A 57,322-nucleotide genomic window follows, 5' to 3' on the forward strand; every position below is an offset into this window, starting at 1 on the left:
GCATCGGTATCGGCATCGGTATCGGCATCGGTATCGGTATCGGTATCGGCCAGTGAAATATTGAGCAAGGAGGAGATGCGTGCAGCCGTCGCACGACGGGTCGCGTCCGGCGGATCCGAACACAAGGCATCGCCCGATATCAGACGGACTACGAATCAATCCAGGGAGAAGCAGGTTGCGGCGCAACGGATTGCGAGCGACCTACTCGAACGCCTGACTACGCTGATCGATCTTGGCCTGGGGTATCTGGCGCTGGACCGGGGCACGCCGACTCTATCGTCGGGCGAGTTGCAGCGGCTGCGGTTGGCGACGCAGCTCGCATCCCAGTTGTTCGGGGTGATTTATGTTCTCGATGAACCTTCCGCCGGTCTTCACCCGGCCGATGGTGAAGCGTTGTTCAGCGCGTTACAGCGATTGAAGGCCGCGGGCAACTCGCTGTTCGTGGTCGAGCATGATCTGGAGATGATGCGCCGGGCCGACTGGCTGGTGGATGTGGGTCCGGCCGCGGGCACGGCGGGCGGACAGGTTGTATATAGCGGGCCGCCGGCCGGATTGGCGGACATCGAGGAATCGCAAACGCGGCTGCATCTGTTTGGCGATTACCGGCCGGCTCCGCGTTCGAAGCGCACGCCGGCAGACTGGCTGCGGCTTGAGAACGTCACACGTAACAACTTGCACGACCTGGGGGTTGCTTTCCCGCTCGGCTGTTTCACGACCGTCACAGGCATCTCGGGTTCGGGAAAATCCAGCCTGGTCAGCCAGGCGTTGCCGGAGTTGGTCGCAGAATGGCTTGGCCGGCCAATCGCGGCGGAAACAGATGAAGAGCGTGATCCGCTGCTGGATGGCGAGGACATTCCAACCGGTGGCGAAATCACGGCCGGCATGGAGCGAATCCGGCGACTGGTGCGAGTCGATCAGAAGCCGATCGGACGCACGCCGCGCTCGAATCTCGCGACCTACACCGGCCTTTTCGATCATGTGCGCAAGTTGTTCGCCGAGACGCCCACGGCGCGTCGTCGCCGCTATGACGCGGGCCGGTTCTCGTTCAATGTTGCGAAGGGTCGATGTCCGACGTGCGAGGGTGAGGGATTCGTGAGTGTCGAATTGCTCTTCATGCCGAGCGTGTATGCGCCGTGTTCGACATGCGGAGGAACGCGCTACAACCCGGAGACGCTGGAGATCGAATGGAGGGGAAAGAATATTTCGGACGTGCTGCAGATGACCGTGGACAGCGCGTGTGCGTTCTTTGCCGACGAGCCGCAGATCATGCGCGCGCTGACGGTGCTCAAGGACATTGGACTGGGTTATTTGCGCCTGGGCCAACCCGCCACTGAACTGTCCGGCGGTGAGGCGCAGCGCATCAAGCTCGCGACCGAACTTCAGCGAGCGCAGCGGGGCGAGACTCTTTACATCCTGGATGAGCCCACGACCGGGTTGCATTCCACGGACAGCGACCGCTTGTTGATTCAATTGCAGGGTCTGGTCGATGCGGGTAACACGGTGATTGTGGTTGAGCACGACATGCGGGTAGCGGCCCAAAGCGACTGGGTCATCGACATGGGACCCGGCGCGGGCGAGGAAGGAGGAAAGCTGGTGGTCAGCGGCACACCGGAAGACGTGGTGAGGCGGGGGAAAACGAGCAGCTTTACGTCGAAGTATCTAAAGGCCTGCTTGTCCTGAGGTTGCATCCGGGCGAAGCCGTGAGAAAAAACAGCCGGTGACTCGCTAAGGAATCACCGGCTGCCGCACACCAAAACCGGAACGCTTAGTCCATGGTCTCGAGCGTCGGATAGTCCGTGTACCCTTCAGTACCACGTGAATAGAACGTTTCGGGGACGGGCGCATTCAACGCGGCATCGCTTTCAAAACGTTTCACCAGATCCGGGTTGGCAATAAACAACTGCCCCCACGCGACGGCGTCCGCGTCACCCCGGTCGAGCGCTGCTTGAGCGCTTTCCTTGCTGAACTTCTCGTTAGCGATATAGACGCCGCCAAATGCGCGTTTCAACTGCGGTCCAATGGAGTCAACGCCCACGCGTTCACGTGCTGCGATGAAAGCGATCTTGCGCTTACCCAACTCACGTGCAACGTAACCGAAGGTAGCGGCGCGATCGCTGTCGCCCATGGTGTGCGCATCGGCACGCGGTGCGAGGTGCATGCCAACCCGGTCAGCTCCCCAGACTTCAATACACGCGTCGACCACTTCGAGCATCAGGCGTGCGCGATTTTCAATCGGGCCACCGTAGATGTCCGTACGTTTGTTCGTGCTGTCCTGCAGGAATTGATCGAGCAAATAGCCGTTTGCGCCGTGTACTTCGACGCCGTCAAAACCGGCGAGCTTCGCGTTTTCGGCACCTTTGCGGAATGCTGCAACCACCCCTTGGATTTCGTCGAGTTCGAGCGCGCGCGGCGTCACAAATTCACGCTGCGGCTTCACAAGGCTTACATGCCCTTGGGCCGCAATTGCGCTCGGCGCCACCGGCAGGTCACCGTTGAGGAAGATCGGGTCCGAGATCCGGCCGACGTGCCACAGTTGCAGCAGGATCGTGCCGCCTGCGTCGTGGACTGCCTTCGTCACAAGCTTCCAGCCTTCGACCTGCTCGTCCGACCAGATCCCCGGCGTTTCAGCGTAACCGACGCCTTGGGGCGTGACCGAGGTCGCTTCGCTCAGGATCATGCCGGCCGCAGCGCGATCGGCATAATACTGCGCCATTAACGCGTTGGGCACACGCTCAACACCCGCGCGCTGACGCGTGAGCGGCGCCATGATGATGCGGTTGCGAAGGTTAAAGGCACCCGCTCTGAGTGGATCGAAAAGATTTGGCATTTTGAAAGTATTCCTAAATAGGGTGCAATGAGATCCGGCAACGAGAACACATGGACCAGGCTGAACGCGTCAAAGACCGTTACGAAGCTGATCGAGAAACGCCTGGATAACCGCTTCGTCGCGCTTGAAAAATATCCACTGCCCAACCCGCTTTGAGCTCACCAGGCCCGCTTTGTGAAGCGTGGCCAAGTGAGCCGACACCGTGGATTGGGACATATCGCAACGCGCGTCAATCTGGCCCGCGCACACGCCATTCTCGAGCGAAAACGCCTGCTCGCTGAAGTAGACCTCGGGCTCCTTCAGCCACACGAGAATCTCGCGGCGGACTGGGTTGGCCAGGGCCTTGTGAATGGCGTCGATATCCATGAAAAAGCGGCTTTAAGTAGAATCGCGATGAAACGAAGTATATTTCGTAAAAATCCGATATACAAGCAATCCACTATGACTGATAGGGGTAATCCCGGATCTCGCCGCTTGGTTCCTCTTCAGGTCGTTTTACGCGCATAGCGAAGCCAGACGGCGCCATGAGCGACCTGCTCGACTGATGTAAGGGCTAGATACGCGGGACTCTTCCACACATCCATCCCTACCTCGAATGAGGACGGATGTTCGCTGCGGCCATCCACGAGCGGCAAGATCAGCACGCTCACCTCATCCACCAGACCGGCATTCACGAAGGCGCCGCTCACATGCGAGCCACCCTCCACGATCAGCTTCTTCACGCCCAGTTCGCGTCCAAGCGTATTTACCACCTCGGTCAGGTCGATGCTGGTCTTGCCGCCAAAAACGTAAGACACACCAATCGACTGAAGATAGGCAAGGAAGTCATCGGAAACCTGCTCGGTTACCACTTCGATCACGTGCGACTTCAACGCGGTATTCGACTTCCATTCAACCAGTCCCTTTGGGTCAATGGAGATGGCGTATTGATCTGCGCCGCGTTTGGCGAAGTGATTCGTGCGAGGAACCGGCTGCTTCGCAAGGCCCTTCGGATACCCCTCTCCGTGCGCGATTTCCTGCATCGTGACGCGGCCGCAAATCCAGCCGTCGGCTTCAAAGGTGCCCGCCGTTTTCTCGTAGAGATCGGAAGCAAAGTCGAGATGCCAGCCGTCGGTAAGACTGCGGCCATCGACGGAAGACATCATGTGGCAAACAATATAGGGCTTCATGTGCGTTGATCTTGGGCGTTGGGGAAACCGAGCAACGCAGCAAGTAGTGTTCCGCGCCGCCTGCTAAAAACGCCACGCGCTGAGAAGGGGGAGGGCGAAATGCTTGCGAAAACAAGAACACGCTGGCATCGTGCGAATGCTTGTGGTCTCATTCGTCCTTTGGATCGCGCGGATAACGCGCCGCCGTTCATGGACCTGAAGCAGATTCACTATTTCATCGCGCTGTTCGAAGACGGCTCGGTCACGCGTGCGGCGAAGCGGCTCAATATTGTGCAGCCGGCGCTCAGCATGCAGATATCGAAGCTTGAGGCCGAGCTTCACCAGCCGCTGTTCGAGCGTGGACCGCACGGCATGACGCCGACCGAGGCCGCGCGCCTGATGTATCGGCTATACGTACCGATTATTCGCGATATCGAACACGCGCGCGAACAACTGAGCCGCAGCGACGTGATCGTCACCGGGCGCGTGGCGCTCGGCATGGTGTCGTCGGAAGCGCAGAGCGTGCTGCCCGAATCGCTCGCCACCTTCGACGCGCTGTTTCCGCAAGTGGAAGTGTCGGTGGCGGATGGCTTCAGCGCGCAATTGATCGATGCTGTCGAGGCCGGCCGCCTGGATGCCGCGGTCATCAACAAGCCGCGCGGCCGTCTCTCGCTCGACACGCGTTCCCTGCTTGACGAAGAGATGGTGCTCGTCACCAGCGTCATCCACGGACGACCGATGCCCGAGGCCATCGACCTCGCTGATCTCGGCGATCTGGAGCTCGTGCTGCCCACCCGCCGCAACGGCCTGCGCGGCGTGCTGGATGCCGCGCTTCTCAACGCCGATATTGTGATCAAGCCGAAATTTGGAATCGATCTGTTGAACACGATTGTGCAGTTCGTCGAACAGAGTAACGTGGCGACCATCCTGCCGCGTGTCGTTGTCCAGCGCAAAGTGGACGAAGGTCTGCTGCGCGCTTACCGCATTGCGTCGCCGGGAATCGTACGGCATATCGTGTGCGTGAGTCACCCGAAGCGGCCGATCAGCGCCGCGACGAACGCGCTCATCGAAATCATCACCGACAACATCCGTCGCGTGACGACGACCGCGACGTCCGCTTGAATCGCAAGCTTAGGCCAGGAAAAATCACACTGCCTGCGCCGACCGGTTCTCGAGCTTGCCCAGTGTCTCCGGCACGATGAATGCACCCACTAAAAAGATCACGCTGATCACGCCGACGAAGATCGCCAGCGTCATCGGCAACTCGCTCGGGTCCTTTGCCACCAGCGAGACAGCGGTCGGCATCATGCCGCCGATCGCAAAGCCGATATTCCACGACAGCCCCGTTCCGGTTGCTCGAATAGCGGTTGGGAAACGCTCGTTCAGGAAGATCAGGATAGGCGCATAACCCGCGCTGCCGAGTGCGCTCAGCACGACCGCATAGACACCGACCATGGTAATGCTTTGCGCGGTGGGTAACAGCAGGAACAGTGCGGGCAGCGCGATCAGGCGCACCAGTCCGATCCAGACAAACGCTGCCTTGCGGCCGATGAACGTGCTCAGGTGCCCCGCCGCCACCGACGCTACAAGTACGCCCACGCTCGCGATCATCAGGATGGCAGCGGCCGAGCCGTTAGGCACGTGGCTGACCACTTTGAGGAAGGTCGGCAGGTAACCCGAGGTCAGGTAATAACCGCTGCCGCCACCGATCGTGAGTAGCAGGTTGACAAACAGAATGCCGCGATAGTCCCGCGAAAACAGCGTCTTGATCGGCGAGCGGATGACTTCCACCGGCGCGGAGATATCGCGTGCTGCGGCCTTTGCGGCCTTCTCCTCCGCCAGCTTTTTCCAAAGCGGCGACTCTTCGAGGCTATTGAACACGAACAGCCCAAGCATCGAGCTGATGATCCCGGTGAAGAACATGCAACGCCAGCCCCATACGTCGAAGAGCGCGCCCGGAAAGATCGACGACATGGTCAGGAATACGATAGAAGCAAGCAAGGCGCCCAGGCCCGCACCACCGCCACCAATCAATCCGGACACCGCGCCGCGATACTTCGGCGCAACCGATTCCGTGCCGATAGTATGCGTGGACGCGACCACCCCGCCCACGAACACGCCCTGCACCAGCCGCAACCCGAGGAACAGGATTGGCGCTGCCAGGCCGACCTGCGCAACGGTCGGCAAGACGCCAAAAAGCGCAGTCGATATCCCCACGCCAACGACCGCTAGAATCATCGCGCCCTTGCGGCCGTGCCGGTCAGCGTAGGAACCAAACCACGCGGAGCCGAGCGGTCGCATCAGCAGGGTCACCGCGAACGACGCGTATACCGCTGCGAGCGAAAGCATGGCATGTTGGGACGGAAAGAACAGCCGGCCGACCACGGGCGCCACGTACAACAGCACGAACAGATCGAACAGATCGAGTGCCCAGCCCAGGCATGAGGCCACGACTGCGCCCATCACCTGTCGCGTGTTTACTTCGGGCGCGGCGGCGCTTTCCTGTGCTGCTACGGACATTGTCATCTCCTTGAAGGTCCCGGCGCCCTCTCTCGAATGGCACCGTGTTTTTGGCACGTCGAACTGTCGTGCTCTCGTTGGCGTTTAAGAAATCGTTGAGTGCGTTGAATCCGTTGAATACCGGCGCTGCGCTTGTGCACTGGAACCGGCTCGTATGCTCAGCATCGTGTCTGCGATTTTCTCGGCGATCATGATGGTCGGAATGTTGGTGTTGGCCGACGGCAGCCGCGGCATCAGCGACGCATCGACCACGCGCAAGCCTTGCGCGCCGTGCACGCGCCCCTGCGTATCGACCACGGCATGGCGATCATTCGCCGGACCCATCCGGCACGTGCCGCTTGCATGCCACACACCGAACACATTCGCGCGAATGAACGCGTGCAATGTCTGCTCGTCGGCCAGCAAGGACGACATATTCTGGCCGCCCGTAAAAAACCGCTGGATCAGCACGCGGCGCAGCGGCGCGGGCGTATCGAGCATCGCGCCGAGCAGCGACGTCACGACCGCGTTGGTCTTGCTCACGCGGCTGAGCGCCTTCACGCGCGGCGAAAACGCAGCCGGGAAGAAGTCGCGCGGGTCGCGGTTCAGGCCCGACGCTTCCACGACTTTTGCCAGCAAGCGGATGCCCGCGGCGAGCCGCGCGGTATCGCGTTCATCGTCGAGCAAATTCAGATCCACGCGCGGTGCTACAGCGGCGTCGGGCGAAACCAATTGCACTTGGCCGCGCGAATACGGCCGGTTGCACCACAAAAAGAACAAGCCCAGGCGGTTGCCCAGCGCGTGCCACGCAGCGCGGGTCGCGCTCGACAAATACATGTCAGACGTATCGCAGTGGTCAACGCCCGACGTAAAACGCGCAGCCGTCATGCTTGCGCGCCGCTGCGTGAGTGGCATCCTGAAACGCGGTTCGAGGAAATGGCAAAACGTCAGCGACGGATGGTCCTGCAGGTTGCGGCCCACGCCGGGCAAGTCGATCACGCAGCGCAAGCCGAGGGCGTCGAGATCCGCCCTGCCGCCAATGCCTGCGCGCAGCAGCATCGCCGGAGACTGCAACGCCCCGGCCGCAATGATTACTTCACGCGCCTCGAATTGCACCCGTTCACCATTGGCCACGATCGCCAGCACCCCTTTCGCCGTGACGCCGTCCATCACAATGCGCTCGACCTTCAGGTTCGCAAAGATCGACAGCTTCGGCCGTTTTCGCGTCGCCGCATCAAGGTAAGCGCTCGCGGTGCTCACGCGCCGGTCGTCGAGATTCGAGAACGCGCCGGGGAAAATGCCGTCGCCAAATTCCGCGTTCTGGTCCTGCAGCATGGCAAGGCCATTCTTGTGCAGGCCCTTCGCGAATGCATGGCAAAAAGGCGGCCAGTCGCGGGGCATGATGCGGCGGATAGCAACTGGCCCATCGCTACCGTGCAACGCGTTATCGGGGAAATTCACATCGCGTTCAAGCTTGCGGAAATACGGCAGCACGTCGTCCCAGCCCCAACCCGCCGCACCGTTCGCCGCCCAGTCGTCGTAGTCGCGCGGCAAGCCTCGATTCGCCGACTGGACATTGATGCTCGAGCCGCCGCCCATCACACGGCCCTGCTCGTACACGCGCTCGGCCGACTGCTTCGTGGCCCGCGCTTTCAGTGCGGGCCAGATGTAGGTGTCGCCGCAAAACACCGGCATGGGGTAGCTGTCGAGGATCGCTTCGGGCACTTGGCCCGGCGGCGTATCCGGGCCCGCTTCGATCAACGCGACACGCAACGACGGCACGGCCGACAGCCGGTGCGCGAGCACGCACCCCGCCGACCCGCCGCCCACGATCACGTAATCGAACGCCTCCATACCTGCCTCCATGTGTCGACCAATCTTCAGCTTCCGCGAAACACCGGCTTGCGTTTGCTATGGAACGCTTCCACGCCTTCACGGAAATCGTCCGATGTGCGCAGCCGGCTATAGCTGTGTCCTTCTAGTTCGATGGCAATCGAGAGCGGCGCATCTTCCGTGTCGTTGAGCAGCTTCTTGGCCGTGCGTTGTGCGAGCGGCGAGAACGCGCGCAGTTCATCGACCAGTGCATCAGTCGCGGCTTCCAGCTGCGCGTCTGCCACGCACTCCACCGCGATGCCCCATTCATATGCCTGCTTGCCGGGAATCCGGCGCGAGCGCATCACAATGTCCTTGGTCCTGCCAACGCCCACCATCTGCTGCAGACGCGCCGATCCGCCAGAGCCCGGGATCTGGCCGAGCTTCTGCTCCGGCAGCGCGTAGAAGGTCGTGTCGGTCGCAATGCGGAAGTCACAAGCGAGCGACAACTCGAAGCCCACGCCAAAGCAGAAGCCGCGATTCGCCGCAATCACCGGCTTCGAGCAGCGCGCGGGCGCCGCGATATTCCACGCCAGTTTCGACACATGTTCCGGCGATGCTTCAAGGAAACCCTTGATGTCGCCACCGCTTGAAAAATGTTCACCGTTAGCACGCACCACGATCACGCGCACGCGGTCGTCTTCGTCGAGCGCTTCGAACGCCGCGCGCAGTTGGTCGCGTGCGTGCATCGAAATGACGTTGAGCGGCGGGCGATGCAAAATGATGTCGGCACGCTCGCGTTTTTCATCGACTTCGATGGAAAAGCCGTCCAGGTCCTGCAACAGCGTCTGGCCGCGATGGATCAAGTCAGTCATCGGTTACTCCTTCGTTGTTTTGGTAGGGTTGTTCGTGGTGTCGATGTCATATTCGCCGGCGGATAATTTACGGCGCAGGATCTTGCCGACCGGCGACTTCGGAATCTCGTCGACGAAAACGTAGTCGCGCGGACGCTTGAAATTCACGAGATCCGACTCGCGGCACCAGGCGTCGAGCGCGCCGGCAGCGACATGGTCACGGCGCTTGATGAACGCGACCACGCGCTGTCCCCAACGCTCGTCTTTCACACCCGCGACGGCCACTTCGTCCACGGCCGGATGCAGCGACAACACCGATTCGATATCGACCGGCGAGATGTTTTCGCCGCCGCTGATGATCATGTCGTCCACACGGCCGCTCACGAAGAGGTCACCGTCCTCGTCGAAGAAACCGGTGTCACCGGTGAAGTACCAGCCGGCGCGCAAGGACTTCGCATTCGCATCCGGACGATTCCAGTAGCCCTCGAATGCTTCGTCCCCGAGCAGGTCCGCAATGATCTGGCCTTCCTCGTGTACGGCAGCGAAATCGGCCGGCGAGGCAGCATCCAGCTTCACGACGCGCAGCCGCGTGTTGATGCCCGCACGGCCAGCGCTGCCGGGCTTACGGGTGGCGTCCTGGTCAATGCTGCACGTGTACACCTCGGATGATCCATAGTGGTTCACGAACAGATCGGGCTTGAATGCGGCTGACAGACGCTTCAGCAAGCCATCGCTCATGGGCGCACCCGCGAAACCGAGCTTCGTCACCGAACCTGTGCTTGTGTTTTCAAAGCCGGGTGCGCCCAGCAGGTCGTGATAAAGCGTGGGCACGAGATACAGACACGTAAGTTCGAATGAGCTGATCGACTCCAGCGCCTCGGCTGCGTTCCAGCGCCGCACGCAGACGAACAGGCCGTCGACCAGCGCCATGGCGAGCAGCGAGCGCACGCCCATGGTGTGATACAGCGGCATGACGCCCAGCGTGCGTTCGCCGTGGCGGTACAGGTTCTGCGCGACGTGTGCGAGCGCAGCGGCGCGTTCATGCCGGTGACGGCGCGGCACCCCCTTCGCCTTGCCCGTTGTCCCGGAGGTATAGAGGATCAGCGAGAGGTCGTCGGCTGTGGCTTCTGTCGTGACGCTCGCTGCATTCGTGGCGTTCGTGGCGTTCGTGGCGTTCGTGGCGTTCGTGGCGTTAGCGCTCAGCAACGCATCGAACGAAGTCGTTCCAAGGGCATTGTCCAGCGCGATACGCGGCAGATTCTGCGCCGCCTCGCTCGCATAAACCGCATCGGCGGACACCGGTTCGAATACGACCGCTTTCGCGCCCGCATCGCTCACGCAGTAGTCAAGTTCGTCGGGCTTCGCGCGCCAGTTCAATGGCGTCATGACAATGCCCGCGAACTGGCAGGCCCAATGCAACGTGGCCATTTCCCAACGGTTCTGCAGTACCGCGACCAGACGGTCGCCGCGTGCGAGACCCAGCTCGCGCAAACCACCGGCAGCCTTGAGGATGGTGTCGTGCCACTGCGCATACGTCAGCCTTACGTCACCATCCACGAGAGCAAGCGTGTTGGGGCTGCGTTCAACGCTTTGCAAAAAAGTCCGGCCGAGATCAAGCATGTTCCGGCTCCTTCTTGCTGTCCTCGTTGTCCTTGTTACGCAAAGCCGCCACGTCCAACACCGCCGCCACGATAGGCGTGTAGCCTGTACATCGGCACAGATGGCCCGACAGCATCTCGCGTACTTGCATTTCCGTCGGGTCCGGTACGCGCTTCAGATAGTCCGCGCATGACATCAGGATACCGGCGGTGCAAAAGCCGCACTGCAATGCGTGATGACGTTGGAACGCCCGCTGCAGATCGCCTAGCGTCTGGTCAGGCGCAAGCCCTTCAACCGTGTCCACCCGGCGTCCCTCCACCTGCACCGCCAACATCAGGCATGACCGTGCCGCCACGCCGTCCACATGCACGGTGCACGCACCGCACACGCCATGCTCACAACCCACGTGCGTGCCGGTCGCGCCCAGTTCATGACGCACGAAATCGGACAACAGGTCTCGCGATTCGCAATAGCCCGTACGCTCCCGTCCATTGAGCGTCACGGTGATGCGCCGGTGCTCGCCCCGCGCAAGTGTAGTGGATGATGTCTTGCTCACTTGGCCTCCTCTATCACGCGCCATCCGAGTTGCCGTACCAGATGGCGTCTATACATTGCGCTGACATGGGTGTCATCCTGCGCATTCAGCTTCCAGCTCAAGTCGTTCAGCGCGCCACGCAAGTCGTCGCCATGCAGCCTTGGCCATTGCTCGACAACCGGCCGGTCCGCCACTCCGCCTACGGCGATCCTGATCGATGTATCGGTGACCACGGTTGCACACGCGACCATCGCAAAGTCGCCGTGGCGTGCTGAAAATTCGGTAAACGCATATCGCTCGCCAGCCCGCTTCAACGGGAACCGCACGCCTTCAACCAGTTCGTCCGGCTCGCGCGCCGTCATCAGCATGCCCTGGAAAAAGTCTTCCGCCTTGAGCACGCGCTTGCGTTTCTTCGAGCGCAACATGACGTCACCGCCCAGCACCGAGAGCACCAGCGGCAGCTCCGCGCTAGGGTCGGCATGAGCGATCGACCCGCATACGGTGCCGCGATTGCGGATCTGAAAATGCGAGATGTGCGGGAATGCGAGCGCGAGCAACGGGACTTCGTTCTGCAGTGAAGGACGCCATTCCACGCTGCCTTGCGTGGCGGCAGCGCTCACCACGAGATGCCCGTGGTCAATGCTCACGCGATCGAGTTCCTCGGTGCGAGAGATATCGATCAGTACCCGCGGTTGCGCCAGCCGCATGTTCAGCACGGCCATCAGCGACTGGCCGCCGGCAAGAATGCGTGCCTCTTCGCCGGTTTGCGCGAGGGCGTCGAGCGCCTCGTGCGTGGAAATGGCGCGCATATAGTCGAATGGCGCCGGCTTCATGACTTTCTCCTGAAGCGTGCAGCGAGCCGGCCGAGCCATGAACCGCCGGCTTTTACGGGCTTGCCCGCCGCCTGGCGTCCCAGGGATTCAAACAGCTGGCGCAACACCACCTTCGCCGCGCCTTCAAGCATCCGTCCGCCCACGGCTGCGACCTTGCCCGAGACCTGTGCCTCATAGTCGTAGGTGAGCCGCGTACCGGTGCCAACGGGCGTGAGTTCCACGAGACCATTGCCACGCGCGCTGCCAAGCGAAGACATGCCTGCGCCCGCGAGCCGCAGCCGGCGCGGCGGATCGAGATCGGTCAGCGTGATCTCCGCTTCGAAGCGCGCCTTGATCATCCCAACGCCTACGGTCACATCCGCCCGATACGCGTTTTCGCCCTTCGCCTCAAGCGCGTGACAGCCGGGAATCACCTTGGCGAGCGCTGTCGGATCGAGCAATACCGCAAAGATCGCTTCTGGGGATGCCGCGAGATCCACGCTACCTTGCGCGCTCAGCGCTTTGCCGCCGGGCAGGAGCGGCTTCTTCTGCTGTGTCTCCCGGAACTCAGGCCGCGAAGGCTCAGGGTCATCGATGCCGACCAGCGCCATCACCTTCGAAGGCGTCAGCGGCAAACGGATGTCATGCGCACCGAGCGCGTCGGCCACCGCATTCGCGATGCAGGGCGGTGTGCTCATGTTGTTGCCTTCGCCGAGTCCCTTCGCTCCAAGAGGCGTGAAAGGCGATGGCGTCTCCAGATGGATGATCATCGGCTCGGGCACTTCGCAGGTGGTCGGCATCAGGTAATCGGCTAGCGTGCCGGACTGGAAACTGCCGTCCGAACCATAGCGAAACTCTTCCATCAGCGCCGCACCAAGCCCCTGCGCGAACGCGCCGCGAATCTGGCCGTCGGCGAGCGCGGGGTTCAGCAACGTGCCGGCATCGTGCGCGGTCACATAGCGGTCGACCCGCACGCGCCCCGTTGCACGGTCCACTTCCACGCCGCACATGTCGAAGGCAAAACCATACGCCGCCGATGTATTGATGCGGTCCTGCTCATCGGGCGCGTCCATGTTTTCCGGCGTCCAGAACACCGTCTCGCGCAGACCCGGCTCTTCGCCTTCAGGCAGCAATGCAGGCGCCCAATGCGGTGCATTGCTGGCTACGCGGCCGAAGGGCATCGCGCGGTCTTCGGCGCCCTTTGCGTACACCCGGCCGCCCTCGAAGCAGATGTCCTCGGGCTTGCAGCCAAGCTGCGACGACAGGATGCGCGCCAGCTTGTCGCGTACCCGCACGGCGGCAAGATGCACCGTGCCGGCGACAGCTCCAGCAAAGCGGCTCGAATAATTCCCCGACGCCACCGACCACGCGTCCTTGTGCGTATCGAACTCCACGTTCACCACGATCTCGTGCGGCGCGAGCCCGAGCACGTCTGCCACCACTTGCGCGCACACGGTCATGTGCCCCTGCCCCGCCGGTGTCGACGCCACCGTCACCACCACGCCGCCAAGCAGGTCGACACTGACCGTCGCACTCGCAATCGCGCCGCTCTTAGGTCCTGCCTTCTTGCGTGCTTCGGCGGGCATCACCGTCGTGATGTACCCCATGTTCGATACCGACGGCTCGACGATCGCCGCAAAGCCGATGCCGTACAAATTGCCTTCCTTACGTGCAGCTTCGCGGCGTGCCTTCAGCTCGTCGTAACCGCCCTCGGCGAGCGCGCGCTTCAGCGCTTCCTGATAGTTGCCCGAGTCCAGCAACGCACCCGCTGCGGCGCGATAGGGGAAGGCATCGGCTGGAACGAAATTGCGCCGGTATACGTCCAGCACATCGAGCTTCAACTCGATCGCGATGCGTTGCATCAGGCGCTCGAGCGCGAAATAAACCTGTGGGCCGCCGAAACCGCGTACGAGGCCCGTAGGCGTCTTGTTGGTCAGCACAACCCTGTTGCGCACCAGCAGCCCGGGAATGGCGTAGGCGCCCGTTAAGCAGCCGTGCATGCGATAAAAAGTGGCCGGCTCGGGCGCGCGCAGATAACCGCCGCAATCCTCGATCTGGTCATAGTTGAGCGCGGTGATCCGGCCATCGTTTTCCACCGCAGCTTCGAGTGTGGTCAACCGCGCCGTGGCGGAGGTCGCCGCGCTCAGGTGTTCAAGCCGGTCTTCCACGTATTTCACCGGCGCGTTCGCCTTGCGCGAGGCGAGGCACATCAGCACGACGTAGGGGAAGACGGCCTGCTTCACGCCGAAGCTGCCGCCCGAATCGCGCGGTGCCTTGTGACGCAAACGGTTAGCCGGCACGTTCAGCGCGAGCGCCATTACGGCGTGCAGCGAGAACGGCCCCATGAAGTTCGAGGTAACCTCATAACCTTCGGCGCCGGAAAGATACTCCGCCACAACCACGGCGCATTCGATCGGCGCACAGGTATTGCGCGGATAATGCGCTTCCAGCTTCACGCGATGCGGCGCGTTCCTGAATGCCGCTTCGGGCTCGCCGTAGCGGAAACTGCGGTCGCTGATCACGTTGGTCTCGACATTCGGATGCAGCACCGGCGCGTCGCTTTCGAGCGCGCCTTCTATCGACGTCACCGGGTCGAGCGTCTTGTATTGCACCTTGATCAGGTCGAGTGCGTCCTCGGCCAATGCACGCGTTTCAGCCATCACCACCGCAACCGGTTCGCCGACATAGCGCACGCGGTCAGTCGCAAGCGTCCACTGCTCCATCTTCGACTTCACACCGACCACGAACGGGCGCGACCACGCAGCAAGGTCCTCGCGCGTCAGCATCCCTCGCACGCCTTCGCACGCGAGCGCAGCGGTGGTGTCGATGGAAATCAGTTCGGCATGGGCGTGCGGCGAGCGCAGGACGGCTGCGTGCAGCGTGCCGGGCTTGATACCCAGGTCGTCGCCATAACGGCCGCGGCCAGTCAGGATGGCGGGGTCTTCGAAACGTTCGAGCGACTTCCCGACATAAGTGGTCTTTGGTTTGAGCGGCGGCGCCAGCGCCTCTTGCGCCCCTATGACCGCCTCGGATGCGCGCGCACCGATACCGGTTGAACCGGTCTGTTCGCGCTGGTTCATTCGTCTGCTCCTTCGTCGCGTCGTGCGCCGAATTCATCGGCGAGACCGCTCCATCGCCGGGCTATTTCACGGTGCTCAATGCTGAACAGATCGAGAATCCGGCCGACGGTATGGTCAACGACATCCTCAATGGTCTTGGGATGCGCATAGAAGGCCGGCACCGGCGGCATGATGATTGCGCCCATCTCGGTCGCCATCGTCATGTTGCGCAAGTGCGCGAGATTGAGCGGTGTTTCGCGCGCCACCAGCACCAGGCGGCGGCGCTCTTTCAGCATCACGTCCGCTGCGCGCGTGAGCAGGTTATCGGCAAAACCGTTCGCCACCGCGGCCAGCGTTTTCATCGAGCAGGGAGCTACGACCATGCCGCTGGTCACGAACGAACCGCTCGCAATCGACGCGCCGACATCGCGGACGTTATGCACGACGTCGGCCAGCGCATCGAGATCATTGCGCGTCAGCCCGAGCTCCTGCGCCGCCGTCACCGCACCCGACGCCGATACGATCAAATGCGTCTCATGCGTGCCCATCCGTCGCAACGCAGCAAGCAGCCGCACGCCGATGACAGCGCCGCTCGCCCCCGAGATCCCGACGACCAGGCGCGGCTTTTGATCGTCGCTCATTATTTCTCGCTCAGGTACGTGTCGAAGCCGTGGTTATCGGGTGCGACAAGCGCGTCGAGATCGACCGCGTCGTAGCCGGGAATCCGCACACGGGTGAACACATGGCCCGGATAGACCACCGGCCGCGTGGCATCCAGGCCCATCTTCGCGCTGATGCCTTGCATATGCGGGGGGGCATCGTCCGGCTGGCCGACGGTCGTCGACGGGTCCAGCGGCGAGCCTTGCGCGCCTTCGATCAACACGAGATCGCGGTCCGCCTGGAAGCGCGTGGCAATCGCCCATTCAATTTCAGCGGGATCATGAATGTCCACGTCGGTGTCCACTACAACGACCTGCTTGATGTCGTAATGCGCGCCGAATGCACACAGGATTACGTTCTTGGCCTCGCCCTCGCGCTTCTTTTCGAACTGCACCCACAGGTGATAACGACATACGCCGCCCACTGAAAGATGCACGTCGGTCACCCCAGGGTGGCTGCGTTGAAGATGCGATAAAAGCGTCGCCTCACGCGGAATTCCGCCCAGCAGCAAATGCTCCATTTCGGCTGGCACGATGGTGTGATAAACGGGCTTCCGCCGATGCGTGAGCGCCGTCACCTCGATCACTTCGCGCGCTTCCTGTGCGCTGTAGTACTTCGGAAATTCACCGAACGGGCCTTCCGCTTCGCGCACGTCCGGCAGGATGCGGCCCTCGATCACGATCTCCGCGAACGCCGGCACGCGCACCTCGTTCGTCACGCATTTAACGACCGGCAAGGGCGCGCCGTGCAGTGCGCCGGCGATCTCCAACTCGTCGAAATCGATCGGAGAAATGGCTTGGGACGCGAGCATGGTCAGCGGATCGACGCCAATTGCCACCGCAATATCGAGCGCATCGCCCGCAGCTTCGGCGGTTTTCTGGAATGCATAAAGATGGCGCGGCAGCAGCAGGATCGCCATGCGATCGCGAGCGTGAACCTGGATACGGTTGATCGAAACGTTCTGTACGCCGGTGCGGGGGTTCCGGGCAATCACGAGACCTGCGGTGATATACGGACCGTTGTCGTGTTCGCTATGGGTGGGGATCGGCAGCAACGCGTGAAGGTCGATGCCGCTGGTATGCACGACTTGCTGGCAAGCGGCTTCTCCGGCGGGCACTTCTTTCCATGGCAGCGGATGATCCGCTGCATCGCGGAAACGTTGCAACAGGTCCTTCTCCGCCACGCCCATGGCCTCGGCAATCCACGCGCGCCTGGACATGAAGCCGCTGACCACCGGCATGTCGTGTCCACCGGGGGCGAGGAATACTGCCGCTTGCGTGCCGTCGAGCCGCTTCGCCACGGCCGCGAGTTCGTGTTTCAGCGCGACCGGTTTGGCGATGGTCGCGACGCGTCCCGTGGCAGAGAGGTGGGCGAGCCAGCCACGCAGCGACAACGCGTCGAAGGATTGGGGGGCCGGCGAGGGTGTAGCAGGGCGGTTCGTCGCGGCGTCACGTTGATTCATCTGCGTCTCCATATTTCTGAAATGAAGCGTAGCGACAACGCGATATAACTTCTAATACTGTTTTTTGATGCGCTCGATCAGTGCCCGTGATATCCGTGTTTGCCCTGATGTAAGTCTTTCGTTAGTGGAATATCCATAACATGGGGCTTGGAAGCGGTACCCTCCGACCGGGCCTCTGATAAATCGCTGCTGCTTCATTAGACTTATTGATAGCCTGTTCGCCGGGCCACTATCCGCTATCTTTGCTGAGCTGAGCCGACCTCCATGGACCTGAAGCAGATTCAGTATTTCATCGCCCTGTTCGAGGACGGTTCCGTCACGCGGGCAGCCAAGCGGCTGAACATCGTGCAACCTGCCTTGAGCATGCAGATCGCCAAGCTGGAGGACGAACTGCATCAACAACTCTTTGAACGCGGGGCGCACGGCATGGCCCCGACCGCAGCGGGACGGCTGATGTACCGCCTCTTCCTGCCAATCATTCGTGATCTCGCGCACGCGCGCCAGCAACTGGTGCAGCGTGACGAAGTGGTGACGGGGCATGTATCGATAGGCTTGATTGCGTCGGTGACGGAGAGCGTTCTGGCCGATTCACTATCGCGGTTTCACGCTCGTTATCCGCATGTGGAAGTCACCGTGTCCGACGGTTACAGCGCGACGTTCATCGACTGGGTATCAGGCGGACAGCTCGACGCCGCGCTGATCAACAAACCTCGCGCGCGCCTGTCGCTCGACTCGCAGCCCTTGCTCGATGAAGAGATGGTGTTGGTCACCAGCGCCGTGCATGGTCCTGACCTGCCGCATGCCATCGAGCTTGCGCAGCTTCCTGAACTCGAACTGGTGTTGCCCACGAAGCGCCATGGCTTGCGCGGCGTACTCGATACCGCTGCCCAGCACGAAGACGTACTGCTCGCACCACGCTTCGAGATAGACGTGCTGAGCACGATCGTCAAGCTGGTGGAAAGCACGCGCTTCGCGACGATCCTTCCGCGCATCGTGGTGGAGCGCGCGGTGCGGCTCGGCACGCTGCGCGCCTATCCCATTCTTGCACCGCGGATCGTGCGCCATATTGTGCGGATCAGCCATCCGCGGCGCCCGTTGAGCGCGGCGGCGGAAGCGCTGATAGCGATCATTGCGGACGAATTGCGGCTGGTGTCCAGCGAATCGACCATGGAGGCTTGAACGTAGCTAGTCCGCTTACCGCTCTTCGAGCACCGAGAGAATATTGCCCGCCGGGTCCTTGAACCAGGCAATCACCGGGCCTTCGGGGCCGCGGCAGACTCCTTTGGCGTCGGTCTTGAGACTCGGCATGTCATAGTGTTCGAAATTCACGCCGCGCGCGCTCAGCGTGTCGACTGCCAGGTCCACGCTGTCGACCGGGAAGTTCAGTACCGTGTACGTCGCCGCTACATGATCAGGCTTGGGATAGACAAGTACGTTGTTGCCGCCCGCCAGATGCAGCTTGAGAATGCCCATGGGCTCGCTCGTCACCTTGAGGCCAAGGGTCTCGCTGTAAAACGCCTTCGCTTCAGCGAGATCCTTCACCGCGAAACCGCTGAACGCGGGGCTGTCTTTCAATAGCGTTTGCATCGTTTGCTCCTTTCAATGCTTGCAACTCATGCGTCCGACCACGACGCGCGCAACTCCTTGACCGGACGCACTTCCACGCCGCCCAGGCGCGCGCCGGGAAAGCCGGAAGCCACGCGCATGGCTTCATTCATGTCGCGTGCCTGAATCAGAAGAAAGCCGCCCACCTGCTCCTTCGTCTCGGCGAACGGGTCATCCGTTATGGAGACGTCCTCGCCGCGAACCCTCAGTGTGACGGCTTCCCTCGCGTACTGAAGCGCCTGCGCCGCAATGAGATGGCGGCTCTCTCGCAGGCGTTCGTCGTATGCGAGGGATTCATCGATTAGTGCGTCGTACTGCCGTTTCGACAGGTCGTCGAGCACACGTTCGTCAAAGAAAATGAGGCACAGGAATTTCATCGATGTCTCCGGTTAAGGGTGGCTTCATCCTGGCGACGCATGAGCCAAGTCGAAATCGACAGACGACGGGTGCAAAAAAGTATCGAAATGTAACGAACAGGACGCGCGCGCCTGGCCGGCTTTGCCCGGGGCGAAAGCTGATGCGACGATCGGCGGGATGCCCGGGGCCGGGCGGGTCTGTTAATCTGCGCCTTTCTTTCCGCCGACAAGACTTCGAACCATGCAACAGGATCTCCCTTTCAATGAACGAGGTATTACATTTGCCCGCGCTGGCCTGAGTGCGTCGGGCCAGTTGTTTCCGTTACGCGATTTGCTCGGGGCTACAGTGGTGATGGTGCCGCGGCAGAAGCCCTTGCCTATTGCGCTGGGTGTGATCGGTTTGATCGTGGCGGTGACGGGTGGAGTTCTCGGATCAGGACCGGCGTTGCTGCTGGGCGTGATGATTTCGGTGGTGGGCTATTTGTCGTGGATTACGCAGGATGTGATCTACAGGATGTACGTCACGACGCCGGCAGGCGAACGTGAGGTATTCACGACGAAGGACGAGGAGTTTGCGCAACGCGTGGCTAAGCTGGTGCGCGATGGCATACCGGCGGCGCCGGCATCTGAGCCCGCGTCGGTTTAACGCTTTCTTTACACGGACCGCAGCGATCCATGCCCGTTGTTAATGCGCCGCTCGCTAAAGTGGTGTTGTTCCCACCACCGCCCGTCGCGAGACGGTGCCACATCCGATGCTTCAGGCAAGCGTTGCTTCTCCGGTCCGTCCCCTGTCTATTCCTATGGCCCCGCCGTTCGTGCGAGCCACGCGAAAACTCCACACGGTAGTGGCTTTCGATCTGATCCTGCCGGGGCTTGACTCCAGCGGGCCGCGCCGCGTTTTACAGAAGGCGCTGGGGGGAGAGGCTCGCATGCAGGTGGTGGCGACGGATCGCCGGCATGAATGCGTCACGTTGCACGTTGAAGTGTCTTCGCGGACGTTGAGTGATGTCATTGGGGTGGTGACTTCCCGGTTTGAGCAAGCAACCTTGGGCCACGCGACCACGTTCACGCTGCAGCGCTAGTTTGGTTTTAGTTTCAGGTTGATTTTGCTCGCGCGGGTGGACCTCAAAAATCCGTCCACCCGCGCGAGCGAAACGCTAAACCACTAAAGGCTCGACATGCCAAATATGCTTGGCATACTCCGCAATCGTCCGGTCTGACGAAAAAATCCCCATCCCCGCGACGTTTTCAATCGCACTGCGTGTCCACGCCTCCTTATCGAGAAATTTCGCGTCGACGTCCGCCTGAGCTTTGTCAAAACTTTCAAAATCCGCCAGCACCATGTAGTGGTCGCCCCAATCCACCAGCGTATGGAAGATGTCATAGAACCGATGCGGCTGGTCCGGCGAAAAATGCCCAAGCCGAATCTGATCAAGCGCGAGCTTCAGTTCAGGATTCTCCTCATAGATATGCCGCGGCCTGTATCCGGTCGCCCGCAGCGCATCGATCTCTTCAGTTGAGTGCCCAAAGATAAACATGTTCTCGCGCCCAACGGCGTCGCAAATCTCGATGTTTGCACCATCCAGCGTACCAATGGTCAATGCCCCGTTCAACGCGAGCTTCATATTGCCCGTGCCCGACGCTTCAGTCCCCGCCATCGAAATCTGCTGCGATAGATCCGCCGCCGGAATGATCAATTCGGCCACGCTTACGCCATAGTTCGGAATGAAACCGACCTTCAACCGGTCACCAATCAACGGATCGTTGTTCACCTTCTCCGCCACGTCGTTGATCAGCTTGATGATCGTCTTGGCCATCTTGTATGCCGACGCCGCCTTGCCGGCAAACATCACCACACGCGGTGTCCACGCCTTTTCCGGCTGCTCGCGAATGCGGTTGTACCGCACGATCACATGCAGGATGTTCAGCAACTGCCGCTTGTATTCGTGAATACGCTTGACCTGCAAGTCGAACAGCGCATTCGGGTCGATGATCGCACCCGTCTCCAGCTTCGCACGCGCGGCCAACCGTACCTTGCTCGCGAACTTCGCGTCGTGAAAGGCTTTGGTGAATTCAGGATCATCGCGCCATTCACGCAGCCGGGCCAGTTCGAACAGGTCGGTCCGCCAGCGCGGTCCAAGCCGTTCATCGATCAATGACGACAGCTTTGGACTTGCCTGCGACAACCACCGCCGCGGCGTAATGCCGTTCGTCACGTTCGTGAAGCGTTCGGGGTACATGCGCGCGAAATCGGAGAAGATATTTTGCGTCATCAACTGCGAATGCAGCTTCGACACGCCGTTCACCGTATGGCTTGCAACAATCGCCAGATGCGCCATGCGCACGCGCCGCTGACCGTATTCGTCGACGAGAGAAATACGGCGGATCAGGTCCATGTCGCGCCCGAACTTCTCGCCCACCTGCTTGAGAAAATCCGCGTTGATGTCGAAGATGATCTCGAGATGGCGAGGCAAAAGTCGCGACAGCATTTCCACGTCCCACGTCTCCAGCGCCTCGGGCATCAAGGTGTGGTTCGTGTACGAGAACATTTGCTGAATCAGCTTCCACGCCTTGTCCCACGGCAAATGATGCGTATCCACCAGCAAACGCATCAGTTCGGGAATGGCAAGCACTGGATGGGTGTCGTTCAGATGCACCGCCACCTTCTCCGCCAGCCGCCCAAAATGCGTGTGCGTGCGTTGATACCGGCGGATCAGATCCTGCATGGTTGCAGAGACGAAGAAGTATTCCTGGCGCAAACGCAGTTCGCGGCCCGCTTGCGTGGAGTCGTCCGGATAAAGCAGGCGCGATACATGTTCAGACGTGTTCTTCGCTTCCACCGAGCGACGATAATCACCCTGGTTGAACGCGGACAAGTCAAATTCGTCGGTCGCCCGCGCCGACCAGAGGCGCAAGGTATTGGTCGCGGTCGTGGCGAAACCGGGAATCACGGTGTCGTACGCCATGGCGTTCACGTGTTCCGTATCGATCCATTCGGTCCGGTCGCCATGACGTATCGTACTGCCGCCGAAATGGATCACATAGTTCACTTCCGGGCGCGGAAACTCCCACGGATTGCCCGCACGCAGCCAGTAATCAGGCGTTTCGACCTGGTTGCCGTCCACGATGGTCTGCCGGAACATGCCGTATTCGTAGCGAATGCCATAGCCGAAGCCAGGAATGCCCACGGTCGCCATGGAGTCGAGAAAACACGCGGCAAGGCGGCCGAGGCCACCGTTGCCTAGCGCCGCGTCGGGCTCCAGGTTCTCAAGGGTATTCAAGTCAATACCCAAGCCGGCGAGCGCGTCCCGGACTTCGTCGTGAATGCCGAGGGCAAGCAACGCATTGGTAAAAGTCCTGCCGATCAGGAACTCCATCGACAAGTAGTAGACACGCTTTACGTCCTGCTCGTACTGCTGGCGCGTGGTTTTCATCCAGCGCGCCACCAGCCGGTCGCGGACCGCGAGTTCGGCCGCATGGAGCCAGTCGCGCGGCTGCGCGGTGACGGCATCCTTGCCGACTCCGTACATGAGACGGTTGGAAATGGAGCGCCTGAGCGCATCAACGGTGCTGTTCAGCTGTTCGAATTCCAGGTCGACGGATGTCATCGAACTCTCCAGAAATGCATTGCTGGACAACGCGCTAGGTGCGAGCCGCGTTCTGTCAAGCGGGACGGGGCCGGGTGAACAGGCAGGTTACGCTATTTTTATTTTTTTGGATATTGGCCCCGGCCGCCGTGGAATCGGCACGACAGCCGCCGGCGGTCCATCCTTCTGTCGCATTTCCGTCATCGGGAACAGCCTGGCTGATCCCGGAACAGCCTTTTTTATTATTTCGGTTTCCTTATCACTGTCTTGTTCAGTCGCGGGTTCCGGCCGCCGCGCGGTGGCTTTCCGCAAGCCTTTCGATTAGCTGAATATAGTGGTCAAGCGAGGGGGTAACGCGCTCCGGGCGCTTGGCAAGATCATCCCAGCGGCGCAAGGAAAGCGCGTCCTGCGCGAACGGTTTGCGCATGAAATCGTCCGCCTCCGCCGTGCTGAAAATGCCGCCTTGCAGTTTTAGACTTCGGACCGAATCCGCTGATAGCGTCGAAAAATAATCTTTATCGATTGCACATAGACAGCGTTTCGCGTCCACGTGCAGGCGGATCGGCTCGAGCACGGCGTCGCCGAACAGCGGCCGCAAGAAGGGCAGCGCGAAATACTGGTGCAGGTCGTCGATGCCCCGCTCGCTCGGCGTCTCGCCCTGGAGATTGAGCAAGTGGCCCAAGTCGTGCAAAAACGCCGCGCCAACGAGTGTTTCGTCGGCACCCGCTTCCTCGGCCAGCGCTGCCGTCTGCAACGCGTGCTGGAGTTGCGTAACCGGTTCGCCACTGTAGGCAATGGCACCGTAGGTGTCGAAGAGATGCCGGATGTCAGCGAGCGTAAGCGCCATGATTCATGCCCAGGGTAGAGAAAAGGTCTTGAGGTTCGTGAAGCTTTTCATTGCCTCCTGAACGCCCTCCTTGTAACCCAGGCCCGAATCCTTGATGCCGCCGAACGGCGTCAGCTCGATCCGGTAGCCCGGCACTTCCCACACGTTCACGGTACCCACGCGCAGTTCGTTCACGAAGCGCGTGATCAGGTCCGCCCGGTCTGTACATACGCCTGACGACAACCCGAACGCCGTGCCGTTGCTGATACGAATGGCGTCGTCAATAGTATCGAATTCGATGATCGGAGACACCGGCCCGAAGGTTTCCTCGCGCACCAGCGTCATGGCCGGATCAACCCGGTCGAGCACCGTGGGCGAATACAGCGCGCCATTGCGGTGATTGCCGCAGAGCAGCCGCGCACCCTGCGATACCGCTTCGTTCACGCGCGCTTCGAACAGTTCGGCCGCGGCCGCGTCGATCACCGTGCCCATCTGGTTGACGGGATCGAAGGGATCGCCATGAGTCCACGCAAGTGTTTTTTCCACCACGAGTTCCGTGAACCGTGCAGCGACGCCTTTCTGCACCAGCATGCGCTTCACCGCCGTGCAGCGTTGCCCGGAATTCTTGTAAGAGCCTTGCACGGCAAGCGTTGTCGCGCGTTCGAGGTCGGCGTCGTCGAGCACGATCAGCGGGTCGTTGCCGCCCAGTTCCAGCACCACGCGCCGGTACCCCGCCCTCGCCGCGATCTCCTTGCCGATCGCCACGCCACCGGTAAAAGTGACGAGGTCGGCACGCCGGTTCGTGACGAGTTCTTCGGCGATCTCGCGCGGGTCGCCCGTTAAAACCTGCAGCATGGGTGCGGGCAAACCGGCTTCGTACAAAACGTCGGCCAGGTAATAAGCCGATAACGGCACCTTCTCCGATGGCTTCAGGATCACGCGATTGTTCGTCGCGATAGCCGGCGCAAGCTTATGCGCGACCTGATTCATCGGATGATTGAACGGCGTGATTGCGACGATCACGCCGGCCAGCGGTTCACGTTGCGAGAATACGCGGCGAGCCTTGCCGTGCGGGGTAAGGTCGCAGGAAAAACTCTGGCCGTCGTCGCGCAACGCTTCCATGGCAGCGAATTTGAACACGTCGGCCACGCGGCCAATTTCATAACGCGAGTCCTGTTTCGACAAACCCGATTCGAGCGAAATAAGATCCGACGCTTCTTCCGTGCGCTCGCGCAGCAACGCAGCAGCACGTTCGAGGATCTGCGAGCGTTCATAGCGCGTCAGCGTCGACCGGTAGTTCGCCGCGTACTCGAATGCGTCGCGCACGTCGTCGACGCTTGCCATTGGCACCGTGCCAATGCGGATGTTCGTGTAAGGATCGAAAACGTCGATAGTGCGTGAACGCGCCGCTCGCTCACCCTTCAGGCGCAGCTTTTCGACCCGCAGTGCATGCTTCTCAACCGCAAGAACGGCGCTCATGATGCAAGCTCCAGGTGGTTCAACACGATGTCGAAGACATCGAAGTTGCGCAAGCGTTTCCCGTCCTGCTTCGCATCAAAGCCATCGGTTGGACGATTGAATAACAAGGGCACCTCCTGCTCGGAAACGCCGCCATGCGAGCGCAACGGTACGGTCAATCCCGACAGGTCATGCTCCGCGCGCCGGGTGCCGAGTACCGTATTGCGTCCGCTCACGACCACAAGATCGCCCACGCGATCGTTCGGCAACTCGAAGCGCTCACACGCAGCCACGTTGTCCAGCACGATGTCCACGCCCGGCAGTTCGGCAATGCGCGCCCCCAACGCTTTTGCATCGACGGAAACCGGCAAGTAGATAGTCGCGAAAGAACCGAGCGCGCCGTGGTGCACAACGTACGGATCAGTAATCGGCAGGATCACGCGTGCATTAGGCAAGTCCAGCGTTTCATCGAGCCAGTCTTGCAGGTACACGACGTTCGGCTCACCCGTTGCGACGTCGTGCTTCGCGTTCATGCCATGGTCGGCCGTGAGTCCGATCACCGCACCGAGTTCGTTCAGGCGAGCAAGGTAACCGTCCATCATCGCGTAGAACGCGTTCGCGCCGTCCGTGCCGGGCGCGCATTTATGCTGGACGTAGTCCGTGGTCGAAAGGTACATGAGGTCAAGCTTGCGAGTCTCGGCAAGCCGTACACCGGCCGCGAACACGAACTCGGAAAGGCCTGCGCTATACACGTCCGGTACGGGCTTGCCAACCAGTTCCAGCACGTTCTCGATACCGTTCTCCGCGAGCGTCACCGCGTCCGCTTTCTCCGCCGAGAAACAGATGCCGTCGAGTTGCCAGCCGAGCAGGCGGCGCAGCTTGTCCTTCGCTGTGACCACCGCGACTTTCTCGCCGCGTTGCGCAGCGGCCGCGAGGATCGTACCTGCGCGCAGGTAGGCAGGGTCGTTCATCATGACTTCGGCACCCTTGCCGCCGTTCGCTTGCGGGTCGAAGAAATAGTTGCCGCAAATGCCATGCACCGAAGGCGGCACTCCGGTCACGATCGACAAGTTGTTCGGGTTGGTGAACGACGGAATCACGCAGTCGGCTCGAAAGGCGGACCCGCCACGCAGCATCGTGCCGATAAACGGTGCAACACCTGCCGCGACGGCGGCTTCCAGGTATTCGTATTCGCATCCGTCGACGCAGACGACCACGGTCAGCGCGCGCGCCGGACCGTAAGCGCGACCGTTGACTTCCATAAGCATTTCGGTGGACGTGGACATGAAGTTCCTTTCCGTTATGAACCAGCGCTCCATTAACCGTTCCGGCTAACCGCGTGATTCCATATTTTGATGCACAACGCCAATGTTTGCCACATTTTTCGGCGTAACGAGGTCCCGAAAAATGGGATTTCCGGTAGAACCAGGCTAGGTCAGGAGATTCGCCGTCGTGGAACTTTTGCCGCAATCAGCAGCAATGCGGCGAGTGAGACGGCCAGCAAGATCAACGAAAGCGCCGACGCCGGCAAGTAATAACCGCGGTTAACCTGCCCGACCACTACTATAGGCACGGTCGCAAACCCTGGCGGATAGACGGTCAGCGTCGCGCCCAGTTCGCCGAGCGATAGGGCGAATCCCAGTGCAAGGCTCGCGCGGATCGCGGGTACAAGCTGCGGCAAGACAACGCGTGAGAGCACCATCGAAGGCGGCGCACCGAGGCTCGCGGCAGCTTCACGCAAGATCGTGAGTTCGGGGCGTAGCGCAGCAGCGGCGCATCGATAACAAAAGGGCAGCACGAGCGCGAGTTGAACCAGCACCACGATTGCCGCCGACCCCGAGATATCCAGCGGTTTCTTGTGATACGCAATCAGCACGGACAGGCCAAGCACGACGCTCGGCACGCCATTGGGCATCATCGCGATGGTGTCCACCCACGCACCCACGCCGCGGCGATCACGGCCTTCCAGCGCAAGCGCAAGCCATAGGCCAAGCACGGTACCCAGCACCGCGACGCCGAAGCCCACTTCAAGGCTCGTGGTCAACGCATCGAAGTCGCTTGAGCCCAAACGTTCGAACCAGCGCATGCTGAAACCATCGGGGAAGATGGTTCCCGACCAGTGCGACGCCACGCTGGACAGCGCTACCACCAGCACCGGCAACACGAACAGCCAGAAGCACAGCAGCGCGGCAAATCCCATGAATACCCAAGAGCCGATCCGCTTGAGCGAATACGGCTTCGAAGTCGTTGCGGGCAGCGTGAAATCAGTTGCCATTGCGGCCTCTCGTGCGTCGGTTGACTCGTCGGTACAGCGCATACAGCGAGAGCGACATCGCCAGCATCACGACTGCGCCGGCGGCTGCCGTCGGCAAGTCGAGATCGACCGTGGCCGAGCTGTAAATGGCCATCGGCAAGGTGATCAGATGCGCACTGCCGAGCACCAGCAAAATGCCGAATTCATTGAGCGTCAGCAGGAAACACAGGATCGTGCCCGCTGCAATGCCGGGCCACGCGAGTGGCAAGATAACCTTGAACGCGACCATCCAGCCGTTCGCGCCGAGGCTCTTGGCGGCTTCGATCAAGCGCATGTCGAGCGTGGCGAACGACGCGAGCGTGGGCCTGACGACGAACGGCGCGTAGAACACGACCTCCGCGAGAATCACGCCGCCAATACCGAACAAGAAGTTGAGCGGCGGGTCCTGCTGGTTGAAAAGCCGCTGCAAGCCAATGCTCACCGACCCCTGCGATCCATACAAAAAGATCAGCGTGAACGCGACGAGAAAAGACGGGAATGCAACGAACAATTCGAGGAACCGGGTGACAAGCTTCGCCCCGGCGAATGGCTTGAAAAACAGCATGGCCGCGAGCAGCACGCCGAGCACCGAAGCGAGTGTCGCGCTGGCGAACAAGATGCCGAGCGTCGTGCCGACCACCCCGCTTGTCTCGGGATTGCCGAAGAACGCGGTGTAGGCATGAAGGCTCAGGCCATGCGCACCGCTCACGCTGAGCAAGAGGAGCTGCACCAGCGGATAGATGACCAGCGGGCCGAGCACGACCACGAGAATGAACCACAAATGCCACTGCGCCAACCGTTCGCGACGACGCTTGGCGGCGGTATGCGCGACGTCGTCGACTACGTGCTCACTCACTGATAAGGACGACATCGTCAACCTCATGGCGTAGGGAAACGCGCGCGCCCTTCACGGGCATCGGGCCGTGGGCACGCTGCATGGTGACGAGCACGGGTTGATCGGGCAGCGCGTCGAGCATGACCGACACCGACAAGGCTGCGCCGTACCACTCCACCGAAGCGATGGTGCCATGCAGTTGGGCATCGCCAAGGGGCACAATCGAGAGGCACTCGGGACGCACGCACGCCACATGGCCGCGATCATCGTGACGGGGGTCCCCGATGGGGAACATGATGGACGGCGGCAACAGGTTGGCCGCGCCAAGATAACGCGCGACGAATGCGTCCTTTGGATTGTCGTAGAGTTCGCGCGGCGTGCCGAGTTGCGCAATGCGGCCATCGCGCATCAGCAACGTGCGGTCGGATAGCACGAGCGCGTCGTCCTGATCGTGCGTGACACACACAATGGTCAGGTTCGGCAAACGCTCATGCAACGCCTTGAGCTCAGTACGAACGGAAGCGCGCAGGTTGGCATCGAGTGCGGAGAGCGGTTCGTCCAGCAGCAGCACGTCCGGCTCGATCACCAGCGCCCGCGCCAACGCCACGCGCTGCTGCATGCCGCCCGACAACTGCGCGGGCATCACGTGGCCCGCGTCGCCGAGCTGCACGAGCTTGAGCGCATCGGCTACGCGCCGTGCGATCTCCCCTGCTTTCAGCCGCCGCGCCCGCAAACCGAACGCGACGTTGTCGTACACCGACAGATGCGGAAACAGCGCATAACTTTGAAACAGCAAGCCGAGATTGCGCTTGAACGGCGGCACATGCGTGAGGTCACGCCCCGCCACCGTCAACGTCCCCGCCAGCCCGTCCGCCTCGATGAAACCTGCGATAAACCGCAGCAGCGTGGTCTTGCCGCAGCCGCTGCGCCCGAGCACGGTGAGCAGCTCGCCACGCTCAATGGTCAGCGACAGGTCATCAAGCACGGTGCGTGCGCCAAAGCGCACGCTCAGGCGGTCGATACGCACGCCACCGTGCGTATGCTGATTTGAATCCACGGCAACAGCTTCACGAGCGGCCGGAGCCAGCGTCAAAGTGTTCACGGTTCGCATCCTTGAGAGCTTGGGGGAAACAGGACGAGCCCGAAGGTCAAAGCAGACAAAATCTCAGGACTTCGGCTTGACGACGTCGAGCTGTTTGTCCGAGTTGCCGATCACGTCGTTTTTCCAGCGCGTGGTCCATGCAGCCTTCTTCTCCATCACCTGGTTCCAGTCCACCGGAATCAGCTTCACGCCCGCAATGGCCTGCTTGACCGTCTCTCCGTTCTTGCCTGCCAGCGGCACGTCGGTACGGCCCGGAATGCCATAGATATCCGGCACCTTCGCCTGCACTTCCTTCGACATCAGGTAATCCACCAGCTTCTTGCCTTCAGCCTGGTTCGGGCCGCCCTTGATCAGGCCGATTGCGTAGGGCAACTGGAACGTGGTCGGTGCTTCGCCGGGCCTGGCCGAGAGGAAGATGGGCTTGAGCGAAAGGCCGCCGTTGGCTCCGTCGTCCAGGTCCATCTGCAGGTCGCCGTTGGCGAATGCGATCTCATTACGCGAGAGAAGAACGTCGAGATAACCTGTGCCCTTGGTGTGGAATTTTGCGCTCTTTTCCAGATCCTTCAGGTAATCGAACGCCTTGTCTTCGCCCATCAGCGCGCTCGTCAGGATGATCACGGCCATGCCGTCGCCGGCAGTGGCGGGATTCGAATAGGCAATCTTGCCGCTGAAGTCGGGGTGCAGCAGGTCCCCGAAGGTCTTCGGTGCGGTCTTCGTGACTTCAGGGTTGATCGCGAACGAGAAATAGTTGTTCACGAAGGTAGCCCAGGCGCCATCCGGGGCTTTCGCGATTGCCGGCACGTTCGTGTAGTTGACGCTCTGATAAGGCTGCAGCAAGCCGCCTTGCGACGCCTGCTGGATGAACGGCGGCAATGTGACGAGCACGTCCGCTTTCGGCGAATCCTTTTCCACTGTCGCGCGATTCACGACTTCCCCGCTACCCGCGGTCACGATATTGACCTTCACGCCTTCCTTCTTTTCAAAAGCCGGCAAAACGTCCTTGTACAGGTTTTCCAGACCGTCGGCGGTGTACAGCACGACGGCATCGGCAGCATGAGCCGGCACCGTCACGGCACCGGCGAGCGCGGCCACGGCCAGCGCCGGCAGCACGCGCTGTGCGACGAAACGGGAAGCGGGAAAGCGATTTTTTGTCATGGTGCTTGTTTCTCCGGGAAGGCGGATTCAACCAGGTGGCGTGAAGGCGAATGTACGTTTCGGCACGTTTTTCCAGGCATCGGCTGGATTCTTTTAGGTCCGATGCGTCCAATGATTCATTGGCGCGGCGGACCGAATATTCGGTCCGCCAGCAACCCGAACGAAGCATCACAGAACTTCATGACAACGCCATGACGATGCCACATTTTCCCAAAAAAGAACACATTTCGCCAAAATTCCGACGTAGACTATTTCATGCCTATCGAACGATGCCAAATCGATGCCAAATCGATGCCAAACCGATGCCGAATCGTCGAAGCGGCGCTTGTTGCTATGAATGGAGAAAACGTGATTAACGGAAGTGACCCGATTTTGCTGACCCCTGGCCCCCTGACTACATCGCCTGCCACCCGTCAGGCCATGCTGCGCGACTGGGGCTCCTGGGACGCGGCTTTCAACCGGATGACAAGCGATATCTGCCGTGACCTGCTTGCGATCGTGTCCGGCCAAAAAGATTTTGTGTGTGTCCCCATGCAAGGCAGCGGCACGTTTTCCGTAGAAGCCGCGCTCGGTTCGCTCGTGCCGCGCGACGCCGTGGTGCTCGTGCCGAACAATGGCGCGTATTGCACACGCTTGCTGAAAATACTGGAGCGGCTGGGCGTGGCGTCCATCGAGCTGACGTTTCGCGATGACGAGCCGGCAAGCGTCGCGCGGATCGAGGAAATGTTTCGCCGCGAGCCGCGCATCACGCATGTGGCACAGGTGCATCTGGAGACGAGCGCGGGTTTGCTGAACCCGCTCGACGACATCGCGGCGCTGTGCAAACAACATGGCAAGAGCCTGATCGTCGATGCAATGAGTTCGTTCGGCGCGGTGTCTATCGATGTATCGAAGGGTGGTATCGATGCGGTAATTTCCGCCAGCGGCAAGTGTCTCGAAGGCGTGCCGGGGATGGGTTTCGTGATCGTTCGGCGCGCGCTGCTGGAAGCATCGGCGGGTATTTCGCGCTCCCTCGCGCTGGATCTCCACGATCAATACGCGTACATGATGAAAACCACTCAGTGGCGCTTTACGCCGCCTACGCATGTGGTCGCCGCGTTGCGCGCGGCGCTTGATCAGTTCATCGTGGAAGGGGGTCAACCTGCGCGTGGCGCGCGGTATCGCAGCAATTGCGCGGCATTGATCGAGGGTATGGCGTCGCTGGGTTTCAAGCCGTTCCTGGATGCCGCAGTGCAGGCCCCGGTGATCGTTACGTTCCACGCGCCGCACGATCCGGCCTACGATTTCAAGCGCTTTTACGAAGCAGTCCGCGATGCGGGTTACGTGCTCTATCCCGGCAAGCTGACAGAAGTGGAGACGTTCCGCGTGGGGTGCATCGGCGCAATCGATGCGAACGAAATGCTTAACGCGGTAGCGGCCATCGGGCGCGCGCTGGGCGCACTGCACGTGCGCTTGGCTGACTTGCCTGCTGACTTGCCCGCTGACTTGCCTGCTGACGTCGCGGCAGCGTGAGATCGGCATGAAGCCCCTGCACTCAGGCGATCACCAGCTCCGGCCCGCGCGCGGCGATCGCACGGCGCAGGGCTTTGTCCGGCGCGATTTCGGTGATCAGGTAACGTGCCTTCTCGAAGTCGCGGATACGCACGGGCGTGACGTTGCCGAACTTGGAGTTGTCCGCGACGATGGCCGCCGCGCTTGCCGCCAGGATCATGCGGCTGCGCACTTCGGCTGCCAGGCGCGAATAGTCGGTCAGGAAGGCGTCGGGCGTGATCGCGCCCGCGCCGACAAACGCAAAATCCACGTGATATTGCGAAAGTTGCTGCACGGTGTCCAGGCCGAATACCGCGTCCTCGTTGTCCGAGAGTTCGCCACCGAACAGCGTGACCTTGTTGTCGTTGCGGCGGCCGAGCAGCAGCGCGATGCGCCAGTCGTTGGTGTAGACCATCAGCCGGTGCCGGTCGCCCAGTGCGCGCGCTACGGCTTGCGTCGTGCTGCCCGAGTCGATGATCACCGACGCGCCGTCGGGTACGAGTTGCGCGGCACGCTCGCCGATCGCCCGCTTCGCGGCTGCGTTCGCGGCTTCGCGCACGTCGAGGTCCGGCTCCCGGCGATCATTGGACAGCGCACCGCCGTGGGTGGTCGCGATCAGGCCACGAACGGCCAAGGCATTGAGGTCGCGCCGGATAGTCTCGCGCGACACGTCGAGTGCGCGCACGAGTTCGGCGACCGACAACGCGCCGTTCTTCGACAACTCTGACAGGATGTATTGATGACGTTGTTCGGCGAGCATCGAGTGCGGCCGGGCATGCCGGCAATGAATGAACTAGCGAATGGATGACCAGGATAAACACGGGACCGCGCGTATTGTAGTACGCGAAAGGCCGTCACACGGATGACCATGACAACCAACCATACTCCCCATCACACCGACGTCGCGATTATCGGCGCGGGCGTTCTCGGCCTGGCGCATGCCTATGCGTTCGCTAAACGCGGCTTGCGCGTGACGGTATTCGAGCGCAGCGGCACGCCGGTCGGCGCGTCCATCAGAAATTTCGGCATGGTGCTGGTGACCGGCCAGCCGCCGGGCACGATGCATTCGCTTGCACAGGCATCGCGGAAAATATGGCTCGACTGGGCATCCGGCGCGGCGCTGCATGTCAGGCGTTCCGGCTCGCTGATGTTCGCCCGCAGCGCGGCTGAAGCTCAGGTGATGGAGGCGTTCGCGGCAACGCGCGCCAAGGCGGCGGGCTACGACGCCACGTTGCTTTCGCGCGCCGCGCTCGACGATCTCTACGATGGCCGCTTTGGCAAACATCGTGCCGCACTCCACGGGCGTGCCGATTTGCAGGTGTTTTCGCGCGAGGCGGTGCCTGCGCTCATCGACTATTTACGGCGTGAATTCAACGTGGAATTTCGCTTTGGGACGCTCGCCCGGGACGTGGATGGCGGGCGGATCGAGACGACTGCGGGTCAGTGGCGAGCGGAGCATGTGGTGGTTTGCGCGGGACACGATTATCTGTCGCTGCTCGCGCCGCAACTCGCCGTGCTGGAACCGCGCGTGTGCCGGTTGCAGATGCTGCGCGTGCGGCCAACCACGCCTCTCGCCCTCGATCACGCCGTGCTGACCGGGCTGAGCTGCCTGCACTACGGTGCGTTTTCTGACCTTCCTGAAGCCGCCGCGCTGCAAGCGGAGGTGGCTGCGCGGCAACCCGCGGTGCTCGAGCACGGTATTCATCTGCTGGCTAGCCCGACGCCTGGAGGCGATCTGATCGTGGGCGACTCGCACGATTATGGCGATGATCCGTCACCGTTCAATGCGCAGGCTATCGATGAAATCTTGCTCGGTCTGGCTGAGGACACGCTCGGCACTGGGTTGCGGGTCGTCGAACGGTGGCAAGGTGTCTATGGGGCACGCACCGGGACGTCGGGCGCACCGTTTTCTGTCCTGCGAGCCTCGCCGAACGTGACCGGCGTGTACATGCATAGCGGCGTGGGCATGAGCGTCGGACCGGCGCTGGGCGAGCGCGTAGTCAGTCATCTGCTTGACGGGGTAGCGCTGCCTGCAGCGTGACCACTTGTCGCAGATGCGGCACCTGCGCCGCGCGGCCAAGATGCCATGAGACAGGAGTACCAGGCGACTTCACTAAGCGGCTTCACTAAGCGGCTTCACTAAGCGGCTTCATTTCGCCAACGGCAAGAGTCTGTTTCCCCACTGCACGGCAATGAAGGCACCCCAGCCCGGTAAGCTCGACGCCTGTTCTTTTATGCGACCGCGCTGGGAGTTGACCGATGAGCTACAAGAAAGGCATTGTGCTGGAGATCCAGTTTCCGCCCGAGCGTCTGAACGACGGCGCGGGAGACCCTTACTGGATCGACCTGACACTCGACGAAGCCCGCCGTCTCCACGACCAGCTCGCGAGGCGTTTCGCAAGCGCGGCGCAGGCGAACCAGCCGCTTGACACGTTCACAATGGAGTAGCTGACCTGGCTGGGCGCCTACCCTCCCGACCAGCTCCCGCGCTCCGGATTCGCTGCGTTTATCGGTAGCTCTCTTGTCGGCCGGCGTGCGCATCAGCACGGCGCTCTGGTCGAGCACGCCGTCATCCTTCACCTTGCGCAACGCAGCAAGTGGTCACGACCCGTTGCAGGTCGGACTCGACAGATTGCGGAAACGGCTCGGCCAGTCCCCCGACATCGCCGCCTGTGCCGCTGCCAGCGGCATATCGCCCGTACACACGCAGCGCTTCAGAAACACCGCCAGCCGTTCCTTGCGGCGCTGCCCCGCCCGTCCGTCCCAGCGGCGGATATCAAGGTTCGCCGCCGCGCTCGGAGAGCCGCCCAGCAGGATTGGCATGCGGTGATCGAGCGCGTAGTCCGAAGCGCTCTGCGGGTCCACATGGCGTTGACTCAGCAGTTGTTCCTTCTGGCGCTGCAAGGTGTCGAAGGGAGGCAGGACATCGTCGGCATAACCGGGGCGGCAGATCGTGTCCACGATGGTCGACTGGGTCACGCGCGGATCGAGCAGCTCGGGTTTTTGCGCGTGAGCCGGCACACCGCTGGCCGCAAGCGCAAGCAGGAACCACACGTTGGCAACACGCCGGCGACTGTGGCGGCGGTCACGGTTATACGGAAGAAACCTTCTATTCATTCGGCGATCGGGCCGCGCCAGAGACGCAACGGCCCTATGTCGGAGCGAGAGGAGGGGCTAATTAAAACACATGCACGTTCCAGGAACGGAATCGGACATTAATCACGACCGTGAAATGACCCGCTCGATCAACGCCAACCGATAGTGAAGCGCCCTGGGCAGCTTAGGCAGAATACTGCTCGAGCGCCGTATCGAGTGCTATTGCTTCGTCGTGGAAACGCTCGTAGGCCGCGCGAATCGCCGCGGTGTCGCAGCCTGGTCCGGGTGCTATCGCGCATGCATGCTGCAGGCTCAGGCAGGCATCGGAGAAAGACGTGGCGCCAATCACTAACGCCGCTCCTTTCATCCGATGCGCCAGCTCAAGCAGACGATGAAAATCCGCCGATGCAAACACCCGACCCGCCTCCTCGAGATCCTGCCGGTTCGCCGACTTCAATACATCGACGAGGGCGGCGGCTTGATCACCGTAGCCGTTGAGTTGGTCCTCGTTGAAACGCTGGACCGTGGATGGGAGAGCGGCCGTGCCTGGTTCTACATCCACACGATAGACGGGTTGAGCAGCTTCGGACGCTGTATCCGAGGGGCCGTCGACCACGCCGTTCAGTTGCCCGGGATAGGAAACGGACATGCTGAGCGCCGCCGAAACGGCGCGGCCCACGGCCCTGTTCACCGGGAAGTTTTGAGTGGGGCCATAGGTATCGGCATGCGCACGGTCTGGCGCGAGGGACCTCGCAGAACTAATCGATGCCGTCGACATATGCATGGGTGCGGCACCCGACAGGCGATCGAAGAAGGAGCTGGAATCCAATGGTGGCGTCGGATTGCCGGCTCGATCGGCAACGGGCAAAGCGGCGCTGAGCGTGGCGACCTTCGCCCCCCGCCCATCGTGCATGGCAAGTAGCAGCGCGCGGCGCAGCGCGTCGAGCCCTAGCGGCTTGACGACGCACAACGTCATGCCGGCGTCGAGCGCTTGAGTCAGCGCCTCGGGCTGCGCGTTCGCGGTCACGCCTATGATGGGCGTCAGCTTTGGTGCGGCGTTGGTACGTGTTAGCGCCCGTTCGCGCGCACGAATGGCACGCGCAAGATCCTCGCCGCTCATCGTGGGCATAGAACAATCGGTCAGGATCAGGTCAAACGGAGCACCTTCTTGCCGCTGCCCCTCCCAACGCGCAAAAGCGGCCCCGCCATCGTTCGCGGTTTCAATCACGCAGCCGAGCGTATCTAACTGGCTGGCAAGCAGCATGCGGTTGGCCGGATGATCGTCGACAACAAGTACGTGCAGGCCGGGCAAGTCGCGCGTATCGAGCTCGGTTGTGGGTGCGGGCGTAAGCGTCTTTAGCGGCGGGAGGGCTGTAGGCAAGCGTACCCGCACGGTAAAACGGCTTCCTTGCCCGGGCTTGCTGGACAACCGGATCGTGCCGCCCATCAAGGTCATCAAGCGCCTGCAGATGGTGAGGCCGAGACCGGTGCCCCCAAAGCGGCCGGGCCGCTCCTGTCGCGCCTGGGCGAACGGCGCGAACAACAACGCTTGCTGATCCGCTGCGATGCCGATCCCGGTGTCCGAGACGGCGAGCAACAGTTCGCGATGCGTGCTGCGCGCATTGTCACCAAGAGGGCTATGCATGTGGCCCTTTCTCACCGCCCCGATCGCATACTCGAGCGTCACTTGTCCCGCATCCGTAAACTTGATCGCATTCGACAACAGGTTGCCCAGCACCTGCCTCAGGCGCAGCGCGTCCGCCATCACCCACGCGGGCTCATGCCGATGACGACCACGCACGCGCACGACAAGCGCCACGCCTTTGCTGCGCGCCGCCAGTTCATAGATCGCCACCACGCTTTTCACCCATTCGCCAAATTCCAGCGCTCCAGATGTCAACACGAGCCGCCCGGCTTCGATCTTCGCCATGTCGAGGATATCGTCGATCATTCCAAGCAGATCATGTGCCGCCTGATGCGCCGTGCCCAGCGCCCGCTGAGTCGATGCGCGGTCACCCGGACTGCGCAATTCGAGTTCGAGAAGTCCGAGCACGGCGTTCATCGGCGTACGGATTTCGTGGCTCATGGTGGCGAGGAAAGTCGACTTCGCGCGGTTCGCGGTTTCGGCTTCTTCTTTTGCCGCGCGCATCGCCTGTTCGGCCGCCCGCCGTCGTGCAATCTGCGCTTTCAACGACGCGGCCCAGCAGATCAGCAGCGCTAACAGGGCCGCACCGAGCACCGCGCCGGAAATGACTTGCGGACGCCGCCGCTCCCACTGGCTATCCGGATGCTCGACCAGCATCCAGCGGCGGCGAATGGCGTCGATCTCCGTCGGCTGCATGTGTTCGATCGCGCGGTTCATGATCGACAGCAGCATGGGCTGATTACGCGCGATGAGAAAACCGTGCTGCACGGGCTGATCCGAGAACGCACCCGCGATGACCAGCTTGCCGCGGTACGGATTGCCGACCGCGTAGTTGGCGAAGGTCATGTCAATGATGGTTGCATCCGCGTGGCCGTTCACTACGGCGTCGAACTGGCCATTGATCGGCGATGTCTCGATGATACGCACCGAAGGCACGCGCTCGCGCAACATGCTCATGAGCGCATGATTGCGCCAAAGCGCAACGCGTTTTCCCGCCAGCGCTTGGGCGTTGCGCAGCGGCTCGGCTCCCGCCCGTGTCAAGATCACCAGCACGCCTTCGCCATAAGGTTTGCTTGGCGCGAACTGCGGCGGTATCTGTCCCTCGCTCAGTCCGTACGCGATCAGGCTCGCGCGGCCGTCGCTCACGTCATTGGTCACCCGCTCTGTCGAACCGCGCAGGCGGCCTTCGAAGCTCAGGCCCGTGAGGGCGCCAATAGCCGACAGCATGTCGATGGCCAGACCCGCGGGCTTACCGCTTGAATTGCGGAATGTCATGGGCGCAGCGTCTGCATACATGGAGTAATTCACCACCGGATGCGCCGTTATCCACGCGCGTTGCGCATCGCTCAACGTAAGCGGCTCGGCAAACGTCACTGCGGCGGCAGCGCCACATCGCGCACGCACTTCGAGCAGAAAGCGGGGCGGCAGCGCGGCAAGCGCCGCATCCACGCGTTGACGCTGGATATCTCCTGCGGCATCGGCGGCGAAGGCGAAGCTGTAGCCGGCTTCATCGAATGGCGCAAAGCCCGAGATGGTGAGGTTCATCAGGTCCTGGTGATCGATCGTGTAACCCGCCGTGGCCAGATCGCCCACAAACGCGTCCGCATCTCCCAGCGACACAGCCAGCAGCGCACTGAGCGTATCGCGATAACCTACCGCACGAAGCGCGGGATAAGCGTCGTGCAGCCGGCGCGCCGACGTTTGCTGCTCGACATAAGCAATACGTCCTGAGCGAGGGCCCGCAACGCGCCGTTCAACGAAAACTTGCTTGGTCGCAACATAAGGCCGGCTGTAAAGCAGCGCCGGCCCTGCGTCATTGCCGGTCGCACTCGTCGCTGCATCAATTCGGTGGTGACGCAGCGCATCCAACATGGCAGAACGGTCAGGAAAGGTCCGCCATTCGAGCGGCCTTTGCAACGCAATGGCCACGCGTTGCGCAAAATCGGCAGAGACGCCGCGAATGCCCAAACCGGGCTCATCCGGATCGTTCATTTCCATCGGCGGCAATGCGCCCGGGACCGCGCCCACGATAAACGGCTTGGGCGGTGCGGCATTGGCTGCAATGGAAAGTGCCAGCACACAGGTGAACACTATTGCCCGATGCAACGCCTTGATGCTTTGTAGCGCGACGTGTGTCCTTAGCAAACTCATTGGGTGATTGCCTGCGCAAGGCGCCAGACACGCATTCTGAAAGGAGCGTCAGTGTCGCAAATACGAGCGTCCACGCCAATTGGGGAAGTTGAAACGGTCAGTCAGCCTAAATGACACAGTCACATTGAGCATGCACGAGGGGTGCCACATCTAGCTATTCGAGGCTAAAGATTCCGTCTGGAATCGAATGCCTGGCTAACGAAAACGTAAGCCTGGTCATTAACCGAACAGTTAATCATGGAACGCCGCACAGGTCGATCGCACTGATCAAGTGCATTCATTATTGCGAGACACGCAATACTATTTCGACAGATTCACGGCTAATGCAACAACACTTCCTTACCTACACTTCAGTGTTGAGATTGTTCAGCATGACCTCATCGGTCCTGGAACAAACTCGACACACATAAGAGAGGAGATTCCATCATGTTCAAGTCACTGGTTCCCGCAATCGTGCTTGCTTCCGCGCTGGGCGCACCGGCATTCGCTTATGCGCAAGACGCGGACACGGTAAGCCGTCCTGCGGTCAAGGCCGATCTGCTGCAGATGGAACAATCCGGCTATAACGTCGAAGGTGATCACACCACCTACCCGGCGCAGACCCAGGCAGCAGAGCAACGCGTGGAAACGACCCGCGGCGTCACTGCGACGTCTTACGGCTCGCCGACAAATGGTTCGTACGCGGCCGGAATGCGCACCCCCATGGCGCAACTGGACGAAACACATTCGGTGTACTTCGGGCACTAAGCCAGACATTGACGACCGAATTGCCATCTGGCAAAAATTAACATTTTAGTTAAATTGAAGTAATTGAAGGGAGCCGCCATGTAGCGGCTCTCTTCGTTTCAACTTCGGCCTGACGGACAGCACGATCCGCACTTTCAAATACACCCGGCATGCGGCCGCGTCGATCTCAGCACGCCCCTCTCTTGGCGTGCTCAGCCGGTCTCTGACAGAAACTGATTTCACCGTTACCATTCAGCAAGGTTCTGTTGCCGTACCCAATCAGCTCGCTCATTGCGAAACCATGACACGTTAGTGTCACACCGCTCGAACGAGCCATCCGGGCCACGCAATATTCAACCTGACTGATCAAAACGCCGAGGTTCATCATCGGCGTGACCGTGCTCATTCGTTCCCCAATGTGTTTCGTGTCACTCGTATCAAACCGTCCGTTTCGCGGAGTCGTCGCGTCGTCGCGTCGTCGCGTGACGCTCCACCCTTGACCCTCAGCTATCAACTCTTAGCCGATGGTTTTTCCGGCGGTCGGGGCCAAGCGTGTCTCCGGGCTTTCAAGCCGCAGCCGCGCGGCCCGTGCCGCCTGCCTGCTCATTCACTCGCGCAAGAGGACACACATGAAAACGAAACTTATCGCAGCGCTCATTGCAGCAGCGCTGGCTCAAGTCGCCCTTCCTTCGCAGGCGCAAGTTGCCGGCTCGCAGACTCTCGGTATCACCGTGCAGGAATCCACCGCCATCCTGGGCGGCTGGAGTATCAAGAAATCCATCCTCAACAAGCCGGTCGTCAATGAAAACGGCGAGCGCGTCGGCGTGATTCACGACATCATCGTGGCGCCGGACAAGTCGGTGTCGTTTGCGATTGTCGCGGCCAGCCAGTTTGCCGGCGTCTCGCATCACGACGTCGCCATTCCTATCGAGCAACTCGACATAGTCGGCGGCAAGATCGTATTGGCGGGTGCAACGAAGGCGGCAATCAAGGCGCTGCCAGAGTTTGAGTACGCGAAGATGCCCGCGACGCCGAAACCCCGCGCGGACTTCCCCGACCATCATTAAAATTGATTTGAATTGATCGCGGGTTGGCTGCGGCGTTGGGCTGGACGTCGCAGCAAGTGACACACGTCCCGCGAGGGTCAGCCCGGCAGCTTCGCTGCCAATACATCGATCTTCATGATCTGCGGCGGCGCGGCGAGCAGTTCGCCCGCCTTCGCCAACAGTGCCTCGGCGACCTTGCCGGAAAGATGCGCGTCGCGACCGGCTTCATCGGGGAAAGCATCGAAGATTCCAAACGTGTTTGCGTTCAACCGCAGCGCGAACCATGCGGTCGTGGCAGGCTCTTGCTCGACGAGCGGGAGGCCGCCCAACAAGAACGCCTCGACATCCCTCTCCTTTCCGGGTTTTGCTTCCAACCGGACCCACAATGCTGTCTTGACCATGTCATCCTCCGTGGATTCGCGTCTTCCATCTGGAAACGCGTACATCGATCATAAAACTTGCGTCGCCTGCGTGGCGGTGCTTATCCGCAAAAGCGCGGCAAGCACCGCAGTAACAGCAGCGAAAACAGCAGCGAAAAAGGTACCCGCGACTGGACGCCACGGGATCTTTCACATGTCCATACCCTTGGCGCCCATCACGCCGGCACGCTCTCCGCCTTGTCGGCCCGCGCCCATACTCGATGTTTTGATAACGCTGCAATAAACGCCTTCATCACGTTCTTCGTGTCGCTGCCTACGCTGATGCCTTCGTCACCGGTCGGCAGATGCGCGGCCGCCAGCACGTCCTCCCCGTCACCCACTGCGCCGATCGCCTTGAGATGCTTGAACGATTCGAGTACGAAGTGGCGGGCATCGCCGGATTCGGACAGGAGCTTCGCGCTCGCCGCGCCGCCGGCCACCACTACGCCATCGAACATGATCGATGGCAAGCCGAGAATAGTTGCATCGACTTCCACGCCGTCGCCCAACGTACCTAGCTGCGGCGCGACCACCTTCGCATGCGCGCCTTGCGCTGTCAGCGCATCCTTGATCGCCTTGATGGTGGCAACGTCCGCCCCCTTCGCGGCAAGAATGGCAACCTTGCGCGTCTTCACCGACGGCTTGGTTTTCGCGACAATGCTCAACGCCGGTGACTCAGCCAGCGACGACTTACCCAATTCCGCCGCGCTTGCGCTCGCCTTTGGCGCCGGCAGGCCGAGATTATCGGCAACACGCGCGCACAGTTCACTGTCGATATTCGCCAGGATTCCAAGCTGCCGTTCGCGGATGAACTTGCGCTCGACCTTGCTCAGCTCGAACGAATACGCGCCCACGATGTGATCCTTCTCCGGCTTCGTCATACTGTTCCAGAACAGCGTGGCTTGCGAATAATGGTCGGCGAACGACTCGCTGCGCTGGCGGATCTTCACGGCATCCACGCGCTCCGGATAGGTCTCGAACCCACCGCCAATCGCAGCGGGTTCGGTTTCCTTTGGCCAGCCGCTGTCGATGGAATTGGGTTCGTACGAAGCCTGCCCGCGATTCACCGTCATCCGGTGTTTCGCATCGCGCTGGTTGTTGTGCATCGGCGCGATGGTGCGGTTGATCGGGATCTCATGAAAGTTTGGACCGCCCAGCCGGCTGATCTGCGTGTCCGTGTACGAGAACAAACGGCCTTGAAGCAGCGGATCGTTCGAGAAGTCGATGCCCGGCACAATGTGCCCCGGACAGAACGCCACCTGTTCCGTTTCCGCGAAAAAGTTATCCGGATTGCGGTTGAGCGTGAGCTTGCCGAGCATGGTGATCGGGACGATTTCCTCTGGAATGATCTTGGTCGGATCGAGCAGGTCGAAGTCGAACGAATGCTCGTCGTCCTCCTCCACAATCTGTACGCCCAGTTCCCACTCGGGATAGTCGCCCATATCGATGGCTTCCCACAGATCGCGCCGATGAAAATCCGCATCCTTGCCGGCCAGCTTCTGCGCTTCGTCCCACAAGAGCGAGGCCGAACCAATGGTCGGACGCCAGTGGAATTTAACGAACCTGCCCTTGCCCTCTGCATTCACCAGACGAAACGTATGGATACCGAATCCTTCCATGGTGCGCAGGCTGCGCGGGATCGCGCGATCCGACATGGTCCACAACACCATGTGCGCGGACTCCGGCACGAGCGAGACGAAGTCCCAGAATGTGTCGTGGGCTGAGCCGCCCTGCGGCATTTCGTTATGCGGTTCCGGTTTGACTGCATGAACGAAGTCGGGGAACTTGATCGCGTCCTGAATGAAGAAGACGGGCATGTTGTTACCGACCAGGTCGAAGTTTCCTTCTTCGGTGTAGAACTTGACGGCAAAACCACGCACGTCGCGCACGGTGTCCGCCGAGCCGCGTGAGCCCTGCACCGTCGAGAATCGTACGTACACCGGCGTTTCCTTGTTCGGGTCAAGCAGGAACGCCGCTTTCGTCAGGTCCGTATGCGCCTTGTATGGCTTGAACACGCCATGCGCGGCTGAACCGCGTGCATGCACGATGCGCTCGGGAATCCGCTCGTGATCGAAGTGCGTGATTTTTTCACGCATGATGAAATCTTCGAGCAGCGAGGGTCCGCGAGGACCCGCTTTAAGCGTGTTCTGGTTATCGGAAACCTTGACGCCCTGGTTTGTCGTCAGGGCTTGATTCGTCGCGTCCGAGCGGAACTGCTCGAGACTGTCGAGCTTCGGATTGGTGTTGTTTTGTGAGGGTGTGCGCGCAACTGCGCTGGTATTTTTTGACGGCGCGGGCGCGCCAGCATTCTTCTTCGAGGTCGGCATCGGGGGAACTCCAGTGTGCAGTTGAAGTGGCGCATTCGACATGCGCTCGTTCGTCCGTTCGCAACTTGTGTTCCCGCCGATGCCGTGGCTCAAACCCTCGGCAATTGCCCGCTATTTCGCTTCAATCTTGCGTTGCTGCAGTGCGCGAATCCGCCCCATGGCTTCATGATCGGTCGTCGCGGCTTGATACATCTTCGCTAGATCCGCCTTCAGTTGCGTGCGCGAACCGCCATCGAGATAGATCATGTGACCGGACGGATAGAATTTCGCCGTTAAATTAGCCCGCACGGTTTTATCGATGAGCGGCATTTGCTGCAGGTCCAGCACGGTCTGGTAGAACGGCGTCACGAAGTCGTAGAAACCATTCGCCGACAGCACCTTCAAGTCGATGTTGAGCGCCATCACCGCAGCCAGGTCACCCGCCGTATAGAGAATGATGTTGCCCTTCGCGTCCACGCCCTTCTGGGCGCCCGTCGGGTCCGTGTGATGGAAGTCCCAGTTGGCGAAAGCCTGGTCGTTGAGGTCCGTGAACGACGACGTGGACGTGAACTTCAGCTGCTCGTTCAGGTACTCGTTCCACATTGCCGTATAAACCCCGGTCACCGCCGTCATGGTGGGGTCGTTGCCGCCGGAATTCGGATCGATCTTGCCCGCGATACCCGTCGAAATAGCGGTCACGCGGCCATCGTAGGAACCTAGCGCCACGCCTTTGGACTTCAGCAGCGTGGTCAGAAAGAGCGAGTTGCCGCGGCTGTCGTAAGAAGCTACGTCGAGACTCCAGGCGATCAGCGTGGCTTTGTCGATACCCGTGTATTCGGACAGTTTCTCCACGGTGTCGTCGTCCGTCTGCGGGAATTTGCGCAGCGCCGCGAGGTAATCCGTGCGTGCGAACTGCGCGACTTCCTCGGAGAACGTCAACAAATCCGTGGGCCGTGGATGCACACCCAGTTTGCGATGAAACCAGGCATCGGCAGCGGCCGTTGGCAACGCGCCCACCGGATTGCCTGATTGCGTGTAGTCGAGAATCGACGACTGCAGCGTGATGCCGTTCAGGTCCACGCCATCTTCGTGCAAGAGGTACGCGAGCACGCAACTGCGCGCCGTGCCGTACGACTCGCCGTACAGGAATTTCGGCGAATTCCAGCGATTATTTTTCGTCAGGAAGCGCTTGATAAATTGCTTGAGCGAATTCGCGTCCTGGTCGACGCCCCAGAAGTCGCAATTCTTGTTCGGCGCAATGGCCGCCGAATAACCGGTGCCGACGGGGTTGATGAAGACCAGATCGCTCTTGTCCAGCAAGCTGTCCGGGTTGTCCTCCATCTGGTAGGGCGCGGGCGGCGTGAACGCAGGCGTCGAAGTCTTGATGCGTTGCGGCGCGAAGGATCCGAGCAGCACGAATACCGACGACGACCCCGGTCCGCCGTTATAGAAAAACGTGACCGGGCGTGATTCCTCAGTTTGATTATCCTGTGTGAACGCCACGTAGAACAACTTGGCGTCGGGCTTTGAACTGCTCGGATCGACAATCACAAGATGCCCGGCCGTCGCCGTGTAGTCGATCGTCTTGCCGCCTATGACGGCCGAGTGATGGGTGATGGCGGCGTTTTCGTCAGTCTGGGTCGCGTCGATGGAATCGTCGGGACCGTTGCCGTAAGCGGTGGGATCAAAGTAAGGCTGGTCCCCCGCTGTTGATGACCCGTTTGAAGAGCCAGATGAAGACCCGGTTGGAGGCGTGCCTGAAGGTGTTTTTGAAGATGTTTTAGAAGATGTCTTTGCCGCTGAACTGGAGTTCGTCATGATTGCTCCCTTGCCGGTGTTGTTGGAGTTCTTGCCTGGCCCATCGTCACAACTTATCTAACGTCACTTATCTAACGTCACTTATCTGATCTTGACCTGCAACCGCTACTTCAGCGCAGCCGCGACTTTCACTCCGTCCGGGCTGCCCAGCCCCGTACAGGCATCCCATCCCGCCGACGCCTCGAAGCTGCCGTTGTTACCCTGCGTGATGTCGTGGCCCGCTGTCTTCGCAGCGTACAGCTTCGGGTTGAGGAAACCCACCGGCTTACCCGCCGCCGCGTTGATCCGGGCGATGAGCCCCGCCCATAGCGGTGCAACCGCACTTGTGCCACCCACTACGGTTGATGTCCCGCCGATAATCACATCGTAGCCCGTGACCGGCGACGCGTCGCCTGCGACATCGGGCACGCCGCGCTTGGTCAGCGCCGACTTCCCGCCGCTGACCCGCGTGACGCTCAAGCCGGTCTGCCAGACCGGCAGCGCAAACACGGCACTTACGCCGCCACCGCCCGCGCCGCCCTGCTCGCCGTCGTTCCACACCACTTCGCTGGTGATCCCGCTCGCCGATGCCCGCAGCTGAGTCCCGCCGCACGCGAGCACATAGGGGCTCGACGCCGGGAAGTCGACATGATCTTGCCCGTCCGCGGCGCCGTCGCTGGAACCGCTGTCGCCGGAGGCCACACACACGGTCACGCCAAGTACCGCGGCGGATTGCAGGACTTCGTCGAATGCGTTTTGCGACTGCGACGTCCAGTTGGTTTCCGGGCCGCCCCAACTGATCGAGATAACCGATGGCTTGTTGGTATCGTCGTGGATCGCGCGGTTGACGGCGTCGATAAAACCCGCGTCGCTGTTGGCCGTGAAATACACCGCGATGCGCGCGCCCGGAACGATCGCGCCGACCAGTTCAATGTCCAGCGTCACCTCGCCGTCAGGCCCGTTCGGATTTCCCGTCGGCGCGTTGTTGGCCTGGTCGACGCCCACTGCAACCACGTTCGGCTGTGCCACGCCCAATTGCGAAAAATAGGCGCTCAGGTCGCTTTCGCTATATCCCCCGCCCAGCTCGATAATGCCGACACACTGGCCGCTGCCGTCGCCGCCTGGGAAGTCGTAGAGCCGCGCGAGATCGAGCGGCGTGTACGACGTGCTGGCTTCGCTGCGCGCTGTCTTGAACGGCGGCCGGAAACGGAAATGCGGGCGCGCCTGCGGGCGGCTGTCGAGACCCAGCACAGCGGTCACCATGTCTTTCATGTCGTCCGGCACATTCACCGGTCCCGTGCGCCCGCGATACTCGCCAATCGCGTGATGTTCGAAGCGCTCCAGCTTGACGCCGAAGGCCGTGCTGAACTGGGCGATGGTGCCCGACAGCACCACGCTGCGCGAGCCTGCATCGGCGCGAACTACGCTCAAGCCATGCGCCTTCGCGAAGTCTTCCGTCTTGGCGACATCCGCAGTGGATGCCCCGAAGCGTTTGCCGAACTCCTCGCGAGAAACCGGCACGGCGTCGGCGGCGCCCGTATTGATCTTTTGCATCAACTGGCGGAATGCGTCCTCGTTTTGCCGCCGTAGCATCACGACTACTTCGATTTTTTCGTCCGGATTGCATGCGCCGACGCAATGTGCGCCTTCGGGTTGCGACTTGTCGCTGCCGGCTATCGGATGCTTGCTCATGACTTGTGGCTCCTTGCTGGTACGCGAAAATTCGTGTCACGCGGATTCAGGGTTCGAGATGACTTACCAGCGACACCCTCTATTCCGGGGACCCCTGCTTGCTTCAGCCTGTTATCCGACACGGTGCGACGGGCACAGTTCCAGCATAGGCAAACGATTGCCCTCTGCTTATGCATCGGTGTCAGAAGACTGTCAATTCGGCGTCGCCCGCGGTTTTGCGCTTGCTTCGGGGTAGATCACAGTGCCGTCGGGCTGCGGTAAAGCTTCCGGCGTAAGGGTCGCGGGCCTGACCTGATGCGGGCCCATGATGTGCAGCACAGTCTCGCCTCGCGCGAGCAGATAATCCGCCACGATCCGCCGATGGCATCGCCACCACACTGCTTCCGAGCACATGATCGCGCAGCGCTGCTCGCGGCCAAGGTCCAGCAGTGCTTCCAGGGCTTCGCGGAAAGGTTCGCCAAGCGCGTAGTCGGCGTAATTGCGGAACGCCGGATGGGTCCAGTAGGTGTTCGGTGACAATTGGTCCGTATTGCGCCTGCCGCGCCGCCCGCCCAACGCCGCAATATGCGCGTAGGCAACACCCTGCGCGCACAGCGAAGCCGGCAGTGTGTCCAGGTTGAATTGCGGATGGGTCCGCGATCTCGGAATGCTGCGGACATCGACCAGCATTTCAATCTCGCTTTCTTTGAGCAAGCCGGCAAATTCCGCCAGCGGACGCGTCGAATGACCAATGGTGAAAAAAGGCGCGTTCATTTGGCGATCCATGGATCCGGCAATTTTCGGTGCGCTCGTCAGGACCGGTCTTCCGGATATTCCCGCCGTCCATCGCCGGACAGCCACGGTTCGCGGCGGATGCACCAGAGTTCGTAGGACGGCTCGAGGAAGCCGGTTTCGTCGAAGGCGCCAATCGGCAGTTCGATCTCGTCATTGTTGACGTAAGCCATGTACGCTACCGACCCGCATACCGGGCAGAAGTGGCGGCGGGCATCGGCGGAGCTTTGCCAGGCTTTGGTCGCACCCGACATGGTGACCTGCTCCTGCGCATAGACCGCGTACGCGCCAAACGCCGAACCATGCACGCGGCGGCACGTCATGCAATGGCAAAGACCGACGCGATCCGGCCTCGCCGTCGCCGTAAAGCGCCACGCACCGCACGCGCACCCGCCGTCATGTCGAACTTCCTGACCCGTGTTCTGAATCATGTCGTTCATCGCAGCCTCCCTATAATCTGGTATCTGTTATCTACTGGCATGCAGAACCCTGTGACCCGGGGAGCGACGGCCATGGCAACAATCTTAGTAGCAATCCGCCTGGTAGCAACCTGCGCGCCGCATCGGATTGGCGACGTGCAAAAAAATGCGGTTTTGCTACGATGACACCCCCACGAGACGGAGATGGCACTCATGAAGCACGTATCCCTGCTGGCTCTGCTCCCCTCCGGCGCGACGGTTACCGCCGCGACCGGGCCGTACGCAATACCGGCCGCTCCCGATCTCGCTGCACATGTGCTGTCGCACGAACGCTATGACGCTGCCGAGAACGCGCCGTCTGCGCGCAAGGATTACAAAAACGTGCACGTCGCCGATGTCATGACCGACGAGTACGTGTTCCCGCTTGGAGAAACCGGCAAGTCGATCGTGCTGTCTGGTTATCAGATTGCGGCGGGATTTCTCGCTGAACGGGCTGCCGACGAATGGCTGCAACTTGCGCGCCAACAGCACGCGGCCAATGGCGGCGTAGACACCGATGGCACGCGGCACGTACCCGATCCCGCTGAAGCCGATCAGTTGATGGATCGTGCGCTCGAATCCGCCGAACGCATTCTTGCGCCGTTCGAATCGACGCCGGTCGCGTCGTTATTCGAAACGCACTATCGCGGCGCTCGCGAATTTCTTCGCCTGAGCTGGGAAGGTTTGCCGGAAGACCTGGTGCCCAAGTCGCGACGGCCGGCCGTGGTGTCGAAAGCCGCTGCGGACCTGGCGCCGGCATCGGCATCGGCCGGGCAGGACTACGACCCCTACGGGCTGGAGGGCACGAGCGATTACGACGTTGACAAGCCGTTGGCATATCGCGAAAAGACCGGCCCGTTCCTGCTGACCATGACATATCGACATGAATATCCGCAGGTCGACGATGAACGGCTCGGCACCGCGTTCGCGGTATTTCACGAGGCGGGCACGGATATCGTGGCGGCCGCGGTCGAATTGAAACTCGTGAAAGTGCCGCCCATCCAGAGCAGCGCAGACCTCGTTTATGTCCTCGATACCTACTCCGGCGAAATGCTGTCCCTCGCGCTCGCCGCCGCCGAAGCGCTTGGGGCCGAGCGCCTGTGCAGCGTGTTCAATACGCACCGCGTGGTGTATATCAGCACGTGGGAAGTGAGGAAACCGTGGCGTGGCCAAGGCCTGGGGATCGCGTTGCTGCGAGAGGCGTTGCAACGCCTGCCCGCCGACCCCGATGGGCGTCCCGATGCGTTATGCGTCGCGCCCGAGCCCTACCAGACCGAGGTTCGGTATCTCGGCCAGTTACCGCCCGCGTTGCGCGCCGAGGTCGATGCACCCGCGCACAGGCTCACCCGGCACCTGACGGAATGGTTGGACCGTGCAAACCTGCCGAATGTGAAGACGCATTTTTTCATCCCGATGGCCAAGCACGCAGGCATTGGCTCGGCGGGTGAAAACGCGCGGCTGATCGACCGGATCATGGAAAGTGAAGCCTGATCCGGTGCTTGTCGTCATCGATATGCAGGCGAAACTGATGCCGCATATCGATAACGGCGCGGCTGTTCTGCGGCGTTGTTTAGCGCTGGTGAAAGCAGCCGATATGCTCGATATCCCGGTACTTGTCACCGAACAGAATTCGCGCGGCCTGGGCGCGAGCGTCGATGGCCTGATTGGCGAACGGCATTGCGTGATCGAGAAGGAAACGTTCGACGCAACACTGTGTCCGGACTTCGTGGCGGCATTGCCATCGAAGGAAACCGCGCTGTTCGTGGCCGGTTGCGAAGCGCATGTTTGCGTGTTGCTGACTGTAACCGGCTTGCTGAAACTGGGCTATACGGTGGAACTGATCGCCGATGCGGTCGGCTCCCGCATGCCGGAGAATAAGGCAATCGCGCTGGCAAGAGCACAACGCGAGGGCGCGTTTCCCACCACCGCGGAAACCGCGATCTTCGGCTGGTTGGGAAGCTGCCGGCATCCGCGTTTCAGGGACGCGTTGACGCTGATCAAATAGCATCGGTAGAAGCGCCCCCAGCCATGCATGCCGATCATGGCTGGCATGAGCATATTTCGATTGTTGCGGGTTTTTGGCCTGCCTAGAGTGCTTTCACGCGTACGTTACGTACGCTCAGGTAGCGCTCCGGGATGCCGAGACGATATCGCAAGTGAATCGCGCAAGTGAATCGCGCGATTGAATCGCGCGAGCGAATCCCGCGAGTGAATCCAGATCTCCCGCTCTCCGACTTTTCTGCTCAAGGCCACCATCATGACGACTCGCCTTTCCCGCCTCGCCCGGCGCCTCTTCGTGGCTTCGGCTTTCGCCGTGCCCTTGGCGGCCACGGCCACCTTCGCCCACGCGGATGCCCTTGATACCGTGCAGAAAAACGGCGTGCTCCGGGTTGGCGTATTCATGGACTATCCGCCGTTCGGCTCTATCGGTCCGGATATGAAACCCCAAGGTTACGACATCGAGATGGCCGACTATCTGGCCAAGACCATGAAGGTGAAAGTCGACCTCGTACCGATCACCGGCGAAAACCGCATGGCTTATCTCGCCACCGGCAAGGCCGACGTGCTGCTGAGCGTAGGCCAGACGCCGGAGCGCGAGAAAGTGCTCGATTTTTCGCGGCCGTATGCGCCGTACTATCTCGCGGTATTCGGACCGAAGTCGTTGCCGGTGAAAAGCGAAAAGGATCTGGCAGGCAAGACGATCTCGGTAGCGCGCGGCACGCTGGAAGACCTGAGCGTAACGAAAGTCGCACCGCCGGACGCGACGATCAAGCGTTTCGACGACCCCAATGGCGCCATTTCGGCGTTTCTGTCGGGGCAGGTTCAGTTGATGGTGGTGGGCAACGACGTGGGCGCAACGATCATTGCGCGTAATCCACCGATCGCACCTGAGCAGAAATTTGCGCTTTTCAGTTCGCCCGATCATGTCGCGGTGAACAAGGGCGAGACACGCCTGCTGAAGGAAGTGGATGCGGCTGTGTTGAAAGCGAAGAATGACGGCACCCTGAACAAGCTCTCGACGAAGTGGCTCAAAGCGCCGTATCCGAGCGATTTGTAAAGCAGGCTGAAACGTAGGCGATGTGAAATGCAAACTGCCACCAAAAGGTGGCAGTTTGCATTTCTGGTTAGTGCGGTCACCACCAGCTTTAAGCCGCCTTCGGTTATTTTGAAAGCGCTTTGTTTTGACTGATTTATATTCACCGCGCCTGGTGCTGTCCCTTGGCCGCCTCTCTCGACAAAACGGGCTTGTTTCCAAGCCCGGTAAGCTCACAGTTGGAGGAAGGATTTAATCGCGTATTTGGCCGCTCCGAGTTCCTCCGCCGTTACGGTTTCGCCCCTGAAGTTGACCTCTCGGGCGATGTAGCTCCAACTCCGAATCTGATCGACGAGAGCCACGCCTGGGCGCTTGAGGCTCTTGAGCGGAATCTCGGTCGCCCACTCTCTCACAGTGGAGGTGATGGGCAGACCGGTGAAGCGGCCGGTGATCTCATTCACGACTGAATCGGAGATGATCAGGACCGCGCGATAGCCGTCCTGTTCATTGCCTTTGGACGGGCCGACGTGCAACCTGACCACGTCGCCGGCGTCCGGTATTCCATTCTTCATTCGATACCCTCACGTGTCGGGTCTTGCGGCCCCCCCCATTCATCACCAACCGGATCACCGAAATCAATTTCGTCGTGGCGTTGGAGCTTGCCCTCCTTAAACTGCTGAATCAGGCGCTCGCGCGAGAACCGCGGAATGGCGCTATGTGCGCGCACGACCAGTTGGCCGTCCTGGACCTCAACATCGACTTCCTGGCCTTCAATGAGCGAGGCTTCGGCAGCGAGATTGGACGGAATGCGCACGGCGAGGCTGTTGCCCCATCGTTTTACAGTTTGAACTGCCATATGCCCCTCTTGTGTATCAACACGTTGCTACAATCGATTTTATATATTGCAGCACAGAGTGTCAACGCGTCGATACAGGCGAGTTGCAAGCTTCCTGACCGTACATGTTCGGCATAGCGCAGTCACTTGGACTCCTGCAACTGAGCGAGTCAATGAATGAGTAAACCGCCGGTTAGCTAACCGGACAGCCCGCCCGAGCCCGATGAACCTCACTGCGAGCACCCCGATTTACCGATGAATGTAGCCCTTACCTGCAATCGTGAATCGCAAGCACCGCGAGAGCGCGGCCCTCATCGATGGCACCGGATTTGCTGACTCTCATCGTCTCCCTTCGCCTCATTGGCTTGCACTCCGCAATGCCCAAGCGAATGGCATCAGCGCCTCTGTCAGCCAGACACGCCGACTCTCTCCGGGCGCGTCCAGCCAAACTCTGCGCTAACTCGATCGAGCGAGGAGCTTTATATCGCCATGCGCCACATCAATGTTCCCCACAACAGCGACTCAGACCCCGAATCGGACGAAACAATAAAACCGTCCCGCCGCAAGTTCCTGCAATCCGCAGCAGCAGCGGTAGCCGTCACCGCCGCGCCGCTCGCCCATGCGCAGCAACCGGCAGCGACTTCCGCACCGCCGCCTCCAACGACAATGCCCTCCGCGGCCGCGCCGCTCATGCCCGTGAAGCTGACCATCAACGGCCACGCTTACGAAATGCAACTCGAAGCACGCACGACCCTGCTGGACGCATTGCGCGAATACGCAAGCCTCACCGGCACGAAGAAAGGCTGCGACCGGGGCCAATGCGGCGCGTGCACGGTGATCGCGAATGGTCGCCGCATCAACTCGTGCCTGACGCTCGCCGTCATGCACGAGGGCGAATCAATCATCACCGTGGAAGGACTCGCCAACGCGCAGACGCTCACCCTCAGCCCGATACAAAAGGCGTTCATCGATCATGACGCGTTCCAGTGCGGTTTCTGTACGCCCGGTCAACTGTGTTCGGCAACCGCGCTGATAGACGAATTCCGTGCCGGCGACGCCAGCGCCGCGACCGCCGATGTCCGCTTCCGTCCGCCCCAACTCTCCGACGATGAAATCCGCGAACGCATGAGCGGCAATATCTGTCGCTGTGGTGCGTACCCGAACATTGTCGCGGCGGTGAAAACCGTCGCGATCAATAAAGCTTAGGAGCGCCACATGGATGCCATCTCTTACGAACGCGCCACTGACGTGAGCGCGGCGATCAAGGCAGCGCAGCAGCCGGGTGTCGCGTTTATCGGCGGCGGAACGAATCTGCTCGACCTGATGAAAGGCGGAGTCGCGCGGCCGGTGAAGCTCGTCGACATCACGCATATAGCCGGCCTGAACACGGTGAGCGAGCTGCCCGACGGCGGCCTGCGGATTGGTGCGCTGGTTCGCAACAGCGACGCCGCGAATCATGCATGGATTCGCGAACGGTATCCGCTGCTGTCGCAGGCGTTCCTCGCGGGTGCATCGGCGCAGTTGCGCAACATGGCAACCGTTGGCGGCAACCTGATGCAACGCACGCGCTGTTATTACTTCTATGACACCGGCTTTCCCCAATGCAACAAACGCACCCCCGGAAGCGGCTGCGCAGCGATAGAAGGCAACAGCCGCATCCACGCCATCCTCGGCGCAAGCGCGCAATGCATCGCGACGAATCCATCCGACATGAACGTGGCACTCGCCGCGCTCGATGCCGTGGTGCGCGTGAACGGCCCCCAGGGTGAACGCACCATTGCGTTCGCGGAGTTTCATCGCTTACCGGGCGATCATCCTGAAGTCGATACCACGCTGCAGCCTGGCGAATTGATCACGTCCGTCGATCTGCCGCCTCCGTTGTTCGCGCAGCACTCGCATTACCTGAAGGTGCGTGACCGCGCGAGCTACGCGTTCGCGCTTGTCTCGGTGGCCGCCGCATTGCAGATGGACGGCAACACCGTGAGGACGGCGCGCATTGCGCTGGGTGGCGTCGCGCACAAACCGTGGCGTGCCACGGCGAGTGAGCAAGCGCTCACTGGCCAGCCGTTATCGCGCGACTCGTTGCGTAGCGCCGCGGCGCTTGCTGTTCGCGACGCGCGGAGTTATCGCGAGAATGGCTTCAAGATCGAACTGGCGCAGCGCGCGATTATCCGCGCGGTGTCGACTGCAGGAGGTGTGGCATGAGTGTTCTTGGACAACCGCTCGACCGCACCGACGGTCTTCTGAAAGTCACGGGCCAGGCGAAATATTCCGCCGATAACCCCGAAGCGAAGCTCGCCCATGCGGTGCTGGTGACAAGCACGATCGCGCATGGCAGGGTCGCTTCAATGGATACCGCGCGCACCCAAGCCATGCCCGGCGTGCTGCTCGTGATGACTCACGAAACCGCGATGCGCCTGCCCAATGGCGGCAAACCCGATGCCGAGCCGCCGGCCGTGCGCAGATTGTCGCTCCTGCAAACCGACGAAGTGCGCTACAGCAACGAGCCCGTGGCCGTAGTCGTTGCTGATACGCTGGAACGGGCAACCGATGGCGCCCGCAAACTCCAGGCATCGATTCGTTACGAAGCCGCGACGCCGAACGCGGACTATCAGCGCGCGAAAGGCACTGCTTACCAGCCGGAAAAAATGATGGGCCGGCCAATCAACACACAGCGCGGCGATGTGGCTGCCGGTCTGCTCCAGGGCCCTACTCGACTCGACGTGGTCTACACCACGCCGAACGAACACCACAATCCGATGGAGCCGCACGCCACGCTTGCTCGCTGGGATGGCCCAAACCTCACCCTCTACGATGCAACGCAAGGTGTCTCCGGCGCACGCGGCGCGGTGGCGAAAACGCTCGGCATCCCAGAGGCGAACGTGCGCGTGCTCTGCCCGTTCGTCGGCGGCGGCTTTGGATGCAAAGGTTCCGCGTGGTCGCATGTCGTGCTCGCCGCCATGGCCGCGAAGCAAACCGGCCGCCCGGTTCGCCTCGTGCTGGAGCGTCCGCAGATGTTCGGCATGGTCGGCAACCGGCCGTTCACAGACCAGCATATCCAGATCTCGGCCCGCGACGACGGCACGCTCACCGGCATGCGCCATGACGTGATCTCGACCACGTCGACGTTCGAAGACTGGAACGAGAGCTCAGCCATCCTCACGCGCATGCTGTATGCCGTGCCGAACCAGGCGACCACGCACAAGCTGGTGAAACTCGATGTCGGCACACCGACGTTCATGCGCGCGCCCGGAGAAACGAGTGGCTCGTTCGCGCTCGAATCCGCGATGGATGAAATGGCGTACGAGCTGAACATGGACCCGCTCGCTTTCCGGCTGAAGAACTATGCCGAGATGGAGCCGCAGGAAAAGAGGCCGTGGTCGGAGAAGTCTTTGCGCGAGTGTTATCAGATTGGCGCCGACAAATTCGGCTGGTCGAGGCGTAATCCGAAACCACGGTCCATGCGCGACGGCAACACGCTGATCGGTCTTGGCATGGCGACGGCAACCTATCCGGCGAACCGCAGCGAGGCATCCGCGATTGCGCGCATCTTGCCGGACGGCACGGCGATGGTCGCATCGGGCACGCAGGATCTCGGCACCGGCACTTATACCGTGATGACGCAGGTGGCCGCCGACGCGTTAGGCTTCCCGATGGATAAGGTCGAGTTCGCACTCGGCGATTCGTCGCTGCCGCACGCGCCGGTGTCGGGCGGTTCGCAGTCGGTGGCGAGCGTATCGCCTGCCGTGCGCGCGGCGGCGTCGCAGGCGCGCGCCAAGTTGATCGCCATGGCGATAGCGGACTCGGGTTCGCCGCTAAGCGGAGGTTCCACCGACGATGTCACTGTCGACAACGGCTGGATCATCAGCCGCGCTGATCCGTCGAAGCGCGATCCGGCTGCCGCAGTGATCGCGCGCAACGGCGGCAAGCCGATTGAAGCGATGGCGACCACCAAGCCCGGCGATGAAAAACAGCAGTTCGCGTTTCACTCGTTCGGCGCGGTGTTCACGGAAGTTCACGTCGATGCCGATCTGGGCACAATCCGCGTGCCGCGCATTGTGGGGGTATACGACGTCGGCAGCCTGCTCAACGAAAAGACCGCTCATAGCCAGTTGATGGGCGGCCTTGTGTGGGGCATCGGCTCCGCGCTGACCGAGAAGAGCGAACTCGATGCGCGTTATGGCCGCTACACCAATGCCAACCTTGCCGAGTATCACGTGCCGGTAAACGCCGATATCGGTTTGCTCGACATCACCTTGCTGGGCAAACCCGATGCGCATATCAACCCGCTCGGCGCGCGCGGGATTGGCGAGATCGGCATTACGGGGGTGGCCGGATCGATCGCGAATGCCGTGTATCACGCGACCGGTGTGCGGGTGCGCGATTTGCCGATCACGCTAGACAAGGTGATGCCGAAAACAACGGTCTGACGTTTTTGTCAGGAAAACCGTGCGGGTGCATTTGCGGTGCATGCCGCGCGGTTTATTTTCGTGCTTGCGGCATGCCTCGGTGCTTGTCAGAATCGACGCTTCTTACTATCAGGAAGCCGGCCATGAGTTATTCATCGAGTGCGACCGGCATTGTGCTGGCAGCCGGTTACGGTTCCCGATTCGACCCAAGCGGTCTTCACAACAAACTTCTCGCCACGCTCCCTGACGGCACGCCGGTCGTATTCCAGTCCGCTCGGCGATTGCTGTCGGCGGTGTCACGGGTGGTGGCAGTGGTGCGGCCGGGGTCGGAAAAGCTGGCGGAGGTGTTGAACGAAGCGGGCTGCGACGTGATGTTTTCCATCGATGCCGAGCGCGGCATGGGCGCGACGCTTGCCGCTGCAGTTCGAGCGACCCAGGACGCGCAAGGCTGGCTGGTCACGCTGGGCGATATGCCGTGGATCGAGCCGGGGACGGTCGAGGCGGTGGCGCGATCGCTGGACGCGGGGGCATCGATTGTTGCGCCGTTTTATCGCGGGCAAAGGGGACATCCGGCGGGGTTTGGCGCCATGCAGCTGGACGCGCTTAGCGCGCTCGATGGCGATGCCGGCGCGCGGGCGCTGTTTATGTCGGAAGCGGTCGAGCGCATCGATGTTGAGGACGCAAATATTTTGCGCGATGTGGATTTACCGGGGGATTTACAGCTGCATTGAGATTTCCTGGTACCGATCTTCCGCTGCGTCATACACGTCGCCGTCGCCGTCGTCGCGTTTGCCAACCGCGATGACAACAACCTTAGCAATCTCGTCCTGTACCCGATAGACAAGCCTAAATCCTCGGGTATGAAGCTTCATCTTGTAGCAGTCCTTCGTTCCGTGTCGCCGCGAAGCTGGAACTTTCGGGTT

General features: G+C 61.2%; 48 protein-coding genes and 3 pseudogenes (1 of these 51 cut by a window edge). 17 read left to right on the top strand and 34 right to left on the bottom strand.

Going from position 1 to position 57,322, the window contains the following annotated elements:
- Positions 1 to 1,680 (top strand): annotated as a pseudogene (locus BSU04_RS40115) (ATP-binding cassette domain-containing protein); the annotation flags it as partial.
- An 85-nt stretch (positions 1,681 to 1,765) separates the two neighbouring features.
- Here BSU04_RS40115 and BSU04_RS40120 read toward each other — a convergent pair.
- From BSU04_RS40120 to BSU04_RS40130, 3 genes are all read right to left on the bottom strand, one after another.
- Positions 1,766 to 2,827: an alkene reductase gene (locus BSU04_RS40120; RefSeq protein ID WP_089165754.1), complete on the bottom strand. Its 1,062-nt coding sequence runs from the start codon at positions 2,825 to 2,827 to the stop codon at positions 1,766 to 1,768.
- 69 nt (positions 2,828 to 2,896) lie between these two features.
- Entirely contained in the window at positions 2,897 to 3,193 is a 297-nt protein-coding gene (locus BSU04_RS40125) for an ArsR/SmtB family transcription factor (RefSeq protein WP_089165755.1), read from the bottom strand.
- A gap of 119 nt (positions 3,194 to 3,312) precedes the next feature.
- Positions 3,313 to 3,996 carry a dihydrofolate reductase family protein gene (locus tag BSU04_RS40130; protein ID WP_089165756.1) on the bottom strand — a complete coding sequence of 228 codons (684 nt, stop codon included), beginning with the start codon at positions 3,994 to 3,996 and terminating at the stop codon, positions 3,313 to 3,315.
- A gap of 189 nt (positions 3,997 to 4,185) precedes the next feature.
- On the opposite strand from BSU04_RS40130, the gene BSU04_RS40135 reads away from it, so the two are divergent.
- A complete protein-coding gene (locus tag BSU04_RS40135) occupies positions 4,186 to 5,097 on the top strand; it encodes a LysR family transcriptional regulator (RefSeq protein ID WP_089165940.1) in 912 nt (303 codons plus the stop codon).
- A gap of 24 nt (positions 5,098 to 5,121) precedes the next feature.
- On the opposite strand, the gene BSU04_RS40140 is transcribed toward BSU04_RS40135, so the two are convergent.
- From BSU04_RS40140 to BSU04_RS40180, 9 genes are all read right to left on the bottom strand, one after another.
- The gene (locus BSU04_RS40140; RefSeq protein WP_089165757.1) at positions 5,122 to 6,495 is read right to left on the bottom strand and encodes an MFS transporter; all 1,374 of its coding nucleotides are present in this window, start codon (positions 6,493 to 6,495) and stop codon (positions 5,122 to 5,124) included.
- An 84-nt stretch (positions 6,496 to 6,579) separates the two neighbouring features.
- The gene (locus BSU04_RS40145; RefSeq protein WP_089165758.1) at positions 6,580 to 8,328 is read right to left on the bottom strand and encodes a GMC family oxidoreductase; all 1,749 of its coding nucleotides are present in this window, start codon (positions 8,326 to 8,328) and stop codon (positions 6,580 to 6,582) included.
- Positions 8,329 to 8,354: 26 nt separating this feature from the next.
- A complete protein-coding gene (locus BSU04_RS40150) occupies positions 8,355 to 9,161 on the bottom strand; it encodes an enoyl-CoA hydratase/isomerase family protein (protein WP_089165759.1) in 807 nt (268 codons plus the stop codon).
- 3 nt (positions 9,162 to 9,164) lie between these two features.
- The gene (locus tag BSU04_RS40155; protein WP_089165760.1) at positions 9,165 to 10,760 is read right to left on the bottom strand and encodes an AMP-binding protein; all 1,596 of its coding nucleotides are present in this window, start codon (positions 10,758 to 10,760) and stop codon (positions 9,165 to 9,167) included.
- Complete coding sequence (locus BSU04_RS40160) at positions 10,753 to 11,295, bottom strand: (2Fe-2S)-binding protein (RefSeq protein ID WP_256983826.1); 543 nt, start codon at positions 11,293 to 11,295, stop codon at positions 10,753 to 10,755. Before BSU04_RS40160 ends, BSU04_RS40155 begins: the two co-directional genes overlap by 8 nt.
- On the bottom strand, positions 11,292 to 12,107 hold the full coding sequence (locus tag BSU04_RS40165; RefSeq protein ID WP_089165762.1) for an FAD binding domain-containing protein: 816 nt from the start codon (positions 12,105 to 12,107) through the stop codon (positions 11,292 to 11,294). Before BSU04_RS40165 ends, BSU04_RS40160 begins: the two co-directional genes overlap by 4 nt.
- Positions 12,104 to 15,166: a xanthine dehydrogenase family protein molybdopterin-binding subunit gene (locus BSU04_RS40170; RefSeq protein ID WP_089165763.1), complete on the bottom strand. Its 3,063-nt coding sequence runs from the start codon at positions 15,164 to 15,166 to the stop codon at positions 12,104 to 12,106. Before BSU04_RS40170 ends, BSU04_RS40165 begins: the two co-directional genes overlap by 4 nt.
- A complete protein-coding gene (locus BSU04_RS40175) occupies positions 15,163 to 15,786 on the bottom strand; it encodes a UbiX family flavin prenyltransferase (protein ID WP_089165764.1) in 624 nt (207 codons plus the stop codon). The genes BSU04_RS40170 and BSU04_RS40175 overlap by 4 nt, the downstream gene beginning before the upstream one ends.
- Complete coding sequence (locus BSU04_RS40180) at positions 15,786 to 17,267, bottom strand: UbiD family decarboxylase (RefSeq protein ID WP_089165765.1); 1,482 nt, start codon at positions 17,265 to 17,267, stop codon at positions 15,786 to 15,788. Before BSU04_RS40180 ends, BSU04_RS40175 begins: the two co-directional genes overlap by 1 nt.
- 264 nt (positions 17,268 to 17,531) lie before the next feature.
- Between BSU04_RS40180 and BSU04_RS40185 the strand changes: the two genes are divergently transcribed.
- Complete coding sequence (locus BSU04_RS40185; RefSeq protein WP_089165766.1) at positions 17,532 to 18,446, top strand: LysR family transcriptional regulator; 915 nt, start codon at positions 17,532 to 17,534, stop codon at positions 18,444 to 18,446.
- A 15-nt stretch (positions 18,447 to 18,461) separates the two neighbouring features.
- Here BSU04_RS40185 and BSU04_RS40190 read toward each other — a convergent pair whose 3' ends face one another.
- Both BSU04_RS40190 and BSU04_RS40195 read right to left on the bottom strand, forming a co-directional pair.
- On the bottom strand, positions 18,462 to 18,854 hold the full coding sequence (locus BSU04_RS40190; RefSeq protein ID WP_089165767.1) for a VOC family protein: 393 nt from the start codon (positions 18,852 to 18,854) through the stop codon (positions 18,462 to 18,464).
- Between the two features lie 26 nt (positions 18,855 to 18,880).
- Positions 18,881 to 19,249 (bottom strand): YciI family protein, encoded by a 369-nt coding sequence (locus BSU04_RS40195; protein ID WP_089165768.1) that lies wholly within the window; start codon positions 19,247 to 19,249, stop codon positions 18,881 to 18,883.
- A 220-nt stretch (positions 19,250 to 19,469) separates the two neighbouring features.
- On the opposite strand from BSU04_RS40195, the gene BSU04_RS40200 reads away from it, so the two are divergent.
- Positions 19,470 to 19,874 carry a DUF6232 family protein gene (locus tag BSU04_RS40200; protein WP_089165769.1) on the top strand — a complete coding sequence of 135 codons (405 nt, stop codon included), beginning with the start codon at positions 19,470 to 19,472 and terminating at the stop codon, positions 19,872 to 19,874.
- Between the two features lie 169 nt (positions 19,875 to 20,043).
- Positions 20,044 to 20,310 carry a hypothetical protein gene (locus tag BSU04_RS46045; RefSeq protein ID WP_144021503.1) on the top strand — a complete coding sequence of 89 codons (267 nt, stop codon included), beginning with the start codon at positions 20,044 to 20,046 and terminating at the stop codon, positions 20,308 to 20,310.
- 75 nt (positions 20,311 to 20,385) lie between these two features.
- Here BSU04_RS46045 and BSU04_RS40205 read toward each other — a convergent pair whose 3' ends face one another.
- The 8 genes from BSU04_RS40205 to phnS all read right to left on the bottom strand — a co-directional run bounded on the left by BSU04_RS40205 (position 20,386) and on the right by phnS (position 30,484).
- A complete protein-coding gene (locus BSU04_RS40205) occupies positions 20,386 to 22,836 on the bottom strand; it encodes a glycogen/starch/alpha-glucan phosphorylase (protein ID WP_089165770.1) in 2,451 nt (816 codons plus the stop codon).
- Between the two features lie 250 nt (positions 22,837 to 23,086).
- Positions 23,087 to 23,662, bottom strand: coding sequence for a phosphonate degradation HD-domain oxygenase (locus BSU04_RS40210; protein WP_089165771.1), 576 nt, complete (start codon positions 23,660 to 23,662; stop codon positions 23,087 to 23,089).
- A 3-nt stretch (positions 23,663 to 23,665) separates the two neighbouring features.
- A complete protein-coding gene (phnY, locus tag BSU04_RS40215) occupies positions 23,666 to 25,120 on the bottom strand; it encodes a phosphonoacetaldehyde dehydrogenase (protein WP_089165772.1) in 1,455 nt (484 codons plus the stop codon).
- On the bottom strand, positions 25,117 to 26,385 hold the full coding sequence (gene phnA, locus BSU04_RS40220) for a phosphonoacetate hydrolase (RefSeq protein ID WP_089165941.1): 1,269 nt from the start codon (positions 26,383 to 26,385) through the stop codon (positions 25,117 to 25,119). Before phnA ends, phnY begins: the two co-directional genes overlap by 4 nt.
- A gap of 149 nt (positions 26,386 to 26,534) precedes the next feature.
- Positions 26,535 to 27,374, bottom strand: a complete 840-nt coding sequence (gene phnV, locus BSU04_RS40225; RefSeq protein WP_256983828.1) for a 2-aminoethylphosphonate ABC transport system, membrane component PhnV — start codon at positions 27,372 to 27,374, stop codon at positions 26,535 to 26,537.
- Positions 27,364 to 28,263, bottom strand: coding sequence for a 2-aminoethylphosphonate ABC transporter permease subunit (locus BSU04_RS40230; protein ID WP_256983830.1), 900 nt, complete (start codon positions 28,261 to 28,263; stop codon positions 27,364 to 27,366). Before BSU04_RS40230 ends, phnV begins: the two co-directional genes overlap by 11 nt.
- A complete protein-coding gene (gene phnT / locus BSU04_RS40235; protein ID WP_089165774.1) occupies positions 28,241 to 29,338 on the bottom strand; it encodes a 2-aminoethylphosphonate ABC transport system ATP-binding subunit PhnT in 1,098 nt (365 codons plus the stop codon). Before phnT ends, BSU04_RS40230 begins: the two co-directional genes overlap by 23 nt.
- A 54-nt stretch (positions 29,339 to 29,392) precedes the next feature.
- Positions 29,393 to 30,484 carry a 2-aminoethylphosphonate ABC transporter substrate-binding protein gene (gene phnS / locus BSU04_RS40240; protein ID WP_089165775.1) on the bottom strand — a complete coding sequence of 364 codons (1,092 nt, stop codon included), beginning with the start codon at positions 30,482 to 30,484 and terminating at the stop codon, positions 29,393 to 29,395.
- 333 nt (positions 30,485 to 30,817) lie between these two features.
- Here phnS and BSU04_RS40245 point away from each other — a divergent pair, with 333 nt between their 5' ends.
- A complete protein-coding gene (locus BSU04_RS40245) occupies positions 30,818 to 31,996 on the top strand; it encodes a 2-aminoethylphosphonate--pyruvate transaminase (RefSeq protein ID WP_089165943.1) in 1,179 nt (392 codons plus the stop codon).
- A 22-nt stretch (positions 31,997 to 32,018) separates the two neighbouring features.
- Here the strand turns inward: BSU04_RS40245 and BSU04_RS40250 are convergent, their stop codons facing one another.
- Positions 32,019 to 32,774, bottom strand: coding sequence for a DeoR/GlpR family DNA-binding transcription regulator (locus BSU04_RS40250; RefSeq protein WP_089165776.1), 756 nt, complete (start codon positions 32,772 to 32,774; stop codon positions 32,019 to 32,021).
- A gap of 99 nt (positions 32,775 to 32,873) precedes the next feature.
- Between BSU04_RS40250 and BSU04_RS40255 the strand changes: the two are divergent.
- Positions 32,874 to 34,055 (top strand): annotated as a pseudogene (locus tag BSU04_RS40255) (TIGR03364 family FAD-dependent oxidoreductase); the annotation flags it as partial.
- A gap of 218 nt (positions 34,056 to 34,273) precedes the next feature.
- A complete protein-coding gene (locus tag BSU04_RS40260) occupies positions 34,274 to 34,462 on the top strand; it encodes a hypothetical protein (RefSeq protein ID WP_089165777.1) in 189 nt (62 codons plus the stop codon).
- Between the two features lie 153 nt (positions 34,463 to 34,615).
- Here BSU04_RS40260 and BSU04_RS40265 read toward each other — a convergent pair whose 3' ends face one another.
- Both BSU04_RS40265 and BSU04_RS40270 read right to left on the bottom strand, forming a co-directional pair.
- Positions 34,616 to 35,131 (bottom strand): hypothetical protein, encoded by a 516-nt coding sequence (locus BSU04_RS40265; protein ID WP_256983834.1) that lies wholly within the window; start codon positions 35,129 to 35,131, stop codon positions 34,616 to 34,618.
- A gap of 163 nt (positions 35,132 to 35,294) precedes the next feature.
- Positions 35,295 to 38,906, bottom strand: coding sequence for an ATP-binding protein (locus tag BSU04_RS40270; protein ID WP_089165778.1), 3,612 nt, complete (start codon positions 38,904 to 38,906; stop codon positions 35,295 to 35,297).
- Between the two features lie 426 nt (positions 38,907 to 39,332).
- On the opposite strand from BSU04_RS40270, the gene BSU04_RS40275 reads away from it, so the two are divergent.
- The gene (locus BSU04_RS40275; RefSeq protein ID WP_089165779.1) at positions 39,333 to 39,653 is read left to right on the top strand and encodes a DUF4148 domain-containing protein; all 321 of its coding nucleotides are present in this window, start codon (positions 39,333 to 39,335) and stop codon (positions 39,651 to 39,653) included.
- A 608-nt stretch (positions 39,654 to 40,261) separates the two neighbouring features.
- Entirely contained in the window at positions 40,262 to 40,699 is a 438-nt protein-coding gene (locus BSU04_RS40280; protein WP_089165780.1) for a PRC-barrel domain-containing protein, read from the top strand.
- 77 nt (positions 40,700 to 40,776) lie between these two features.
- On the opposite strand, the gene BSU04_RS40285 is transcribed toward BSU04_RS40280, so the two are convergent.
- The 6 genes from BSU04_RS40285 to BSU04_RS40310 all read right to left on the bottom strand — a co-directional run bounded on the left by BSU04_RS40285 (position 40,777) and on the right by BSU04_RS40310 (position 48,103).
- Positions 40,777 to 41,079 (bottom strand): putative quinol monooxygenase, encoded by a 303-nt coding sequence (locus BSU04_RS40285; RefSeq protein ID WP_089165781.1) that lies wholly within the window; start codon positions 41,077 to 41,079, stop codon positions 40,777 to 40,779.
- Positions 41,080 to 41,273: 194 nt separating this feature from the next.
- Complete coding sequence (gene katE, locus BSU04_RS40290; protein WP_089165782.1) at positions 41,274 to 43,424, bottom strand: catalase HPII; 2,151 nt, start codon at positions 43,422 to 43,424, stop codon at positions 41,274 to 41,276.
- A 111-nt stretch (positions 43,425 to 43,535) separates the two neighbouring features.
- Positions 43,536 to 45,221 (bottom strand): S10 family peptidase, encoded by a 1,686-nt coding sequence (locus BSU04_RS40295; protein WP_089165783.1) that lies wholly within the window; start codon positions 45,219 to 45,221, stop codon positions 43,536 to 43,538.
- Positions 45,222 to 45,326: 105 nt separating this feature from the next.
- Positions 45,327 to 46,892 (bottom strand): S53 family peptidase, encoded by a 1,566-nt coding sequence (locus tag BSU04_RS40300; protein WP_089165784.1) that lies wholly within the window; start codon positions 46,890 to 46,892, stop codon positions 45,327 to 45,329.
- A gap of 192 nt (positions 46,893 to 47,084) precedes the next feature.
- Positions 47,085 to 47,645, bottom strand: a complete 561-nt coding sequence (locus BSU04_RS40305) for a DUF488 domain-containing protein (RefSeq protein WP_089165785.1) — start codon at positions 47,643 to 47,645, stop codon at positions 47,085 to 47,087.
- 38 nt (positions 47,646 to 47,683) lie between these two features.
- Entirely contained in the window at positions 47,684 to 48,103 is a 420-nt protein-coding gene (locus BSU04_RS40310) for a GFA family protein (RefSeq protein WP_179258606.1), read from the bottom strand.
- 192 nt (positions 48,104 to 48,295) lie between these two features.
- On the opposite strand from BSU04_RS40310, the gene BSU04_RS40315 reads away from it, so the two are divergent.
- From BSU04_RS40315 to BSU04_RS40325, 3 genes are all read left to right on the top strand, one after another.
- Positions 48,296 to 49,612, top strand: coding sequence for an inositol monophosphatase (locus tag BSU04_RS40315; protein WP_256983836.1), 1,317 nt, complete (start codon positions 48,296 to 48,298; stop codon positions 49,610 to 49,612).
- Positions 49,602 to 50,126, top strand: coding sequence for an isochorismatase family protein (locus BSU04_RS40320; protein ID WP_256983837.1), 525 nt, complete (start codon positions 49,602 to 49,604; stop codon positions 50,124 to 50,126). The genes BSU04_RS40315 and BSU04_RS40320 overlap by 11 nt, the downstream gene beginning before the upstream one ends.
- Positions 50,127 to 50,378: 252 nt before the next feature.
- Complete coding sequence (locus tag BSU04_RS40325) at positions 50,379 to 51,179, top strand: transporter substrate-binding domain-containing protein (RefSeq protein ID WP_089165786.1); 801 nt, start codon at positions 50,379 to 50,381, stop codon at positions 51,177 to 51,179.
- A 209-nt stretch (positions 51,180 to 51,388) separates the two neighbouring features.
- Here the strand turns inward: BSU04_RS40325 and BSU04_RS40330 are convergent, their stop codons facing one another.
- Together BSU04_RS40330 and BSU04_RS40335 are read right to left on the bottom strand one after the other, a co-directional pair.
- Entirely contained in the window at positions 51,389 to 51,727 is a 339-nt protein-coding gene (locus BSU04_RS40330; RefSeq protein ID WP_089165787.1) for a type II toxin-antitoxin system PemK/MazF family toxin, read from the bottom strand.
- Positions 51,724 to 52,011, bottom strand: coding sequence for an AbrB/MazE/SpoVT family DNA-binding domain-containing protein (locus BSU04_RS40335; RefSeq protein WP_089165788.1), 288 nt, complete (start codon positions 52,009 to 52,011; stop codon positions 51,724 to 51,726). Before BSU04_RS40335 ends, BSU04_RS40330 begins: the two co-directional genes overlap by 4 nt.
- A 468-nt stretch (positions 52,012 to 52,479) precedes the next feature.
- On the opposite strand from BSU04_RS40335, the gene BSU04_RS40340 reads away from it, so the two are divergent.
- From BSU04_RS40340 to BSU04_RS40355, 4 genes are all read left to right on the top strand, one after another.
- Positions 52,480 to 53,196 carry a 2Fe-2S iron-sulfur cluster-binding protein gene (locus tag BSU04_RS40340; protein WP_089165789.1) on the top strand — a complete coding sequence of 239 codons (717 nt, stop codon included), beginning with the start codon at positions 52,480 to 52,482 and terminating at the stop codon, positions 53,194 to 53,196.
- Between the two features lie 9 nt (positions 53,197 to 53,205).
- A complete protein-coding gene (locus tag BSU04_RS40345) occupies positions 53,206 to 54,195 on the top strand; it encodes an FAD binding domain-containing protein (protein WP_089165790.1) in 990 nt (329 codons plus the stop codon).
- A complete protein-coding gene (locus BSU04_RS40350; RefSeq protein ID WP_089165791.1) occupies positions 54,192 to 56,420 on the top strand; it encodes a xanthine dehydrogenase family protein molybdopterin-binding subunit in 2,229 nt (742 codons plus the stop codon). The genes BSU04_RS40345 and BSU04_RS40350 overlap by 4 nt, the downstream gene beginning before the upstream one ends.
- 122 nt (positions 56,421 to 56,542) lie before the next feature.
- Positions 56,543 to 57,130 carry a nucleotidyltransferase family protein gene (locus tag BSU04_RS40355; protein ID WP_089165792.1) on the top strand — a complete coding sequence of 196 codons (588 nt, stop codon included), beginning with the start codon at positions 56,543 to 56,545 and terminating at the stop codon, positions 57,128 to 57,130.
- On the opposite strand, the pseudogene BSU04_RS40360 reads toward BSU04_RS40355, so the two are convergent.
- Positions 57,116 to 57,322, bottom strand: a pseudogene (locus BSU04_RS40360) (type II toxin-antitoxin system RelE family toxin) (its annotated part continues 45 nt past the right edge of the window); the annotation flags it as partial. The gene BSU04_RS40355 and the pseudogene BSU04_RS40360 overlap by 15 nt on opposite strands.

It is taken from the genome of Caballeronia sordidicola (genome assembly GCF_002220365.1).
GTDB classification, from domain to species: domain Bacteria; phylum Pseudomonadota; class Gammaproteobacteria; order Burkholderiales; family Burkholderiaceae; genus Caballeronia; species Caballeronia sordidicola_C.

What these genes read in the sequence shown, in the direction of transcription:
- BSU04_RS40250 (WP_089165776.1), bottom strand. Translation starts at nt 32,774, where the DNA reads ATGCTCGCCGAACAACGTCATCAATACATCCTGTCAGAGTTGTCGAAG.
- BSU04_RS40275 (WP_089165779.1), top strand. Translation starts at nt 39,333, where the DNA reads ATGTTCAAGTCACTGGTTCCCGCAATCGTGCTTGCTTCCGCGCTGGGC.
- BSU04_RS40175 (WP_089165764.1), bottom strand. Translation starts at nt 15,786, where the DNA reads ATGAGCGACGATCAAAAGCCGCGCCTGGTCGTCGGGATCTCGGGGGCG.
- katE (WP_089165782.1), bottom strand. Translation starts at nt 43,424, where the DNA reads ATGCCGACCTCGAAGAAGAATGCTGGCGCGCCCGCGCCGTCAAAAAAT.
- BSU04_RS40305 (WP_089165785.1), bottom strand. Translation starts at nt 47,645, where the DNA reads ATGAACGCGCCTTTTTTCACCATTGGTCATTCGACGCGTCCGCTGGCG.
- BSU04_RS40140 (WP_089165757.1), bottom strand. Translation starts at nt 6,495, where the DNA reads ATGTCCGTAGCAGCACAGGAAAGCGCCGCCGCGCCCGAAGTAAACACG.
- BSU04_RS40180 (WP_089165765.1), bottom strand. Translation starts at nt 17,267, where the DNA reads ATGAATCAACGTGACGCCGCGACGAACCGCCCTGCTACACCCTCGCCG.
- BSU04_RS40145 (WP_089165758.1), bottom strand. Translation starts at nt 8,328, where the DNA reads ATGGAGGCGTTCGATTACGTGATCGTGGGCGGCGGGTCGGCGGGGTGC.
- BSU04_RS40260 (WP_089165777.1), top strand. Translation starts at nt 34,274, where the DNA reads ATGAGCTACAAGAAAGGCATTGTGCTGGAGATCCAGTTTCCGCCCGAG.
- phnS (WP_089165775.1), bottom strand. Translation starts at nt 30,484, where the DNA reads ATGACAAAAAATCGCTTTCCCGCTTCCCGTTTCGTCGCACAGCGCGTG.
- BSU04_RS40280 (WP_089165780.1), top strand. Translation starts at nt 40,262, where the DNA reads ATGAAAACGAAACTTATCGCAGCGCTCATTGCAGCAGCGCTGGCTCAA.
- BSU04_RS40120 (WP_089165754.1), bottom strand. Translation starts at nt 2,827, where the DNA reads ATGCCAAATCTTTTCGATCCACTCAGAGCGGGTGCCTTTAACCTTCGC.
- BSU04_RS40335 (WP_089165788.1), bottom strand. Translation starts at nt 52,011, where the DNA reads ATGGCAGTTCAAACTGTAAAACGATGGGGCAACAGCCTCGCCGTGCGC.
- BSU04_RS40170 (WP_089165763.1), bottom strand. Translation starts at nt 15,166, where the DNA reads ATGAACCAGCGCGAACAGACCGGTTCAACCGGTATCGGTGCGCGCGCA.
- BSU04_RS40200 (WP_089165769.1), top strand. Translation starts at nt 19,470, where the DNA reads ATGCAACAGGATCTCCCTTTCAATGAACGAGGTATTACATTTGCCCGC.
- BSU04_RS40230 (WP_256983830.1), bottom strand. Translation starts at nt 28,263, where the DNA reads ATGTCGTCCTTATCAGTGAGTGAGCACGTAGTCGACGACGTCGCGCAT.
- BSU04_RS40355 (WP_089165792.1), top strand. Translation starts at nt 56,543, where the DNA reads ATGAGTTATTCATCGAGTGCGACCGGCATTGTGCTGGCAGCCGGTTAC.
- BSU04_RS40330 (WP_089165787.1), bottom strand. Translation starts at nt 51,727, where the DNA reads ATGAAGAATGGAATACCGGACGCCGGCGACGTGGTCAGGTTGCACGTC.
- BSU04_RS40130 (WP_089165756.1), bottom strand. Translation starts at nt 3,996, where the DNA reads ATGAAGCCCTATATTGTTTGCCACATGATGTCTTCCGTCGATGGCCGC.
- BSU04_RS40195 (WP_089165768.1), bottom strand. Translation starts at nt 19,249, where the DNA reads ATGAAATTCCTGTGCCTCATTTTCTTTGACGAACGTGTGCTCGACGAC.
- BSU04_RS40185 (WP_089165766.1), top strand. Translation starts at nt 17,532, where the DNA reads ATGGACCTGAAGCAGATTCAGTATTTCATCGCCCTGTTCGAGGACGGT.
- phnY (WP_089165772.1), bottom strand. Translation starts at nt 25,120, where the DNA reads ATGAGCGCCGTTCTTGCGGTTGAGAAGCATGCACTGCGGGTCGAAAAG.
- BSU04_RS40270 (WP_089165778.1), bottom strand. Translation starts at nt 38,906, where the DNA reads ATGAGTTTGCTAAGGACACACGTCGCGCTACAAAGCATCAAGGCGTTG.
- BSU04_RS40165 (WP_089165762.1), bottom strand. Translation starts at nt 12,107, where the DNA reads ATGAAGCCGGCGCCATTCGACTATATGCGCGCCATTTCCACGCACGAG.
- BSU04_RS40265 (WP_256983834.1), bottom strand. Translation starts at nt 35,131, where the DNA reads ATGAATAGAAGGTTTCTTCCGTATAACCGTGACCGCCGCCACAGTCGC.
- BSU04_RS40310 (WP_179258606.1), bottom strand. Translation starts at nt 48,103, where the DNA reads ATGAACGACATGATTCAGAACACGGGTCAGGAAGTTCGACATGACGGC.
- BSU04_RS40150 (WP_089165759.1), bottom strand. Translation starts at nt 9,161, where the DNA reads ATGACTGACTTGATCCATCGCGGCCAGACGCTGTTGCAGGACCTGGAC.
- BSU04_RS40125 (WP_089165755.1), bottom strand. Translation starts at nt 3,193, where the DNA reads ATGGATATCGACGCCATTCACAAGGCCCTGGCCAACCCAGTCCGCCGC.
- BSU04_RS40315 (WP_256983836.1), top strand. Translation starts at nt 48,296, where the DNA reads ATGAAGCACGTATCCCTGCTGGCTCTGCTCCCCTCCGGCGCGACGGTT.
- BSU04_RS40340 (WP_089165789.1), top strand. Translation starts at nt 52,480, where the DNA reads ATGCGCCACATCAATGTTCCCCACAACAGCGACTCAGACCCCGAATCG.
- BSU04_RS40295 (WP_089165783.1), bottom strand. Translation starts at nt 45,221, where the DNA reads ATGACGAACTCCAGTTCAGCGGCAAAGACATCTTCTAAAACATCTTCA.
- BSU04_RS40205 (WP_089165770.1), bottom strand. Translation starts at nt 22,836, where the DNA reads ATGACATCCGTCGACCTGGAATTCGAACAGCTGAACAGCACCGTTGAT.
- BSU04_RS40155 (WP_089165760.1), bottom strand. Translation starts at nt 10,760, where the DNA reads ATGCTTGATCTCGGCCGGACTTTTTTGCAAAGCGTTGAACGCAGCCCC.
- BSU04_RS40300 (WP_089165784.1), bottom strand. Translation starts at nt 46,892, where the DNA reads ATGAGCAAGCATCCGATAGCCGGCAGCGACAAGTCGCAACCCGAAGGC.
- BSU04_RS40325 (WP_089165786.1), top strand. Translation starts at nt 50,379, where the DNA reads ATGACGACTCGCCTTTCCCGCCTCGCCCGGCGCCTCTTCGTGGCTTCG.
- BSU04_RS40350 (WP_089165791.1), top strand. Translation starts at nt 54,192, where the DNA reads ATGAGTGTTCTTGGACAACCGCTCGACCGCACCGACGGTCTTCTGAAA.
- phnT (WP_089165774.1), bottom strand. Translation starts at nt 29,338, where the DNA reads ATGCGAACCGTGAACACTTTGACGCTGGCTCCGGCCGCTCGTGAAGCT.
- BSU04_RS40210 (WP_089165771.1), bottom strand. Translation starts at nt 23,662, where the DNA reads ATGGCGCTTACGCTCGCTGACATCCGGCATCTCTTCGACACCTACGGT.
- phnA (WP_089165941.1), bottom strand. Translation starts at nt 26,385, where the DNA reads ATGTCCACGTCCACCGAAATGCTTATGGAAGTCAACGGTCGCGCTTAC.
- phnV (WP_256983828.1), bottom strand. Translation starts at nt 27,374, where the DNA reads ATGGCAACTGATTTCACGCTGCCCGCAACGACTTCGAAGCCGTATTCG.
- BSU04_RS40135 (WP_089165940.1), top strand. Translation starts at nt 4,186, where the DNA reads ATGGACCTGAAGCAGATTCACTATTTCATCGCGCTGTTCGAAGACGGC.
- BSU04_RS40245 (WP_089165943.1), top strand. Translation starts at nt 30,818, where the DNA reads ATGAATGGAGAAAACGTGATTAACGGAAGTGACCCGATTTTGCTGACC.
- BSU04_RS40190 (WP_089165767.1), bottom strand. Translation starts at nt 18,854, where the DNA reads ATGCAAACGCTATTGAAAGACAGCCCCGCGTTCAGCGGTTTCGCGGTG.
- BSU04_RS40285 (WP_089165781.1), bottom strand. Translation starts at nt 41,079, where the DNA reads ATGGTCAAGACAGCATTGTGGGTCCGGTTGGAAGCAAAACCCGGAAAG.
- BSU04_RS40345 (WP_089165790.1), top strand. Translation starts at nt 53,206, where the DNA reads ATGGATGCCATCTCTTACGAACGCGCCACTGACGTGAGCGCGGCGATC.